58 protein-coding genes (2 of these 58 cut by a window edge) are annotated in these 55946 nt (G+C 65.6%); 32 read left to right on the forward strand and 26 right to left on the reverse strand.

Annotation, left to right across the window (positions count from 1 at the left end):
* From ABIC17_RS07865 to ABIC17_RS07885, 5 genes are all read right to left on the reverse strand, one after another.
* Window positions 1-517, reverse strand: the beginning of a protein-coding gene (locus ABIC17_RS07865; RefSeq protein ID WP_354280714.1) for an N-succinylarginine dihydrolase. The gene continues 746 nt to the left of window position 1, outside the view; 517 of the gene's 1263 nt are visible here — the first part of the coding sequence; it begins with the start codon at window positions 515-517; the stop codon falls past the left edge of the window.
* A complete protein-coding gene (locus ABIC17_RS07870) occupies window positions 517-1533 on the reverse strand; it encodes an arginine N-succinyltransferase (RefSeq protein ID WP_354280716.1) in 1017 nt (338 codons plus the stop codon). Before ABIC17_RS07870 ends, ABIC17_RS07865 begins: the two co-directional genes overlap by 1 nt.
* Window positions 1530-2738: a hydrolase gene (locus tag ABIC17_RS07875; protein ID WP_354280718.1), complete on the reverse strand. Its 1209-nt coding sequence runs from the start codon at window positions 2736-2738 to the stop codon at window positions 1530-1532. The genes ABIC17_RS07870 and ABIC17_RS07875 overlap by 4 nt, the downstream gene beginning before the upstream one ends.
* 153 nt (window positions 2739-2891) lie before the next feature.
* Window positions 2892-3371 carry an RNA pyrophosphohydrolase gene (locus ABIC17_RS07880; RefSeq protein ID WP_354280720.1) on the reverse strand — a complete coding sequence of 160 codons (480 nt, stop codon included), beginning with the start codon at window positions 3369-3371 and terminating at the stop codon, window positions 2892-2894.
* Window positions 3368-4366, reverse strand: a complete 999-nt coding sequence (locus tag ABIC17_RS07885) for an alpha/beta hydrolase (protein ID WP_354280722.1) — start codon at window positions 4364-4366, stop codon at window positions 3368-3370. The genes ABIC17_RS07880 and ABIC17_RS07885 overlap by 4 nt, the downstream gene beginning before the upstream one ends.
* Before the next feature lie 48 nt (window positions 4367-4414).
* Between ABIC17_RS07885 and ABIC17_RS07890 the strand changes: the two genes are divergently transcribed.
* The 6 genes from ABIC17_RS07890 (at window position 4415) to ABIC17_RS07915 (ending at window position 11584) form a co-directional block, all read left to right on the forward strand.
* Window positions 4415-5317 carry a histone deacetylase family protein gene (locus ABIC17_RS07890; RefSeq protein ID WP_354280724.1) on the forward strand — a complete coding sequence of 301 codons (903 nt, stop codon included), beginning with the start codon at window positions 4415-4417 and terminating at the stop codon, window positions 5315-5317.
* Window positions 5318-5419: 102 nt separating this feature from the next.
* Window positions 5420-7432, forward strand: coding sequence for a 2-oxoacid:acceptor oxidoreductase subunit alpha (locus tag ABIC17_RS07895; RefSeq protein WP_354280726.1), 2013 nt, complete (start codon window positions 5420-5422; stop codon window positions 7430-7432).
* Window positions 7429-8463, forward strand: a complete 1035-nt coding sequence (locus tag ABIC17_RS07900; RefSeq protein ID WP_354280728.1) for a 2-oxoacid:ferredoxin oxidoreductase subunit beta — start codon at window positions 7429-7431, stop codon at window positions 8461-8463. The genes ABIC17_RS07895 and ABIC17_RS07900 overlap by 4 nt, the downstream gene beginning before the upstream one ends.
* 44 nt (window positions 8464-8507) lie before the next feature.
* A complete protein-coding gene (locus ABIC17_RS07905; RefSeq protein WP_354280730.1) occupies window positions 8508-8906 on the forward strand; it encodes a GxxExxY protein in 399 nt (132 codons plus the stop codon).
* A gap of 61 nt (window positions 8907-8967) precedes the next feature.
* Window positions 8968-10344, forward strand: coding sequence for a cryptochrome/photolyase family protein (locus ABIC17_RS07910; protein ID WP_354280731.1), 1377 nt, complete (start codon window positions 8968-8970; stop codon window positions 10342-10344).
* Between the two features lie 40 nt (window positions 10345-10384).
* Window positions 10385-11584, forward strand: coding sequence for a class I SAM-dependent methyltransferase (locus tag ABIC17_RS07915; protein ID WP_354280733.1), 1200 nt, complete (start codon window positions 10385-10387; stop codon window positions 11582-11584).
* A gap of 250 nt (window positions 11585-11834) precedes the next feature.
* Here ABIC17_RS07915 and ABIC17_RS07920 read toward each other — a convergent pair whose 3' ends face one another.
* Together ABIC17_RS07920 and purF are read right to left on the reverse strand one after the other, a co-directional pair.
* On the reverse strand, window positions 11835-12572 hold the full coding sequence (locus ABIC17_RS07920; protein ID WP_354280735.1) for an SDR family NAD(P)-dependent oxidoreductase: 738 nt from the start codon (window positions 12570-12572) through the stop codon (window positions 11835-11837).
* Between the two features lie 11 nt (window positions 12573-12583).
* Window positions 12584-14068, reverse strand: a complete 1485-nt coding sequence (gene purF / locus ABIC17_RS07925; protein ID WP_354280737.1) for an amidophosphoribosyltransferase — start codon at window positions 14066-14068, stop codon at window positions 12584-12586.
* 155 nt (window positions 14069-14223) lie between these two features.
* On the opposite strand from purF, the gene ABIC17_RS07930 reads away from it, so the two are divergent.
* The 5 genes from ABIC17_RS07930 (at window position 14224) to ABIC17_RS07950 (ending at window position 17670) form a co-directional block, all read left to right on the forward strand.
* On the forward strand, window positions 14224-14475 hold the full coding sequence (locus ABIC17_RS07930) for a Rho termination factor N-terminal domain-containing protein (RefSeq protein ID WP_354280739.1): 252 nt from the start codon (window positions 14224-14226) through the stop codon (window positions 14473-14475).
* A gap of 31 nt (window positions 14476-14506) precedes the next feature.
* Window positions 14507-14869 (forward strand): phosphoribosyl-AMP cyclohydrolase, encoded by a 363-nt coding sequence (gene hisI / locus ABIC17_RS07935; RefSeq protein ID WP_354280741.1) that lies wholly within the window; start codon window positions 14507-14509, stop codon window positions 14867-14869.
* Complete coding sequence (locus ABIC17_RS07940; RefSeq protein ID WP_354280742.1) at window positions 14866-15372, forward strand: hypothetical protein; 507 nt, start codon at window positions 14866-14868, stop codon at window positions 15370-15372. Before hisI ends, ABIC17_RS07940 begins: the two co-directional genes overlap by 4 nt.
* Window positions 15373-15434: 62 nt before the next feature.
* Entirely contained in the window at window positions 15435-15863 is a 429-nt protein-coding gene (locus ABIC17_RS07945; protein WP_354280744.1) for a MerR family transcriptional regulator, read from the forward strand.
* 4 nt (window positions 15864-15867) lie between these two features.
* The gene (locus ABIC17_RS07950) at window positions 15868-17670 is read left to right on the forward strand and encodes an acyl-CoA dehydrogenase C-terminal domain-containing protein (RefSeq protein WP_354280746.1); all 1803 of its coding nucleotides are present in this window, start codon (window positions 15868-15870) and stop codon (window positions 17668-17670) included.
* A gap of 48 nt (window positions 17671-17718) precedes the next feature.
* On the opposite strand, the gene ABIC17_RS07955 is transcribed toward ABIC17_RS07950, so the two are convergent.
* Window positions 17719-18279, reverse strand: coding sequence for a hypothetical protein (locus ABIC17_RS07955; protein ID WP_354280748.1), 561 nt, complete (start codon window positions 18277-18279; stop codon window positions 17719-17721).
* 77 nt (window positions 18280-18356) lie between these two features.
* Window positions 18357-18494 carry a hypothetical protein gene (locus ABIC17_RS07960; RefSeq protein WP_354280750.1) on the reverse strand — a complete coding sequence of 46 codons (138 nt, stop codon included), beginning with the start codon at window positions 18492-18494 and terminating at the stop codon, window positions 18357-18359.
* Between the two features lie 119 nt (window positions 18495-18613).
* Here ABIC17_RS07960 and ABIC17_RS07965 point away from each other — a divergent pair, with 119 nt between their 5' ends.
* Both ABIC17_RS07965 and ABIC17_RS07970 read left to right on the forward strand, forming a co-directional pair.
* Complete coding sequence (locus ABIC17_RS07965) at window positions 18614-18964, forward strand: arsenate reductase (RefSeq protein ID WP_354280752.1); 351 nt, start codon at window positions 18614-18616, stop codon at window positions 18962-18964.
* A gap of 17 nt (window positions 18965-18981) precedes the next feature.
* A complete protein-coding gene (locus ABIC17_RS07970; RefSeq protein ID WP_354280753.1) occupies window positions 18982-19263 on the forward strand; it encodes a DUF427 domain-containing protein in 282 nt (93 codons plus the stop codon).
* Here ABIC17_RS07970 and ABIC17_RS07975 read toward each other — a convergent pair.
* Together ABIC17_RS07975 and ABIC17_RS07980 are read right to left on the reverse strand one after the other, a co-directional pair.
* Window positions 19250-19480, reverse strand: coding sequence for a helix-turn-helix transcriptional regulator (locus tag ABIC17_RS07975; RefSeq protein WP_354280755.1), 231 nt, complete (start codon window positions 19478-19480; stop codon window positions 19250-19252). The genes ABIC17_RS07970 and ABIC17_RS07975 overlap by 14 nt on opposite strands.
* Window positions 19481-19482: 2 nt before the next feature.
* On the reverse strand, window positions 19483-19905 hold the full coding sequence (locus ABIC17_RS07980) for a hypothetical protein (protein WP_354280756.1): 423 nt from the start codon (window positions 19903-19905) through the stop codon (window positions 19483-19485).
* Between the two features lie 122 nt (window positions 19906-20027).
* Here ABIC17_RS07980 and panB point away from each other — a divergent pair, with 122 nt between their 5' ends.
* The 4 genes from panB (at window position 20028) to der (ending at window position 24502) form a co-directional block, all read left to right on the forward strand.
* A complete protein-coding gene (panB, locus tag ABIC17_RS07985; RefSeq protein WP_354280757.1) occupies window positions 20028-20894 on the forward strand; it encodes a 3-methyl-2-oxobutanoate hydroxymethyltransferase in 867 nt (288 codons plus the stop codon).
* Between the two features lie 112 nt (window positions 20895-21006).
* Entirely contained in the window at window positions 21007-21705 is a 699-nt protein-coding gene (locus ABIC17_RS07990; RefSeq protein WP_354280759.1) for a tetratricopeptide repeat protein, read from the forward strand.
* Window positions 21702-23054, forward strand: a complete 1353-nt coding sequence (locus ABIC17_RS07995) for a PQQ-binding-like beta-propeller repeat protein (protein WP_354280761.1) — start codon at window positions 21702-21704, stop codon at window positions 23052-23054. The genes ABIC17_RS07990 and ABIC17_RS07995 overlap by 4 nt, the downstream gene beginning before the upstream one ends.
* Window positions 23055-23104: 50 nt before the next feature.
* Entirely contained in the window at window positions 23105-24502 is a 1398-nt protein-coding gene (gene der / locus ABIC17_RS08000; protein ID WP_242186904.1) for a ribosome biogenesis GTPase Der, read from the forward strand.
* Window positions 24503-24764: 262 nt separating this feature from the next.
* On the opposite strand, the gene ABIC17_RS08005 is transcribed toward der, so the two are convergent.
* The 7 genes from ABIC17_RS08005 to ABIC17_RS08035 are packed head-to-tail and all read right to left on the reverse strand — an operon-like array spanning window position 24765 to window position 29915.
* Window positions 24765-25568: a TrmH family RNA methyltransferase gene (locus ABIC17_RS08005; protein ID WP_354280763.1), complete on the reverse strand. Its 804-nt coding sequence runs from the start codon at window positions 25566-25568 to the stop codon at window positions 24765-24767.
* 8 nt (window positions 25569-25576) lie between these two features.
* The gene (locus tag ABIC17_RS08010; RefSeq protein ID WP_354280765.1) at window positions 25577-25849 is read right to left on the reverse strand and encodes an HPr family phosphocarrier protein; all 273 of its coding nucleotides are present in this window, start codon (window positions 25847-25849) and stop codon (window positions 25577-25579) included.
* Window positions 25849-26256: a PTS sugar transporter subunit IIA gene (locus tag ABIC17_RS08015; protein ID WP_354280767.1), complete on the reverse strand. Its 408-nt coding sequence runs from the start codon at window positions 26254-26256 to the stop codon at window positions 25849-25851. Before ABIC17_RS08015 ends, ABIC17_RS08010 begins: the two co-directional genes overlap by 1 nt.
* Before the next feature lie 30 nt (window positions 26257-26286).
* Window positions 26287-27228, reverse strand: a complete 942-nt coding sequence (rapZ, locus tag ABIC17_RS08020; protein ID WP_354280769.1) for an RNase adapter RapZ — start codon at window positions 27226-27228, stop codon at window positions 26287-26289.
* Window positions 27225-27647 carry an HPr kinase/phosphorylase gene (locus tag ABIC17_RS08025; RefSeq protein WP_354280770.1) on the reverse strand — a complete coding sequence of 141 codons (423 nt, stop codon included), beginning with the start codon at window positions 27645-27647 and terminating at the stop codon, window positions 27225-27227. The genes rapZ and ABIC17_RS08025 overlap by 4 nt, the downstream gene beginning before the upstream one ends.
* Window positions 27644-29239 (reverse strand): sensor histidine kinase, encoded by a 1596-nt coding sequence (locus ABIC17_RS08030; protein ID WP_354280772.1) that lies wholly within the window; start codon window positions 29237-29239, stop codon window positions 27644-27646. Before ABIC17_RS08030 ends, ABIC17_RS08025 begins: the two co-directional genes overlap by 4 nt.
* Entirely contained in the window at window positions 29208-29915 is a 708-nt protein-coding gene (locus ABIC17_RS08035; protein ID WP_354280774.1) for a response regulator, read from the reverse strand. The genes ABIC17_RS08030 and ABIC17_RS08035 overlap by 32 nt, the downstream gene beginning before the upstream one ends.
* 167 nt (window positions 29916-30082) lie before the next feature.
* On the opposite strand from ABIC17_RS08035, the gene ABIC17_RS08040 reads away from it, so the two are divergent.
* From ABIC17_RS08040 to ABIC17_RS08080, 9 genes are all read left to right on the forward strand, one after another.
* The gene (locus tag ABIC17_RS08040) at window positions 30083-31717 is read left to right on the forward strand and encodes a phosphoenolpyruvate carboxykinase (RefSeq protein WP_502958438.1); all 1635 of its coding nucleotides are present in this window, start codon (window positions 30083-30085) and stop codon (window positions 31715-31717) included.
* 41 nt (window positions 31718-31758) lie between these two features.
* Window positions 31759-32217: a hypothetical protein gene (locus ABIC17_RS08045; RefSeq protein ID WP_354280778.1), complete on the forward strand. Its 459-nt coding sequence runs from the start codon at window positions 31759-31761 to the stop codon at window positions 32215-32217.
* Window positions 32218-32258: 41 nt separating this feature from the next.
* Window positions 32259-32573 carry a hypothetical protein gene (locus ABIC17_RS08050; protein ID WP_354280780.1) on the forward strand — a complete coding sequence of 105 codons (315 nt, stop codon included), beginning with the start codon at window positions 32259-32261 and terminating at the stop codon, window positions 32571-32573.
* Window positions 32574-32667: 94 nt separating this feature from the next.
* Window positions 32668-34125 (forward strand): IMP dehydrogenase, encoded by a 1458-nt coding sequence (gene guaB, locus ABIC17_RS08055; RefSeq protein ID WP_354280782.1) that lies wholly within the window; start codon window positions 32668-32670, stop codon window positions 34123-34125.
* 84 nt (window positions 34126-34209) lie between these two features.
* On the forward strand, window positions 34210-34899 hold the full coding sequence (locus ABIC17_RS08060; RefSeq protein ID WP_354280784.1) for a helix-turn-helix transcriptional regulator: 690 nt from the start codon (window positions 34210-34212) through the stop codon (window positions 34897-34899).
* A gap of 84 nt (window positions 34900-34983) precedes the next feature.
* Window positions 34984-35355, forward strand: coding sequence for a VOC family protein (locus ABIC17_RS08065; RefSeq protein WP_354280786.1), 372 nt, complete (start codon window positions 34984-34986; stop codon window positions 35353-35355).
* A 137-nt stretch (window positions 35356-35492) separates the two neighbouring features.
* The gene (locus tag ABIC17_RS08070; protein WP_354280788.1) at window positions 35493-36665 is read left to right on the forward strand and encodes an RsmB/NOP family class I SAM-dependent RNA methyltransferase; all 1173 of its coding nucleotides are present in this window, start codon (window positions 35493-35495) and stop codon (window positions 36663-36665) included.
* Between the two features lie 34 nt (window positions 36666-36699).
* Complete coding sequence (locus tag ABIC17_RS08075; RefSeq protein ID WP_502958439.1) at window positions 36700-37221, forward strand: tetratricopeptide repeat protein; 522 nt, start codon at window positions 36700-36702, stop codon at window positions 37219-37221.
* A gap of 71 nt (window positions 37222-37292) precedes the next feature.
* Window positions 37293-37625, forward strand: coding sequence for a hypothetical protein (locus ABIC17_RS08080; protein WP_354280792.1), 333 nt, complete (start codon window positions 37293-37295; stop codon window positions 37623-37625).
* A 6-nt stretch (window positions 37626-37631) separates the two neighbouring features.
* On the opposite strand, the gene rsmA is transcribed toward ABIC17_RS08080, so the two are convergent.
* The 4 genes from rsmA to ABIC17_RS08100 form a co-directional block, all read right to left on the reverse strand.
* Window positions 37632-38474: a 16S rRNA (adenine(1518)-N(6)/adenine(1519)-N(6))-dimethyltransferase RsmA gene (rsmA, locus tag ABIC17_RS08085; protein WP_354280794.1), complete on the reverse strand. Its 843-nt coding sequence runs from the start codon at window positions 38472-38474 to the stop codon at window positions 37632-37634.
* Window positions 38471-39556, reverse strand: coding sequence for a 4-hydroxythreonine-4-phosphate dehydrogenase PdxA (pdxA, locus tag ABIC17_RS08090; protein ID WP_502958428.1), 1086 nt, complete (start codon window positions 39554-39556; stop codon window positions 38471-38473). Before pdxA ends, rsmA begins: the two co-directional genes overlap by 4 nt.
* On the reverse strand, window positions 39483-40904 hold the full coding sequence (locus ABIC17_RS08095) for a peptidylprolyl isomerase (protein ID WP_354280796.1): 1422 nt from the start codon (window positions 40902-40904) through the stop codon (window positions 39483-39485). The genes pdxA and ABIC17_RS08095 overlap by 74 nt, the downstream gene beginning before the upstream one ends.
* Window positions 40905-41004: 100 nt before the next feature.
* On the reverse strand, window positions 41005-43248 hold the full coding sequence (locus ABIC17_RS08100; RefSeq protein WP_354280798.1) for an LPS-assembly protein LptD: 2244 nt from the start codon (window positions 43246-43248) through the stop codon (window positions 41005-41007).
* Window positions 43249-43415: 167 nt separating this feature from the next.
* On the opposite strand from ABIC17_RS08100, the gene ABIC17_RS08105 reads away from it, so the two are divergent.
* The 4 genes from ABIC17_RS08105 to ABIC17_RS08120 all read left to right on the forward strand — a co-directional run bounded on the left by ABIC17_RS08105 (window position 43416) and on the right by ABIC17_RS08120 (window position 46482).
* A complete protein-coding gene (locus ABIC17_RS08105) occupies window positions 43416-44888 on the forward strand; it encodes a leucyl aminopeptidase (protein ID WP_354280800.1) in 1473 nt (490 codons plus the stop codon).
* Between the two features lie 118 nt (window positions 44889-45006).
* Complete coding sequence (locus tag ABIC17_RS08110; protein WP_354280802.1) at window positions 45007-45450, forward strand: DNA polymerase III subunit chi; 444 nt, start codon at window positions 45007-45009, stop codon at window positions 45448-45450.
* A gap of 86 nt (window positions 45451-45536) precedes the next feature.
* Window positions 45537-45959: a nucleoside-diphosphate kinase gene (gene ndk / locus ABIC17_RS08115; RefSeq protein ID WP_031393391.1), complete on the forward strand. Its 423-nt coding sequence runs from the start codon at window positions 45537-45539 to the stop codon at window positions 45957-45959.
* Window positions 45952-46482: a GNAT family N-acetyltransferase gene (locus ABIC17_RS08120; RefSeq protein ID WP_354280805.1), complete on the forward strand. Its 531-nt coding sequence runs from the start codon at window positions 45952-45954 to the stop codon at window positions 46480-46482. The genes ndk and ABIC17_RS08120 overlap by 8 nt, the downstream gene beginning before the upstream one ends.
* Window positions 46483-46487: 5 nt before the next feature.
* Here the strand turns inward: ABIC17_RS08120 and ABIC17_RS08125 are convergent, their stop codons facing one another.
* Together ABIC17_RS08125 and moaA are read right to left on the reverse strand one after the other, a co-directional pair.
* The gene (locus ABIC17_RS08125; protein WP_354280807.1) at window positions 46488-47267 is read right to left on the reverse strand and encodes an NAD kinase; all 780 of its coding nucleotides are present in this window, start codon (window positions 47265-47267) and stop codon (window positions 46488-46490) included.
* A complete protein-coding gene (gene moaA, locus ABIC17_RS08130; protein ID WP_354280809.1) occupies window positions 47264-48274 on the reverse strand; it encodes a GTP 3',8-cyclase MoaA in 1011 nt (336 codons plus the stop codon). The genes ABIC17_RS08125 and moaA overlap by 4 nt, the downstream gene beginning before the upstream one ends.
* Before the next feature lie 147 nt (window positions 48275-48421).
* Between moaA and ABIC17_RS08135 the strand changes: the two genes are divergently transcribed.
* Window positions 48422-50377 (forward strand): putative bifunctional diguanylate cyclase/phosphodiesterase, encoded by a 1956-nt coding sequence (locus ABIC17_RS08135; protein WP_354280811.1) that lies wholly within the window; start codon window positions 48422-48424, stop codon window positions 50375-50377.
* Between the two features lie 18 nt (window positions 50378-50395).
* On the opposite strand, the gene mfd is transcribed toward ABIC17_RS08135, so the two are convergent.
* Window positions 50396-53848, reverse strand: a complete 3453-nt coding sequence (gene mfd / locus ABIC17_RS08140) for a transcription-repair coupling factor (RefSeq protein ID WP_354280812.1) — start codon at window positions 53846-53848, stop codon at window positions 50396-50398.
* A 122-nt stretch (window positions 53849-53970) separates the two neighbouring features.
* A complete protein-coding gene (locus tag ABIC17_RS08145; RefSeq protein WP_354280814.1) occupies window positions 53971-54237 on the reverse strand; it encodes an FAD assembly factor SdhE in 267 nt (88 codons plus the stop codon).
* 85 nt (window positions 54238-54322) lie between these two features.
* Here ABIC17_RS08145 and recG point away from each other — a divergent pair, with 85 nt between their 5' ends.
* On the forward strand, window positions 54323-55946 hold the 5' portion of the coding sequence (recG, locus tag ABIC17_RS08150) for an ATP-dependent DNA helicase RecG (RefSeq protein WP_354280816.1). It continues 434 nt past the right edge of the window; only the first 1624 of its 2058 coding nucleotides appear in the window; the start codon lies at window positions 54323-54325; the stop codon falls past the right edge of the window.

Raw genomic sequence — 55946 nt, forward strand, 5'->3', positions numbered from 1 at the left:
CAGGCGCCAGACGCATATGGTTCGCAGCACCCTCATCGCCGAACGGCGCAGGGATCGGCGCATGATGTACGAAGCACGCAGGGTCCGCAAACGCGAGCGCGAGCTGGCGCGCGGTCTGCGCGGCTTCGTGGCTGCGATGCGGCATGGTGACGAGATTGGCGGGGGTAAAGTGGCACCGCCCGTCCGCGCTATCCGCGGCGGGGGAGACCGTTGCGGCATTGGCCGCCCACATCGCCGACGCGGACATCGCCTGAGCGCGCAGGATCGGCGGTGCATCGGCATAGGTCGTGGCCAAAGACGCGAGCCAGCGATCGTCGGGGCGGTCGTGCGGCAACAGGATTCCCTGCACCAGACCGAGCGACAAAGCAGTGCGCATCTTGTCGATCCCCTCCAGCGCGGCGCGGCGCGGAAAGGAGGGCGTGCCCGCATTCTGGGTCGCCGCGAGATTGCCGTGGCTCAGCCCCGCATAGTTGTGGCTCGGGCCGATGATCCCGTCGAAGTTGATTTCGGTCGTCATCACACTCTCGCGACATGGCAGACAGTGGTATCCTCGGCGATCTCGAGCGCGCGCGCGGATTTGGGGGATATCACCACGCCACCGGTACACGGCCGGACATCTCCATAGACGCACCGAAACTCCGACAGCCGACCGCTGGCGATCAGCGACGGATCGCCGCCATCGAAATCCAGCGCGACGACGTTGGCGGACCGGACGTCGCGGATCGTGCGGACCGAATCCGTCCGCGCAACCATGGTCGGGCCGCCATCGAAGATGTCGACGTAATTCTCATACGCAAACCCTTCGTTTTCCAGCATTCTCATCGCCGCGCGGCCGGAGGGATGCGGCAATCCGATAACCGCGCGCGCGGTCTCGGGCAGCATCGCGGTGTAGATCGGATGCTTGGGAAACAGGTCCGCGATGAACTGATGCCCCTGGACCGCATTGAACTGGTCGGCATCCTGGAAGTTCATCCCGAAGAAGCGTCCGGCAAGCCCGTCCCAGAACGGCGATCCGCCTGCCTCGTCGATAATCCCGCGGAGTTCGGCGAGCACCCGGTCGGCAAATCGCTGGCGGTGCTTGGCGATGAACAGATAGCGGCTCCGCGCGAGCAGCAGCCCAAGGCCTCCCGCACGTTCGCCTGGGTGAAGGAACAACCCGCCGACTTCGCTGCAGCCCTCAAGGTCGGTGGTCAGCCCAAGCATATCCGCCCGGAAGGTGCGGTTGAGTTCCTTGGAATGCTGGGTCAGCGTGCCCAGCCGGTAGCTGTAGAAGGGGTAGCTTTGCCCAACATGCGTGAAGATCTGGCAGGTGCCCCGCACCTCGCCGGTCTCGGTATTCTCCAGCACCAGCACAAAGAGGTCGTCTGCCTTGGCATTGTCATCCCGTGCGAACGCCGCAGCGCTCCGCTCGAGCTTGGTGGCAAGCGCGGTGCGATCCGGCGGAAGGTTGGTGAAACCGCCGCCTGTGAGCTTTGCCATTTCGTACAGGGGCTTGAGGTCGGCGTCGCGCGCGGCGCGGATACGGTAGGTCACAACTGGCCCTTTTCGGCGATACGCAAGATGGTGAGCGCGGACAGCGCCGCACGTTCGGGAAGGGAGTCGACGATCAGATACTCGTCGGGCGAATGGATCGCGCCGCCGCGCGCACCCATCGTGTCCACGACGGGAATGCCGCACGCCGCGATCGTGTTGCCGTCGCACACGCCCCCGGTGGCGCGCCAGCCGATGTTGAGGCCGAGGTCGGCGCCGCAGGCCTTGACCAGATCGAACAGCTTTGCGGCACCTTCGTCGATCGGTTTTGGCGGGCGGTTGAAGCTGCCGTGGAGCCCGATCGTGACGTCGTGATGCGCCGCGACCGCGGCGATCGTGGTGTCGAGCAACGCTTGCGCGCGCGCGATCGCGGCGTGATCGGCGGGGCGGAAGTTGAGCCGCAGCACGGCGTGGTCGGGAATGACGTTGTTCGGGCCACCGCCTTCGATCCGCGCCGGGTTGACCGCGAGGCCAGCACCCCGCGCCGCATGGAGCCGCACAGCAAGGTCCGCCGCCGCGACGATCGCATTTCGGCCCTCCTCGGGATTCCGGCCCGCATGTGCGCTACGCCCGGTGACGACGATCGAGAAATTGCCCGTCCCCCCGCGCGCGCCAGCCAGCGTGCCGTCGGGAAGCGCGGGTTCATACGTGAGCGCGGCGATCTTCCCCTGCGCGCAGTGCCGGATCAGTGCGGAGGACGAGAAGGAGCCGGTCTCCTCATCGGAATTGATGACGACGTCATAGCCGATCCGTGCCGCAAGCGGGCTGCTTTCGACCGCGATCAGCGCTGCGAGCATCACCGCGAGCCCGCCCTTCATGTCCGCGACGCCTGGCCCGTTGAGGCTCCCGTCGTCCCGCATCGTCAGCGACTGGAACGCGTGATCGACCGGATAGACCGTGTCCATATGCCCCGTCAGCAACAGCTGGACGGGCGCGTCAGGCCGGACACGAAGATGCAGGTGCCGGCCATGATCAAGCACCGCGACACTTCCATCCGAGCCTACGCTCTCGGCAGTATCTCCCTCAACGAGCGTGACTTTTCCGGGAAGCTCACCGAATGCCGCAAGGAGCATTTCCGCAACCTGGGCCAGCCCGCCAAGGTTGCGCGTACCCGAATTGACCGCCGACCATTGCTCGACCTGCTGCAGCATCGGCTGCGCGCGCGCGACCGCGATCGCCGCGATTTCGTGTTCGTTTAATCCCCTCATCCGAGCAGCCTAGCGTTTCATCTCGCTCGGCTCCAGCCCGTTGCAAACGAAACGATCTGCGGCCCCGGCAAGAAGGTGGTCGTGGTCGAGCTTCCGCAACGCATCACCCCAGGGTCATCCCGAAGTGATGCATCCTTGCGCGGAAGATTGCTTTCAACCGAGATGGTCGGCAAACGCCTCAAGGACTTGCCGATACAGCGGTGCCTTGAATGCGACGATGATCTCGGGAAGCGTCGCCGGGTCCACCCACATCCATTCCTTGAATTCCTCATGCTCGGTCGCGATGTCGATGTCGCTATCTAAGCCATTGAAGCGATACAGAAACCACGTCTGTCGCTGGCCGCGCCACTTGCCTTTCCACACGCGCCCGACGAGCTCGTCCGGCAGGTCGTAGAACAGCTCTTCGGGCGACACCGCGATCAGGTCGACCTTGTCCGCGGTGATCCCGGTCTCCTCGCGCAACTCGCGCAGGGCTGCCGTTTCCGGATCCTCGCCGTCGTCGATCCCACCCTGCGGCATCTGCCACGCCTCGACCTCGGTATCGATCCGCTGGCCGACGAACACCTTGCCCTCCGCATTGAGGATCATCAGCCCGGCACACGGGCGATAGGGAAGTGTCCTTGGGTCGGTCATGCGGCTTGCTCCATCACGCGCTGGGCTTCGGCCTCGGCGATGATCGCCTTTGCGGCGGTCAACGCGCCTGCGACGTCACCGACCGACGACGGGATCGCCTTTCGCAGCGTGATGAAGCCGTGGATGTTCCCGACGGCCTCGCGGAACACCACCGCAACCCCGGCCTCCGCCAGAGCCGCGGCATAGGCGCGACCCTGGTCGCGGATCGGATCGAGGCTGGCGGTGACGATGACGGCGGGGGGCATGCCGCGCAGATCGCCTTTGAGCGGGGAGGTGCGGACATGCTCGGCCTCGGCCTGATAGGCGGCGTTGAACCAGTCCATGCTCGCCCGCGTCAGCAGATATCCCTCGGCAAAGGCCGAATAAGACGGATATTCCTGCGTCGTGTCGGTTGCGGGGTAAAAGGGCAGGTGCGCGATCACCGGCACGGCGGCAGGCGCGTCGCGCAGGGCGGCGGTCACGACGATCGCCAGGTTACCGCCCGCGCTGTCGCCGCACGGGATCAGCGCGGTCACGCTCCGTCCGAGCTCTGCGGGCGATCCCGCCGCCCAGCGGGCTGCGGCTTCGCAATCGTCCGGCGCGGCGGGCCACGGTGCCTCGGGCGCCAGCCGATAATCGACCGCGAGCACGGGCAGATCGAGCGTACGCGACACCTCGGCGCAGAAGCTGGCGTGGGTGTCGAGATCGCCAATCACGAACCCGCCGCCGTGGTAGAACATCACCAGCGGGCCGGGCAGGCGGCTTTCCTGCACGTCGAACAACCGCGCCGGGATCGCCCCGGCGGGACCGGGAATCGCGATATCCCGCATCGTCCCCAGTTCGCCGACCGGCGGGTCCGCGACGTCCTTCATCGCCTTGTAGGTCGCACGTGCCGCTGGCGGCTCCATCTCGTGCGTGCGGGGGCCGGGGAGGTTGTTGAGGAACGCCAGGAAGCCCGCGACATCGGGGCGAACATAAGGGGAAGGGGTTTGGGGCGGGGTGCTGCTATCGTTCATGCGGCGCTCTCCATTGGTCTCTGCCAGTCTCATGCCTACCTAGGCAGGATGATCCCGGTCGTCCATCACCCCGCCTATGTCGCTACCGGACTGGCAAACAATCCCAGCCAGCTCAGCAAGAACGCGGCGATCCGCAACCGCCTCGAGGCGGAAGGCGCGGGGGTCGCGTGGTATGTGCCCGACGCGATGCCGCTATACTGGCTCGAGGCGGTGCATGATGCCGACTATGTCGCAGAGGTGCTCGGTGCCCGCGTGCCCCGCGAGAAGGAGCGAAGGATCGGCTTCGCAGTGACCGAGTCGGTTGCCGCGCGCGCGGCGGTGGTGCCCGGCGGCACGTGGCTTGCCGGAAAGATTGCGCTGGAACGCGGGTTCGCCGCCAATACCGCGGGCGGCAGCCATCATGCGCTCGCGGCAACGGGGGCCGGCTATTGCGTCTTCAACGATCTCGCGATCGCGGCGGTGCGGTTCGCGGAAGAAGACGGCCTGCGTGTGCTGGTGGTTGATTGCGACGTCCATCAGGGCGACGGTACCGCTGCACTCACCGCCGGCTATCCCCAGATCGCGACCTACTCGATTCACGCCGAGAAGAACTTCCCGGTCCGTAAGGCGCGCTCGACGCTTGATGTCGGGCTGCCCGATGCGACCGGCGACGCGGCCTATCTCGCGACGCTCGAGTCGACGCTGGTGCCGATGCTCGACGAGCTTCGACCGCAGATCATTCTCTACCAAGCCGGGATCGATCCGCTCGCGAACGACCGGCTGGGGCGGCTCGCGCTGACCGATGAGGGGCTGGTCGCGCGCGAGAAACTTGTCGCGCGGCTTGCGATCGATCGGGGCATTCCACTGGCGAGTACGGTTGGTGGCGGCTATGGCGCGGACACGGTCGCGCTTGCCGAACGGCATGTGCGGGCGATCCTGACGCTCGGCACGGCCTTCGCCGCGGCCGGGTGACCGGAAAGCAGCGGTTGCACCGCCCTTTACTGAAACTACCTTGGCCCTGCGCCGTTCGAGGCATAAGGGCATGACAACGATTACCCGTAGGACAAGACGCTGATGGCGACCGCCGCGCACGAAGTTACCCCCCAAGAAGCCTCCGCCCACCCCACCGCAGAGTCCGTCGTCGTCCGGTTCGCCGGCGACTCGGGTGACGGTATGCAGTTGACCGGGGGGCAGTTCACGCTGTCGACCGCGCTGTCGGGCAATGATCTGGCGACCTTCCCGGATTTCCCCGCCGAAATCCGCGCGCCGCAAGGCACGCTGTTCGGTGTGTCCGCGTTCCAGATCAACTTCGGCTCGACCGCGATCGAGACTGCGGGCGACGCGCCCGACGTGCTGATCGCGATGAACCCGGCGGCTTTGAAGGTGAACGCGCCTGCGCTGAAGGCCGGTGGCCTGATCATCGCGGACGAAGGCGAGTTCGGCGAGCGCAACCTCGCCAAGGCGAAATACGCCGCCAACCCGCTGACCGACGGCAGCCTCGTCAAGTGGCAGCTGCTGAGCTTCAACATCTCGCAGCTGACGCTCGATGCGGTGAAGCCATTCGGCCTCGGCAACAAGGAGGCGCTTCGCTGCAAGAACATGTGGACGCTGGGGCTCGCGCTCTGGATGTTCGATCGCGATCGCGCGCCGATCGTCGACTGGCTCAAGACCAAGTTCGCCAAGGCCCCAGTGCTGGCGGAAGCCAACATCGCCGCCTTGAACGCTGGCCATGCTTACGGCGAGACCGCCGAACTGGCGGGCCCGATGAAGCAGCATCACATCGGTGTCGCACCGACTGCACCCGGTCTGTACCGCACCGTCACCGGTGCCGAGTCGATCTCGCTCGGGCTGGTCGCGGGCGTCCAGCTTGCCGATGTTCCGATGTTCTTCGGCGGCTATCCGATCACGCCCGCGTCGGCGATCCTCCACTTCCTGTCGCGCCTCAAGGAATATGGCGTAACCACCTTCCAGGCGGAGGATGAGATCGCCGCGATCGCCTCGGCGATCGGCGCCTCTTATGCGGGGCAGCTTGGCGTCACCTCCTCGTCGGGCCCGGGCATTGCGCTCAAGGGCGAGGCGATGGGGCTTGCGATCATGACCGAGCTGCCGCTCGTCATCGTCAATTCGCAGCGTGGCGGCCCTTCGACCGGCCTGCCGACCAAGACCGAGCAGTCGGATCTGTATCAGGCGGTCTATGGCCGTAACGGCGATGCGCCCATGCCGGTCCTCGCCGCACGCTCGCCGTCGGATTGCTTCGACGTCGCGATCGAGGCGGTGCGGATCGCGGTCCAGTACATGACCCCGGTAATGCTGCTGACCGACGGTTACATCGCCAATGCCGCCGAGCCGTGGCTCGTCCCCGACATGTCGACCTATGCGCCGTTCCCGGTCGAGTATCTTGAAGAAGTGCCCGAGGGTGGCTTCCTGCCCTATGCGCGCGACGAGAACCTCAAGCGCCCGTGGGTCAAGCCCGGCACGCCCGGCCTTCTCCACCGCATCGGCGGGATCGAGAAGGCAATTGGTACTGGCAACATCGATTATGGTGCCGAAAACCACCAGAAGATGACCGAGATCCGCCGCGACAAGGTCGCGAACATCGCGGTGCCCGACCAGACCGTCGAGCTCGGCGAGACCTCGGGCAAGCTGGCGATCGTCGGCTGGGGCTCGACCTTCGGGCCGATCCACCAGGCGGTCCGCCGTGCGCGCGCCAAGGGCCGCGACGTGGCACACATCCACATCCGTCACATCTGGCCGATGCCCGCAAATCTCGGTGACTTGCTAAAGGGTTACGACACGATCGTCGTTCCGGAAATGAACACCGGGCAGCTCAAGACGGTGCTCCGCGACCAGTTCCTGGTCGATGCCAAGCCGCTCAACAAGGTGTCGGGCCAACCGTTCCTCATCTCCGAGATCGAGGACGCGATCGACGGGCATCTGCCCCCCGAGGGCGAACTGCTGCCCGCCGACAACCAGCAACTGACCACCGACGAATCCGGCCACGACGACGGGACGCTGCACGGCCATGCCGACGCGCCGCCGTCGCTCGATCCGGTTGACGCCCTGTCCGACAAGGGACCTTTCGCATGAACGACATGACCCCCATCGCCAAGACCACGCCGAAGGACTGGGAAACCGATCAGGAAGTCCGCTGGTGCCCGGGCTGCGGCGACTATGCCGTCCTCAAGGCGGTCCAGCGCACGATGCCCGAAATCGGCGCGCGTCCGGAAAACACCGTGTTCGTCAGCGGCATCGGCTGCTCGTCGCGCTTCCCATATTACATGGAGACCTACGGCTTCCACACGATCCACGGTCGTGCACCAGCGGTGGCGACGGGCGTCAAGCTCGCCAACCCCGATCTCGACGTGTGGATCATCACCGGTGATGGCGACGCGCTGTCGATCGGCGGCAACCACACGATGCACCTGATCCGCCGCAATCTCGATTGCCAGGTGCTGCTGTTCAACAACGAGATCTACGGCCTGACCAAGGGACAATACTCCCCGACGTCGCGCGTCGGCACGCGCACCCCGTCGACTCCGTTCGGCTCGGTCGACACCCCCGCCAACCCGTGCGCCTTCGCGCTCGGCGCAGGCGGCCGCTTCATCGCGCGCGCGATCGACATCCACAAGAACCTCGTCGGCGTCCTGAAGGCCGCGCATGCGCACAAGGGCACCGGGTTCGTCGAGATCTTCCAGAACTGCATCGTCTATAACGACGACGTCTTCGCGCCCTTCACCGAGAAGAAGAACGCGGGCGCGAACCAGCTCTGGGTCGAGCATGGCAAGCCGTTGCTGTTCGAGGCCGGCACCAAGGGGCTGGCAATGGACATGGAGCGGCTGGTGCTCAAGGTCGTCGACGTGGTCGACGGTGACTGGGCGGCGGCTGGCGTGATCGTGCACGACCAGACCAACCGTGGGTTGGCGCACATGCTGGTCGAGATGCCCTTCGGGATGTTCCCGATGGCGCTCGGCGTGTTGTTCGACGATCCGCGTCCGACCTTCGAAAGTGCTGTCGTGACGCAGAATGCGGAAGCGGCGAAGGGCAAGACGCCCGACCTGCAGAAGCTGCTCTCGCAGGGGCAGACGTGGCAGGTGGAGAAAGAACCGCGTGTCGAGTAAGAGGATCTCGCACGAAGCCACAAAGGCACGAAGAAGGGTAATGGATGCGCGGCGCGCTGGAAGACATTGCCCGGATCTCGGTCGATTGTGGCTTCAAGCTGCATCAAGCGCTCGGTCCCGGACTTCTTGAGTCCGTTTATGAAGTCTGCCTGGCATCGAGCTTGGCAGATCGAGGGTTGTCGGTGGAACGGCAGCGGCCAATTCCCATCCGGTTCAATGGGTTGCAATTCGAAGAGGGGTTCCGGGCAGACATTCTCGTCGAGGGAATGTTGCTGATCGAACTGAAATCGACGGAACGATATGCCGCCGTCCACGCTAAGCAGGTTCTAACCTACCTCAGGTTGATGAACCTGCCACTGGGCCTGCTGATGAATTTCGGAGCACCGACATTCAAGGATGGCGTGAGGCGGCTCATCAACGATTATGTAAGTCCGTATCCATGATCCTTAGCTTCGTGCCTTTGTGGCTTTGTGCGAGTTACCCTTCTTCTCAAGGCGCCCCAAAGTGAGCGACACCGTTTCGCTCCTCTGGCTCCGCCGAGACCTTCGCCTTGCCGATCAACCCGCCCTCCTCGCCGCGATCAACGAAGGCGCGGTGATCCCCGTCTACATCCTCGACGACGACACCCCCGACAAATACCATATGGGCGGTGCCTCGCGCTGGTGGCTGCACCATAGCCTCGAGAGCCTCGATGCCGACCTGCGCGAGAAGGGATCGCGGCTGATCCTGCGGCGCGGGAAATGCGTCGAGGTGCTGGCGCAGCTCGCCGAGGAAACCGGTGCGGCGCAGGTCCATTGCATTCGCCATTTCGAACCGTGGTGGCGCAAGGCCGAGGAAGCGATCGCCGAGACGCTCGACCTAGTTTGCCACGACGGCAATTACCTCGCGCCGCCGGGATCGATCACGACCGGCAGCGGCGGGCAGTACAAGATCTACACCCCGTTCTGGCGCGCGCTCAAGCAGCACATGCCGCCGCCTGCGCCGATCCACAAACCCGGCAAGATCCCGTCGCCGTCCAAATGGCCCAAGTGCGACAAACTCGCCGACTGGACGCTGCTGCCGACCAAGCCCGACTGGTCGACCGGCTTCTCGGACGACTGGACGCCCGGCGAGGACGCCGCGCACGATCGCCTGAACGCCTTCAAGAAGCAGGCGGATGACTATGACGACACGCGCAACTTCCCCTCGCAGGAGGGCAGCTCGCGCCTGTCGCCGCATCTCCACTTCGGGGAGCTGTCGGCGGCGCAGGTGTGGCACGCGGTTGCCGATGTCGGGGGATCGGTCGATGTCTTCCTGAGCGAGATCGGCTGGCGCGACTATGCGCAGACCGTCATCCTGCAATATCCGGAATACGGCTCGAAGAACGCCCGCGAGAAGTATGACGCGATGCCGTGGCGCAGCGGTGCGGACGCTGACGCCGACCTCAGGGCATGGCAGCAGGGCCGCACCGGCTATCCGATCGTCGACGCTGGGATGCGCCAGCTTTGGAAGACCGGCTGGATGCACAACCGCGTCCGCATGATCACCGCGAGCTTCCTGATCAAGCATCTCCTGATCGACTGGCGCGAGGGCGAGCGGTGGTTCTGGGATTGCCTGGTCGATGGCGACTATGGGTCCAACTCGGTCAACTGGCAGTGGACCGCGGGCACGGGGATCGATTCGAACATGTTCGTCCGGATCATGGCGCCGCTTACGCAGTCGCCGAAATTCGACGCGGCAGACTATATCCGCCAGTGGGTGCCCGAACTTGCCGACGTGGAGGGCGACGCGATCCACGACCCTGAGGAAGCCGGGTGCCTCCCGAAAGATTATCCCGCCAAGATCATCGGCCACCGCGAGGCGCGCGAGCGCGCATTGCAGGCGGTAAAACAGGTGCGCTGAGCGGCTTGGCAACCACGCCCCGGAATGCGAGGGGAGCGCGATGTTTGGGGTATTTGCAAAACCGTTCAACGCCGTGCTCGACCGGATCGATTCCGGACTGGTCGAGGGGTCGCTCGCGGCGACATTGCCGGGGGGACGCAAGCGGTTGCTCGGTGGACGTGCGCCCGGGCCGGCGGCGGTGGTCGACCTGATCAGCTGGCGCGCGCTGTTGCGGCTGGTGACGGGGGGCTCGGCGGGCTGGTATGTCGGCTGGGCCAAGGGCGAATGGACCAGTCCAGATCCGACCGTGCTGTTCGAGCTGTTCATGCGCAACCGCGTCAGTCTGGGCGGGACGGCGCGGTCCGGCGGGATGATCCGGATGCTGCGCGGATGGCGCAACGGCCTGCGCCGAAATTCTCGCGCCGGGTCGCGGCGCAACATCCATTTCCATTACGATCTGGGCAACGATTTTTACAGCCTGTGGCTCGATCCGAGCATGATGTATTCGGCCGCTTTGTTCGACGAAGCGGCGATGACGACCGAGAATCTGACTGCGGCACAGGGGCGCAAGAACGCGGCCATCCTCGACCGGCTGGAGCTGTCACCCGGGCAGACCGTGCTCGAGATCGGCTGCGGCTGGGGTGGCTTTGCCGAGGCGGCGGCGCGGCGCGGGTTGCGCGTCGATGCGATCACGCTGTCGAGCGAACAGGAACGCGCGGTCAATGACCGGATCGCGGATGCCGGCCTGTCGGGCGTCACCGTCGCGCGGACCGATTACCGCGATGTTACCGGCCAGTATGACGGCATCGCGAGCATCGAGATGGTCGAGGCGGTCGGGCAGGATTATTGGGGCACGTATCTCGCGGCGGTGGCCCGCGCGCTCAAGCCCGGCGGGCGGGCGGCGATCCAGTATATCACGATCGATGACGCGATCTTCGAGGCCTATGCCGCGAACGTCGACTTCATCCAGCGGTTCGTCTTTCCGGGCGGGATGCTGCTGTCGGAAAGCCGCTTCCGCGCGCTGGCGGCAGCGAACGGCTTGGAGTGGCGCGACAATCACAGCTTCGGATTGCATTATGCCGAGACGCTGCGGCGCTGGCGTGTTGCGTTCGACGCGGCGGTTTCGGCGGGTCGGTTGCCTACGAAGTTCGACCGCAAGTTCATCGACTTGTGGCGCTATTATCTGATGTACTGCGAAGGCGGATTTCGCGGGCAGGGGATCGATGTGGCGCAGGTGACGCTGGTGAAGGCGGGGAACTAACCAAGAAAGGTCTGAACGAAGAGGTCCCGGCTCGCACCACTATCCTCCGTCATCCTGAACTTGTTTCAGGATCCAGCCCTCCACGAGTCCGGACTATGCCTGTTGCACGGTGGATGCTGAAACGAGTTCAGCATGACGGCAGCTTTCGAGCACGGACGACGAGCGAACGTCCGACTGCCTTTAGAAAAAGATCTAGCCTTCGCGTCAATTAGGCGGTTGGGCCACGGAGTTGCTCAACGACCAACCGACCTCAAGCGACCCGTTCGAAATGCCCTGTCGCGAAATCCTCGGTCAGCAGCGCGACGATCCGGTCCGCGACGACGCGCGGTTCCTTGACCGACTTGGGGTCTTCCCCAGGATAGGCGCGACGGCGCATGTCGGTCCGCGTCGCCCCGGGGTCAAGGATCGCGGTGCGGATCTGGCTGATATGCTCCATCTCGTCGCCATACGCCGAGACGATCGTCTCGAACGCTGCCTTCGAGGCTCCGTACAGCCCCCAATACGCCCGCGGCTTGCGCCCCACGCTCGAGGTCATGCCTATGACGCGGGCACGCTTCGACTTGCGCAGCATCGGGTCGAACGCCGCGATCAGCGCGGCTTGCGCGCTGATGTTGAGCGTCAGCACCGCCGCCATTTCCTTGGGGTCGATCGCCGGTACCGGGGCAAGCGTCCCCAGCATCGCCGCGTTGAGCACCAGGATATCGAGCGCCGGCCAGCGTTCACCGATCGCCGTGCCGAGCCGTGCGATGGCGTCGGCCTGGGTCAGGTCGAGCGGCGCAATCGTCGCCGAGCCGCCCGCGTCGAAGATCGCATTCTCGACCGCTTCGAGCGATGCCGCGGTACGCGCGGTCAGTACGACATGCGCACCCGCGGCCGCCAGCGCGATTGCGGTAGCGGCGCCGATCCCCTTGCTAGCACCGGTGACGAGCGCGACCTGGCCAGCCAGCGGACGGTCGACCGCAGCAGCGGCAGCATTGATATCAGTCATCGCAGGAGTCCTCAGCTGACGCGTTCGGCCAATAGCGCGAACTGGTCGACCGACGAGACATCGTCCTGATCGGTCAGCGTCGTCGGATAATCCCCGGTGAAGCAGGCATCGCAGTGGCTCGGCCGGATCGCGTTGCGCTGTGGCTCGCCGAGCGCCTTGTACAGGCCGTCGATCGAGACGAACGCGAGGCTGTCCGCCTTAATATATTCGGCCATTTGCTCAAGGTTCTTGGTCGCGGCGAGCAGCTTTGCACGCTCCGGTGTATCTACGCCGTAGAAGCACGAATGCCGCGTCGGCGGACTCGCGATCCGCATATGGACCTCTGCCGCGCCCGCTTCGCGCATCATCTCGACGATCTTGAGGCTGGTCGTCCCGCGCACGATCGAATCGTCGATCAGCACGATCTTCTTGCCCGCGATCAGCGCGCGATTGGCGTTGTGCTTCAACTTCACACCAAGGTGACGAACCTTGTCGCCCGGCTGGATGAAGGTGCGCCCGACATAATGCGAACGGATGATCCCAAGTTCGAACGGAATGCCCGACTCTTGCGCATAACCCAGCGCCGCCGGGGTGCCCGAATCGGGAACAGGAATGACGAGGTCGGCATCGACCGGACTTTCGATCGCGAGCTGCGCGCCGATCGCCTTGCGCACGGTATAGACGCTGCGGTCCTCCGAGATCGAATCGGGGCGCGAGAAATAGACGAATTCGAAGATGCACGGACGCGCCGACACGGGCGCGAACGGGCGATGCGAGGTGATCTCGCTGCCCTTGACCATGACGAGCTCGCCCGGGTCGATCGAGCGGACGAAGGTCGCACCGACGACGTCGAGCGCGACCGTCTCGGACGCAAATATCACCGCCTGGCTGCCGTCCGACTGTTCGATCCGGCCCATCACGAGCGGACGAATGCCGAGCGGATCGCGGCAGGCGATCATGCCCTCGGGCGTCATCACGATCAGCGAATACGCGCCTTCGACGCGCTTCAACGCATCGATGAACTTGTCGACGACGGTCCGGTAGTTGGAGGTCGCGACGAGATGGATGATCGTCTCGGTATCGCTGGTCGACTGGAAGATCGAGCCGCGCCGAACGAGATCGCGGCGCAGCCGCATCGCGTTGGAAATATTGCCGTTATGCGCAATCGCGAACCCGCCCGAGGCGAGGTCCGCATAGAGCGGCTGGACGTTGCGCAGCGCGGTCTCGCCCGTGGTGGAATAGCGCACATGGCCGCAGGCGACCGTACCGCGCAGCGGGACCATGATCTCCTCGCGGTCGAAATTGCCCGCGACGTGACCCATCGCGCGGTGGGTGTGGAATTCGGCTCCGTCGAAGCTGGTGATACCAGCCGCTTCCTGGCCGCGATGCTGGAGCGCGTGGAGCCCCAGCGCGACCAGCCGGGCAGCGTCGGCCGCGCCGGAGATACCAAAGACACCGCATTCTTCATGCAGTTTGTCCCCGTTTTCGGGGGCTTCGAACGGATTGGTTGTGAGCATTGGCGCCCTTCGGGGGAGGGTAGAGCTTCGAGGCGGCATATAGGGGCGGACTTCGCGTTTGTCGCGCTTTTGTCACATCGTCAGGAGCGATTGGTCGCATTGGTCGTTTCCCGGGCTGCACAGGACGCAATATTGCTCGCTAGGGGAGAAGGAGCATGGCGAAGGATCACGGCCCGAGCATCAAGGACGACAAACTCTACGAGGAATTGCGTGACGACGGCGCATCGCCCGAGAAAGCCGCGCGAATCGCCAACGCCAAAGCTGCCGGGACAATCGATCATCGCGGCGGGGGCAATTTGGAGGATCGCACCAAGGACGATCTGCTCGAGGAAGCGCGCAAGATCGGGATCGAGGGCCGCTCGACGATGACCAAGGACGAACTGGTCGAGGCGATCCGCAAGGGGTGACGGACGGGAGCGACCACTGTAGGTCGTCGGCATGGCAGACCTTCGCGAAACCGGGCTTGTGCTCGACCCCAAATATGACGCCGCCGGCCTTATCACCGCGGTGGCGACCGACCGCACGACCGGCGAAATGCTGATGCTCGCGCATATGAACGCCGAGGCGCTGCGGCTGACGGTGGAAACCGGCGACGCGCATTTCTGGTCGCGCAGCCGCGGCAAGCTGTGGCGCAAGGGTGAGAGCTCGGGCCATGTGTTGCGCGTCCACGACATCCGGATCGACTGCGATCAGGACGCGATATGGCTGATCGTCGATCCCGCCGGCCCCGCGTGCCACACCGGCGAACGCAGTTGCTTCTATCGCCGGATCGAGGGCGATCAGCTCGTGCGGGTCGTTTGAAACCCGCGCTGTTCGCGGCGCTGGCAGCGCTTGCGGGGTGTCAGGGATCCCAAGCGCCGCAGCAGAAGGCGACGCCGACCGGGCTCGAGGCCGCGGCGATCCAGGCGGGGATCATTCCCGATCCCGCCAGCACCGACATCACGGGGCTTTATGCCCGTGAGGCCGACCGGGTCTGCATCGTGCCCAGCGCGACCGCCTACCGCATCGGCGTCACGATCGATTACGACGACAGCGAGCGGTGCAGCGGCAGCGGAGTCGTCACGCGCGACGGCGAGACGCTCCATGTCAGCTTCGATGCGCCACGATCGTCCAACGGGTGCCGTTTCGATGCACGCTTCGAGGGCGACCGGATCGTCTTCCCCGGACGCTTGCCGAGCGGATGTCAGGCCTTGTGCCAGGATCGCGCCTCGATTGCAGGGCTAGCGCTCGATCGACTGAGCGACTCCGTGTCCGAGGCCGCCACGCTGCGTGGCCCGCGCGGCAAGCTGCTGTGCGGACCCTGAAGGTCACCCAACACCCGCATCGTGTATTGACGTTCACGTAAAGGGCAACTACCTTACCCTGCATGAGCACCGGTGCCGCCTACGCCCTCATCGATCGCCATCCGACACGCGATCATTTCTCCATCTCCGACCTGTCGGCGGAATTCGACGTGACCGCGCGTGCGTTGCGCTTCTACGAGGATGAAGGCCTGATCGCGCCCGAGCGGCGCGGGACGACTCGCATCTATTCGCAGCGCGACCGGGCACGGCTCGCGTGGATCCTGCGCGGCAAGCGCGTTGGCTTCTCGCTCGGCGAGATCCGCGAGATGATCGACCTGTACGACATCGGCGATGGTCGAAAGATTCAGCGCCAGACGACGATCGAGCGCTGTCGCGACCGGATCGCGCTGCTGACCGCGCAGAAACGCGACATCGACGCGGCGATCCACGAACTCGACGACTTCGTCACCCTGCTCGAAACCCATGGCTCATCCGGCCAGATGAAGGACTGAACCCATGCCCCAGTATACGCCCCCCGTCCGCGACACGCGCTTCATCCTCGATCACGTGATCGGCCTGCAGAGCCACGCCAATCTCCCCGGCTTCCAGAACGCGACCCCCGATGTGGTCGACGCGGTGCTCGAAGAGGGCGGCAAGTTCGTCGCCGAAGTGCTGTTCCCACTCAACTATTCGGGCGACCAGGAAGGCTGCGTCCGGCATGACGACGGTTCGGTCACGACCCCCAAGGGCTTCAAGGAAGCCTATCAGGCGTTCGTCGAATCGGGCTGGGGCACGCTCAGCGCACCCGAGGAATTCGGCGGGCAGGGGATGCCGCACGTCGTCTCGACCGCGTTCCAGGAATATATGATCTCCGCCAACATGGCGTTCGCCATGTATCCCGGTCTGTCGCACGGCGCGATTGCAGCGCTGCTGGTCAAGGGCTCGGACGAGCAGAAGGCAAAGTACGTCCCCAAGATGGTCAGCGGCGAATGGGGCGGGACGATGAACCTGACCGAACCGCAATGCGGCACCGACCTCGGCCTGATCCGCACCCGCGCCGAGCCGCAGGCGGACGGCTCCTATGCGATCACCGGCACCAAGATCTTCATCTCGTCGGGCGAGCATGACCTGACCAGCAACATCATCCACCTCGTGCTGGCGAAGACGCCGGGCGCGCCCGAAAGTTCGAAGGGCATTTCGCTGTTCGTGGTGCCCAAGTTCATGGTCGGCGACGACGGCGCGATCGGGGAGCGCAACGCGGTCACCTGCGGCTCGATCGAGCACAAGATGGGGATCCACGCCAATTCAACCTGCGTGATGAACTATGACGGCGCGATCGGCTGGCTCGTCGGCGAGGAAATGAAGGGCCTCGCCGCTATGTTCATCATGATGAACGCCGCGCGTCTGGGCGTGGGCTTGCAGGGCCTCGGCGTCGCCGAAGTCGCCTATCAGAATGCAGTCCAATATGCGCAGGACCGCCGCCAGGGCCGTTCGCTCACCGGCGCGAAGGAGCCGGGCGAGAAGGCGGACACGCTGTTCGTCCACCCCGACGTCCGCCGGATGCTGATGGAGTCGAAGGCGCTGACCGAGGGCCTTCGCGCACTCTGCCTGTGGGGCGCGCTTCAGGCCGATCTCGAACATGCCGCGGTCAGCGACGAAGAGAAGCAGCTCGCGGGCGATCTGCTCGGGCTGCTGACGCCGGTCATCAAGGGCTATGGCACCGACAAGGGCTATGACATCGCGACCAACGCGCAGCAGGTGTACGGCGGCCACGGCTACATCGCCGAATGGGGCATGGAGCAGTACGTCCGCGATGCGCGGATCGCGATGATCTACGAAGGCACCAACGGCGTGCAGGCGATGGATCTGGTCGGCCGCAAGCTCGCGCAGAACGGCGGACGCGCGGTGCAGGCGCTGTTCAAGGTGGTGGCCGAGGAAGTCGCTGCCGGGAAGGCCGATCCCGCGACCGCCGTGTTCGCCGGCGCACTGGAGAAGGCGAATGGCGAGCTCCAGCAGGCGACCGTCTGGTTCATGCAGAACGGCATGCAGAACCCCGACAACGTCGGCGCGGGCGCGCACAGCTACATGCATCTGATGGGGATCGTCGCGGTCGGGCTGATGTGGCTGCGGATGGCAGTCGCCGCGACCAGGCTCAAGGCAGCGGGCGAGGGGGACCTGAAGTTCCTCGACGCCAAGCTGATCACCGCACGCTATTTCGCCGAGCGCGTGATGCCCGAGGCTGGCGCACTGCGCCGCAAGATCGAGGGCGGGTCCGAAGCGCTGATGGCGCTGGCACCGGAGATGTTCGAGGCGGCTTGATCGATACTCCCGGAGCGCGCCGTGTCCCTTCCTGTGATACGGCGCGTTTCAGGGTAGCTGGCGTTCCCAGTCTTCGCGCTGCTTCTCCTGCTGGGCAAGCGGTGGAACGCCGCTCGCTTCCCGCAGGGCATCACTGAGCAGGTTTCGTCGATACGGTTCCTGCGTCCATTTGCTGCCGGGCGGATGGTTGAACTGCGTCCCATAAACTTGCGGCTGGCCGATGCGCTGCAGATACCGGTCGAGCGTCGCGGCGGAAATCCACACCGCGTCCGCCTTGCCCCGCGCCACCGCGACGACCGCGAGCGTATGCGCCTTCAGGAAATCGTCGGGCGTTTCCCCGTGCTGAAAGACGTAAGCGGCGTGATAGAAGTCGTCGGCGCTGGCGAGCCTTCCCGCGTCGAGCAGCGCCTGAGTCTGTTCCCGTCGCGCGCGATCCGCAGGGAGAACGATCTTCCAGTCGATTGTCCGGGGGGTATCCCGTGCGGCCTGATCGGCGTCGTAGATTGCGGTCATTGTCGGGTTGGTCGTCGGTTGGGGGCTGGCGGGCGGGGACGGAACCTGCGCCGTTGCGGTTCCTGCGGTCAGAACCAAAGTCGCTAGTAAAGACATGATGTTCTCCTACCGATGCGGCGGTAGCGATCGGCGCGAGGAACGTCGTCAATCGGCCTGGTGCCGGGGTGGATCGACTACCGGCCGCTATAGCCGTCGGCGACGCCGTGCACGAAATCGGGAAGGCCAGCGATGCAGCCGATCGCCAGCGCTACAATAACTGCTAGCCGCCAGTAGTTTGCCGGCGTTTCACGCTTTTCAGATTCAGGCCGCATCGTTCCTCCGCACCGTGCAAGGTTCCCGTTTCGCACCATGCCACTGGCGTGGCACAGATAAACGCGTCTACCTTCGCATCCTGCTGTCCCGCAGCCTGCAAAGCAATCAGGATTCCCCAATGCCCGCAACCCTCTACGGCATCCCAGCCTGCGACACCGTCAAGAAAGCCCGCACCTGGCTAGACACCAACGGCGTCCCCTACACCTTCCACAACTACAAGACCGCCGGCGTAGACCCCGCGCTCCTGCGCGCATGGATCGAAAAGCTCGGCTGGGAAACCGTCCTCAACCGCGCCGGCACCACCTTCCGCAAGCTCCCCGACGCCGACAAGACCGACCTCGACGCCGACAAGGCGCTCGCGCTCCTGCTCGCCAACCCCTCCGCCATCAAACGCCCGATCCTCGTCAAGGACGACGTGCTGCTGGCAGGCTTCAAGCCCGATACCTATGTTGAGGCCCTCAAGCCCTGACCTGAAGGACCAAGCACATGCCGACCGCACGCTGGAACGGAGCCGTGATCGCCCAGTCGGACGAGACGGTGATCATCGAGGGCAACCATTATTTCCCCGCCGACAGCATCGTCGCCGACCTGTTCGAACCGAGCGCGACGCATTCGCATTGCCCGTGGAAGGGCGACGCGAGCTACAAGACGCTCGTCGTCGACGGCAAGCGCAACGTCGACGCGGCATGGTATTACCCCGACCCCAAGCCCAAGGCCGCCGAGATCAAGGACCGCTTCGCCTTCTGGAAGGGCGTCACGGTCGACTGACCGCGTCCCCGTCCCACTGGAACACCGCGTCGAGCGGTTTGCCGAACACCTGCGCGATCCGGAACGCAGCCTCGAGCGTCGGGGAATATTTCCCCGCCTCGATCGCTGCGACGGTCTGGCGCGTCATCCCGATGCGCGCCCCGAGCTCGGCCTGAGTCATCTCACCCGCCATGAACCGCAGCAGGCGGATCTGGTTGGTGATGGGCATCCGCGCCATGCTCAGCCGCGCGTCCGATAGCCCACGATCTCGAAGAGGCAGCGCGTCAATTCGCCAAGCACCACCGCGGCAAGCACCGCATTGATCAGCACGGCCTGGTTCGCCCCGAAGAATAATGTCGCCAGCGCGGCAAACACCCCGGCCAGCAGCACCGGATAGGCAAAGGCGACTGCGCGCCCGGCGATCCGCACGTCGCGTTCGTCGCTCGGTGCCTGCGCGTCGCGCACGTTGGTGATCGCGACGATGATGGTCGCGACGGTCATCAGGCACGTCAACACTAGTACCGCGGTCAGGATCCCCGCAGCGTCGGCAACCCCGAGCGAGGTCGGCGTCCGTTGCAGCACCAGCACGATGAAGAAGTACGGCCCATAGGCGACCGTGATCCCGCCCAACGACACCCACGAAAGCTTTTCCCGGAACGACATAGCGACCCCCATGTTCAAAGCAGTACGCACAATGTCAACCAAACCGAACATGGAGTCAAGCCAGCTTCCCACCAAGGCGACACGCTGGCGCGCACAAAAGCAATCGGCTAGGTCTCACGCCCATGTCCACGACCTTCACGATCGACACCGCGACCAGCCGCGCCAACCCGACGCCAGCGCCGATGAAGCGCCTCACCGTCCCCGCGATCCGCGCGAGCAAGGGGAAGGGCGGCGACCCGCTGGTGATGCTCACCGCTTATACCGTCCGCACCGCGCAGCTGCTCGATCCGCATTGCGACATGCTGCTGGTCGGCGACAGTCTGGGGCAGGTGGTCTACGGCCTGCCGTCGACCATTCCCGTCACGCTCGAGATGATGGCGGCGCACGGCGCAGCAGTGGTGCGCGGCAGCTATCATGCGGTCGTCGTCATCGACATGCCGTTCGGCAGCTATGAGGCATCGCCTGAGAAAGCGTTCGAAAGCGCCGCCTATTTGCTCAAGCAGACCGGCGCGGCGGCGGTGAAGCTCGAAGGCGGCACCGCGATGGCGCCGACCGTCCGTTTCCTGAGCGAACGCGGGATCCCCGTCGTCGGGCACGTCGGGCTCACCCCGCAGGCGGTCAACGCGCTCGGCGGTTACGGCGCGCGCGGACGCAGCACGGCGGAGTCCGAGAAGATTGTCGCGGACGGCGTCGCGATCGCCGAGGCCGGTGCCTTCGCATTGGTGATCGAGGGCGTGGTCGAGCCGATCGCAATCGAACTGACCCGGAAAGTCGCCTGCCCGACGATCGGGATCGGCGCTTCCGTGCAGTGCGACGGACAGGTGCTCGTCACCGAGGACATGCTCGGCCTGTTCGAGCGCACCGCGCGCTTCGTGAAGAAATACGATGATCTCGGTGGCCGTATTTCCGCCGCAGCCGCGACCTATGCGGCAGAGGTTCGTTCGCGCGCCTTTCCGGGGGCCGAACAGATTTACGCACCGAAGGATTAAGTCCGATCCGTTTCCGCACCGTACCATAGCGTAACGTTTGCCCGCTTTTGTTTAGGCGGGCGCGCCGCTAAGGTCCGCACCTTCCCGCCCCGATCCGATGGAGTTTCCCCAAGTGGCCGTGCCACCCAACACCGATGCCGCATTCCTCCGGGAAGTCGACGAGGAACTCCGCCGCGAGCAGATGGCGACCGCCTGGCGCCGTTATGGCATCGCCGCGATCGCGATCGTCGTCCTGATCGTCCTCGGCTTTGGCGGATGGCAGATCTACCGCGCGCATCAGCAATCCGTCGCCGGCGACGAGGGCGAGGCGCTGAGCAAGGCGTATGAGGACGCCGGCGCACGCCGTCCGGCCGCCGCCACCGAACTCGGGTCGCTCGCGGGTTCGAACGTGAAGGGCTATCGCGCGCTTGCGTTGATGAGCCAGGCCGACCTGCTGCTCCAGAAGAACGACTTGCGCGGTGCCGCCGCCAAGTTCGCGGAAGTCGCCAACGACGGGTCGATCGGCCAGCCGTTCCGCGATTTGGCGCTGATCCGCCAGACCAGCGCCGAGCTCGACACGATCAAGCCCGACGTCGTGGTTTCGCGGCTTCGCGGGCTCGCGGTCAAGGGCAATCCGTGGTTCGGCAGCGCAGGCGAGATGGTCGCCGTGTCCTATCTCAAGATGGGCCGTCGCGATCTTGCAGGCACCCTCTACGGCCAGATCGCGCGCGAGCCCGATGTGGCCGAATCGGTTCGGCAACGTGCTGTTCAGATGGCGGGCGTATTGGGGGTTGATGCTGTGAATCAGCCGAAGGAACAGAAATCGCAATGAAGATGACCAATCGAGTCCTGCTGGTCGCGGTCTCCGCCATCGCGCTCAGCAGCTGCGCGACCTTCAAGGGGAAGAAGAAGACCCCGGTCCTCGGCAACCGCATCGCGATTCTCCAGGGCGAGAATAGCGTCGTCGCGGACAAGACGATCGGTGAGGTCCAGGTCGCCGTACCCCCGGCAACGACCAACGACAGCTGGGCACAGCCCGGCGGCAGTTCGTCCAAGTCGATGGGCCAGCTGACGCTCGGCACGTCGCTCAGCCGCGCCTGGAGCGTCGAGATTGACGGCGGCAGCAACCGCCAGCGGCTCGGGGCTGCGCCGGTCATCGGCGGCGGCAAGCTGTTCGCGATCGACGTCAACGCGACCGTCCACGCTTACTCGGCCAGCACCGGCGCGTCCGCCTGGGAAGCCAGCATCGCGACGACCGACAAGAAGGCGCGCAGCGCGCGCTTCGGCGGCGGCGTCAGCTTCGACGACGGCAAGGTCTTCGCGACCGACGGTCTCGGCGACGTCGTCGCGCTCGATGCGACGAGCGGCAAGGAATTGTGGCGCGCCAAGCCCGGTGCTCCTTTGCGCGGTGCACCCTCGGTCGCCAATGGTCAGGTCTATGTGCTGAGCCAGGACAACCAGCTCTACGTGCTGTCGCAGACGGATGGCACGGTCGTCTGGACCGCCTCGGGCTCGATCGAGACGCAGGGCGTCTTCGGCGTCGCAGCCCCCGCGGTCAGCCAGGGCACCGTCGTCGCGGGCTTCTCCTCGGGCGAACTCAACGCCTATCGTTACGAGAATGGCCGCACCTTGTGGCAGGATGCGCTGTCGCGCTCGTCGATCTCGACCTCGGTGTCGTCGCTTGCCGATATCGACGCGGATCCGGTGATCGATCGCGGGATCGTCTTCGCGGTCGGGCAGGGCGGTCGCATGGTCGCGCTCGAGATCGTTTCGGGCCAGCGGCTGTGGGAGCAGAATTTCGCGGGCATCTCGACCCCGTGGGTCGCGGGCGAATGGGTGTTCATCGTGACCGACGACGCGCGCCTCGTCTGCCTCGCACGCGCGACCGGCAAGGTGCGGTGGATCAGCCAGCTCCGGCACTTCGAGAGCGAGAAGATCCAGAAGGACGGCACGATCAAGGACAAGAAGAAGGCCAATGCGATCACCTGGTACGGCCCGGTGCTCGCAGGCGGTCGTCTGGTCCTGACCAACTCGCTCGGTGAGATCGTCTCCGCCTCGGTCGAGGACGGCAAGCTCGGGACGGTGATCGAATCGAAGGCCCCGTTCACGCTGCCGCCGGTCGTTGCCAATTCGACGCTCTATGTGCTCGACCAGAAGGGCCGTTTGGCCGCGTACAAGTAACCTTGTTACGGCGGGGTGACGAAGACGTGCGCTTGCCCTAAGGGGAGCCCATGTCCAGTCTCCCTGTGGTCGCTATTATCGGCCGGCCGAACGTCGGCAAGTCGACGCTCTTCAATCGTCTCGTCGGAAAGAAACTCGCGCTCGTCGACGATCGCCCCGGCGTGACCCGTGATCGGCGCGAGGGGGCGGCGACGCTTGTCGGGCTTGATTTCCGCGTCATCGACACCGCCGGATACGAGGACAAGGACGCCGCCTCCTTGCCCGGCCGGATGCGTGCGCAGACCGAGGCCGCGGTCGCGCAGGCCGACGTCGCCTTGTTCCTGTTCGATTCGCGCGCGGGCATAGTCCCGCTCGACGAGGAAATCGCGCGCTGGCTGCGCGGGTCGACCACGCCGGTCATCTTGGTCGCCAACAAGGCCGAGGGCAAGGCCGGGGCCGACGGCATCCTCGAGTCGCTCTCGCTCGGTTTCGGCGATCCGGTCGAATTGTCGGCGGAGCACGGAGAGGGCCTCGTCGAACTATTCGACGCGCTGCTCCCCTTCATCGAGCCCGAGAAGGACGCCGCGGGCGACGACATTCCCAATGCCGACGTCGATGAGGAATATGCCCCCGACGCGCCGCTCAAACTCGCGATCATCGGGCGTCCGAACGCGGGCAAATCGACGCTGATCAACCGCATCCTCGGCGAAGACCGTCTGATTACCGGCCCCGAAGCGGGCATCACGCGCGATTCGATCGCGGTCGACTGGATCTGGCACGACCCCGAGCGCGAGCCCGGCGAGGATGCGCGGAAAGTCCGGCTGATCGACACCGCAGGGATGCGCAAGCGCGCCAACGTGCAGGACAAGCTCGAGAAGCTGTCGGTCGCCGACGCGCTCCACGCGATCGATTTCGCCGAAGTCGTCGTGCTGCTGCTCGATGCTACGCGCGGGCTCGAATCGCAGGATCTCCGCATCGCCGACGCCGCGCTCCAGGAAGGCCGTGCGCTGATCGTCGCGATCAACAAATGGGACGTGGCGGAGAATGCCTCCAGCCTGTTCAACGGCATCCGCACCGCGCTCGAGGACGGCCTCAGCCAGATCAAGGGCATGCCGGTGCTGACCGTCTCGGCGGCGACCGGCAAGGGACTCGACACTTTGCTCAAGGTCGCGTTCGACACGCGCGATGCGTGGTCGCGCCGCGTCGGCACAGGCGAACTCAACCGCTGGTTCGAACGCGCGGTCGAGGCCAACCCGCCGCCCGCGCCCGGGGGCAAGCGAATCAAGCTGCGCTATCTGACGCAGGCGAAGACGCGCCCGCCGGGCTTCGTCCTGTTCGGCACGCGAGTCGACCAGTTGCCGACGAGCTATCAACGCTATCTGATCAACGGCATTCGGCGGGATCTCGGGTTCGGTGCGGTACCGGTGCGCCTCACGCTCCGCGCGCCGAAGAACCCGTTCGACCGGTAGGCGGAATTGAAGGCGGAAAACGGGTAAGGGTTTATCCTCGTCCGTTCCCCTTCAAACGAACGCATCCATCGCGACGCGGCGGACCCTGACACGGGTTTAGGGTGACACCGCGTGGGGGCACGCCGGAGTTCTCATATCAGCCGTCATGCTGAACTTGTTTCAGCATCCACCGTGCAACGTGCCCGGACCGTCTTCTTGGCGCGGTGGACCCTGAAACGAGTTCAGGGTGACGCCGGTGTGGAATCGCCGGAGCTTGTAGACGTCACCCCTCCGGCTGCGCGCCCAGCACCTGATACGCCATCACCGCAGTCGCGACCGCGGCGTTGAGGCTGTCCGCCTTGCCAAGCATCGGGATCTTGACCAGCGTATCGCATTCCGCGGCGTACGCGTCCGGCATCCCCTGTGCTTCGTTGCCGGTCAGCAGGAAGGTCGGTGTCCGATACGCCGCCGCGCGGTAATCGGTCGTTGTGTCGAGGCTCAGCCCGACCAACTGGCCAGCCCCGCCGCGCAGCCACGGCACGAACGCCTCCCATTCGCATTGCACGACCGGCACCGTGAACAGCGCCCCCATGCTCGCGCGCACCGCCTCGACCGAGAAGGGGTCAACGCATTCGCCGATCAGGATCAGCCCGCCCGCACCGACTGCGTCGCCGGTCCGCAGGATCGTCCCCAGATTGCCCGGGTCACGCATCCGCTCGGCGACGAGCCAGATCGCCGCGGAATCACGGTCGAGGCTGTCGAGCGTGCGGGAGAACTCCGCGAACACGCCGACCACCGCCTGCGAATTGTCCTTGCCCGACAGTTTGGACAGGATGTCGGGTACGGTTTCGATCGCTTCGCCCCCGGCCGCCTCGACCGCGTCGACCAGCGCCAGCACCAGCGGGTGCGCCGCGCTGTCGCGTGCGAAGAACAGGAATTCGGGAATACGCCCGGCTTCGCGCGCTTCGGTCAGGATGCGCAGGCCTTCAGCAAGGAACAGACCTTCCTCGCGGCGATGCCGCTTTTCGCGCAGCGATCGCATCCGCTTGATCAGCGGGTTGGAATAAGCGGTAATTTCACGGGGCATTGCGGCGTTCAATCCTCGCCGAACTTGGCCTCGACCAGTTCGCAAAGCGCACTGACGGCAGTTTCGGCATGCTCGCCATCGGCCGAGATGACGATCGTGTCGCCCATCGCCGCGCCCAGCATCATCAGGCCCATGATCGACGTTCCCGTCACCGATCCTGCACCGTCCTTCTCGACGTGCAACTCGCACGGCTGCGTGGCGGCGAGCGTGACGAACTTGGCACTGGCGCGTGCGTGGAGGCCACGACGGTTGGTGATGAGGACGCTGCGGGTGACCGACATCAGGCGGCTGCCTCGCCCAGAACCTCGGACGCGACCGAGATATACTTCCGTCCAGCCTCACGCGCGGCGGCGACTGCGTCGACCACCTTCATCGCCTTGCGCGCGGATTCGAGCCGGATCAGCATCGGCAGGTTGATGCCCGCGATCACTTCGATCCGCCCGCGTTCGAGCAGCGAGATCGCGAGGTTGGACGGCGTACCCCCGAACAGGTCGGTCAGCAGGATCACGCCCCGCCCGGCATCGACCGCAGCGATCGCGCTGGCGATGTCGTTGCGGCGTTCCTCCATGTCATCCTCGGGACCGATGCAGACCGTTGCGACGCGCTCCTGCTTGCCGACGACATGCTCCATCGCCGTCACGAATTCTTCGGCCAGCCGGCCATGCGTCACGAGAACCAGCCCGATCATCGTACCGCCCCAATCATGCAACCGCCCATTTCACGCTACTGCCGTTCCGTCTTGCTGGCGATCATCGGGCACCCCTTCGAGCGAGTCCTGGGGGGCGGCGGCGAGATCGCGGTGGGTAACCGTGGGCGAAAATCCGGCGTTGCGCAACCGCGCCGCGACGCGTTCGGTGACATGGACCGAGCGGTGTCTCCCCCCGGTACACCCGAAGGCGACGGTCAAATAGGACTTGCCTTCAGCACGGTACCGCGGAAGCAGCAATTCGAGCAGCTCCTCGATCCGCCCGACCGCCGCCTCATAGGCAGGGTCCTCGGCGACATAGGCCGAGACGTCGGCATCGAGCCCCGTACCGGGGCGCAGCGCGGGAACCCAGTGCGGATTGCGCAGGAAGCGCATGTCGAACACCAGATCCGCACCGCGCGGCACACCGCGCGCGAACCCGAACGACATGATCGCCAGCGTCGGCCCGTCCTGATGCTCGCGCGAGAAGGTGTCGCGGACCTGTTGCGCAAGCTGGTTGGCGGTCAGGTCGGTCGTATCGATCAACCGGTTGGCCCAGCGCCTGAGCGGCGCGAGCAAATCGCGCTCGCGCGCGATCCCGTCGGCGGCGGGGCGATCGAGCGCGAGCGGATGGCGTCGTCGCGTCTCCGAATAGCGCCGCTCGAGTTCGCCGCCCGCACAATCGAGGAACAGCGTGCCGACGTCATGGCCATAGGCTTCGCGCAAATGTTTGATGCGATCGACGATCCGGTCCGAGTCGAAATCGCGAGTCCGTGCGCCGATGCCGATCGCGAGCGGCTGGCGGGATTGCTCCGCCCCCATTGGCAACGGCGAACTGAGCAACCGGTCGAGCAGCGGCAAGGGGAGGTTGTCGACCACTTCCCAACCGAGATCCTCGAGCGTGCGAAGCACGGTCGACTTGCCCGCACCGGACAGGCCGGTGACGAGCAGGATTTCCTTGGGGTCAAGCGTCATGCCGTCTCTCTAGCGTGCCGCAGCGCCAATTCCACCTTGATCGGTGCCGAAAGCTCGAATGGGTCGATCGCGACCTCGTGGATCGCAATACCATGATAGTCGGCGCGCGTCTGTGACGGCATCCGTTCGACCGGTCGGTCGAGCCGAACCGCAAGCATTACCGGTACGTTACCCACCCGGTCGAGCGCAACGATCCCGAGCCCGCGGACCTCGATCTTGCCCGAAATCGTCGGCGGCGCATTTGCGATCAGTTGTCCGTCCAATGGCGTCAGCAGCGTATAGTCATCGCTTACCAACGTCGCCCCGCGATCGATCAGCCGCAGCGCCAGATCCGACTTGCCCGACCCGGACGGACCGAGCAGCAACACCGCCGCGCCGTCGATCGCCACCGTGGTGGCATGAATCGGCGGCGTGCTCACCGCGCTTCACCGACGGGCAGGCACACCACGAACCGTGCGCCGGTCACGCCGCCACGTCGTGCTTCGGCGGTGATCTGCCCCTGATGTGCCTCGACGATCGTCCGCGCGATCGCGAGGCCCAGCCCCGAATGCTTGCCGAACGCCTCGTCGGCGGGTCGCAGCGACTGGAAGCGCTGGAACACCTTCTCGCGTGCGTCCGCGGGAACGCCGGGGCCTTCGTCCTCCACCTCGATCACGATGGTATCGGTCTCGCGCGACATGGTGATGCCGATCGTGCCCCCTTCGGGCGAGAAGGATACGGCATTGTCGATCAGATTGTCGATCACGCGTTCGAGCCGCCCGCCTTCGCCCATCACGACGAACCCTGTGCCGCCTTCGTCGTGCAGGTCGAGCCGCAGCCGGATCGCGCGGTCGACGCCGCGTTCCTCGCGCCCGGCGATCAGCGCGGCGATCATCGTGCGCAGATTGACTGGCTCGAACTTGGCGCGGCTTAGTTGTGCGTCGAGCCGCGACGCTTCGGCAATGTCGGTGATGAGCCGGTCGAGCCGGTGGACGTCGTCGCGCACGATCGCGAGCAGGCGCTCCTGCAGTTCGGGGTCCTTGACCAGTGCGAGGCCCTCGACCGCCGAGCGGAGCGATGCGAGCGGGTTCTTCATCTCGTGCGTCACGTCCGCCGCGAACGCCTCGATCGCGTCGATCCGCGCGCGCAGGGCAAGGCTCATGTCCGACAGCGCCCGTGCAAGCATCCCGATCTCGTCGCGGCGATAGGGTAGGCGGGGCACGACCACTTCGCGCGCCCGGCCCATCCGCACCCGCACTGCGGCATAGGCCAGCCGGCGCAGCGGTCGCACGATCGTCCGCGCGAGGAACAGCGACAGCAGGACCGAGACGATCGATACGATCATCAGTACGATGCCGAGCCGGAAGCGTTCGACCCGCACGGTCTGGGTGATGTCGCGAACATTGTTGGTGGTCATCACCACCCCGCCGTGCGGCAACTGTGCCGCGGCGGTGATGACGGGCGTGCGGTCGGGCGCGCGCCACACCGTCGCGGCCCCCGTGGTGGTCGCGCGGACCGTGCGCACGTCGGGCCAGTTGAGGCCCGAGCGATGCTCTCGGTACAGAGGCGCGCGCGGCGTACCGACGACCGTGTCGATGATCGCGTCGAGGATGCGCGCGGACTCCTGGCCGCCGTCCTGCTTGTCCGGGTCCTGCAGCACGAAATTGCGCAAGCCAAGCGTGCGCGTATCGATCACGGGCAAGTCGCGATCGTCGTAGATCCGCAACCGCGCACCGGTCGCGCGCGCGAGCCGCAGCGCCAGATCGGTGCGCTGGTCATCGGGCACCGAGACCAGCGCCTCGGCGACCAGCCGGGCTTCGCGGATGGATTGCCGCACGCGGTCGTCGACGATCCGGCTCCGGTACGAATCGAGGTAGAAGAACCCGCCTGCGAGCATCGCCAGCGCGAAGACGTTGACGAACAGGATCCGCGGGGTGAGCGAGACCCGTGCAGACCAGCGGAGCGACAGCGCGCGGGCATCCTCCTCGCGCGCGGGCTCGTCATTCCTCGGAGAATCGATAGCCCGCTCCATAGAGTGTCTCGATCGCGTCAAAGCTGGCGTCAACTTGCCGGAACTTGCGCCGAACGCGCTTGATATGGCTGTCGATCGTGCGGTCATCGACGTAAATGTCGTCATGATACGCCGCATCCATCAGCTGGTTGCGGGTCTTCACGATCCCCGGGCGCTGCGCCAGCGTCTCGAGGATCAGGAATTCGGTGACGGTCAGCGTGACCGGCGCACCGTCCCAGGTCACGCGGTGACGCGCCGTATCCATCGCAAGCCGCCCGCGCGTCAGGCTGGTTTGCGCTGCCGCTTCTTCGGTCCCCGCGCCGCCTTGCGAGACTTCGGCACGGCGCAGGATTGCGCGAATCCGGGCGATCAGAAGGCGTTGCGAGAAGGGCTTGGCGATATAATCGTCCGCCCCCATCGCGAGCCCCAGCGCCTCGTCGAGTTCGTCGTCCTTCGACGTCAGGAAGATCACCGGCACCATGCTCTTCTCGCGCAGCCGGCGCAGCAGTTCGAGCCCGTCCATCCGCGGCATCTTGATGTCGAGGATCGCAATGTCGGGCGGATTGTCGATCAGTGCCTTGAGCGCGGTTTCGCCATCCGAATAGAGCCGGGTGACGAAACCCTCGGCCTGCAGCGTGATCGACACCGATGTCAGGATGTTACGGTCGTCATCGACCAGGGCAATCGTTGCCGTCATCGGCGGAGGGGCCTCGTGTCGTTGGGGATCCGGCCTAATCCATTACGCTGCCAGCCTCAATCCACGCTGAACAAAGCTGTCCCACATTGCGCGCCGTCGTCGATCGTGCCCGTTTGACCGCAGAACGGCCCGGCGATATGCGGCGAGGAACCGATGCCGCCCCCATGATGGTCGGCACAGTAGGAGAGAATGTTGTGAGTGACCGCATCCCCGTTGCGGGGCTTGACGCGCAGGGTATCGAGACCCGCGCGAGCCTGCACTGGAACCTCGTTACCGCGCGCCTGATCCAGGCCGCCATCTCGCGTGGCGAAGGAAAACTGTCCGCCGACGGTCCGCTGGTCGTCGAGACGGGCGCGCATACCGGGCGTTCGGCGCAGGACAAGTTCATCGTCCGCGATGCCGAAACCGAATCGACCGTGTGGTGGGGCAAAAGCAACAAGGCAATGTCGCCTGAGCATTTCGCCGCGCTGAAGGCGGATTTCCTCGCGGCGCTCCGCCACAAGGAAGACCTGTTTGTCCAGGATCTGTTCGGCGGGTCGCAGCCCGAGCACCGCGTGAAGGTGCGCGTCGTCAACGAACTCGCGTGGCACAACAGCTTCATCCGCACGATGCTGGTCCGCCCGGAGGAATCGGAGCTGCGCGATTTCGTGCCCGATTACACGATCATCGATCTCCCGAGTTTCCGCGCCTCGCCCGAGCGCCACGGTTGCCGCAGCGAGACCGTGATCGCGGTCAACTTCACCGAGAAGCTGATCCTCATCGGCGGGACGCGCTACGCCGGCGAAATGAAGAAGTCGGTGTTCAGTCTGCTCAATTACCTCCTCCCGCCGACCGGGGTGATGCCGATGCACTGCTCGGCCAACATGGGGCTGGATGGCGACACGGCGGTGTTTTTCGGCCTGTCGGGGACGGGCAAGACGACGCTCAGCGCCGACGCGAGCCGCACGCTGATCGGCGATGACGAGCACGGCTGGTCGGACACCGCGGTCTTCAATTTCGAGGGCGGCTGTTACGCCAAGATGATCCGCCTGTCGGCTGACGCGGAACCCGAGATTTTTGCGACGACCAAGCGGTTCGGGACGATCCTGGAGAATGTCGTGATGGACCCGGTGACGCGTCAGCTTGACCTCGACGACGCGAGCCTCGCCGAGAACAGCCGCGGGGCCTATCCGATCGACTTCATCCCCAATGCGTCCGAAAAGAACATGGGGCCGGTGCCGCGCAACATCGTGATGCTGACCGCGGACGCCTATGGGATCCTGCCGCCGGTCGCGAAGCTAACACCGGAACAGGCGATGTACCACTTCCTCTCGGGGTATACGGCACGCGTGGCTGGCACCGAAATCGGCGTGACTGAGCCGGACGCGACCTTCTCGACGTGCTTCGGCGCGCCGTTCATGGCGCGGCATCCCTCGGTTTACGGCAATCTGCTCAAGGAGCGGATCGCTAAAGGCGGGGTCGATTGCTGGCTGGTCAACACCGGCTGGACTGGCGGCAAGTACGGCGTAGGCAGTCGCATGCCCATCAAGGCGACGCGCGCGCTGCTGAATGCGGCGCTGGACGGTAGCCTCAACGATGCCGAGTTCCGGACCGACCCGAACTTCGGGTTCAAGGTGCCGGTCGCGGTGCCGGGGGTCGACAGCGCGATCCTCGACCCGCGCGCGACCTGGGCGGACAAGGAGGCGTATGACGCCACCGCGGCAAGGCTGGTCGATCTGTTCGTTGAAAACTTCGCGCAGTTCGCAGAGCATGTCGACGAAGGCGTGCGCCAATCGGCGCCAAAGGTCCACGCGCCGGCCTGATCCGCCCGGGAACCGGAACCGGCCACTTCGCGGAGGTTCCGATGCCGACTGGCGATCCAGAACCAAGACTGTTCCCCGATGACGCCGCGATCCGGCGCATCGGGAAAGGCTTGCTTGCCTGCACGCTACCCAAGGCGGACTGGACGCACGAGGCGCATATCGCCGCGACGTGCTGGCTGCTGCGCGATCGGCCGGATGTAGACGTCGATGCGGAGATCGGGGGCTTCATCCGCCGCTACAACGCAGCGGTTGGCGGCGTGAACGATGATACCAGCGGCTATCACGCGACGATCACGCGGAGCTTCGTCGCGGGTATCCAGTCTTATCTCTCACTTTCGGCTCCCGAGGCATCGCTGGCGGTGACCGTCAATACGCTGCTGCTGCGCGCGGAGGGGCAGCGCGACTGGCCGCTCCGCTTCTATTCGCGCGAACGGCTGTTTTCGGTGGCAGCACGGCGCGATTTCGTCGCACCCGATCTCGCCCCGCTGCCGGGTGCGTGATAGGCGCGCGGTCGGAGTTAAGCAGCGTAGAGGACGGATCGATGGGAATGCTCGACGGCGTGCTGGGACAGGTGCTGCAAAATGTCGACGTGGCGACGCTCGCCGCCAAGGTCGGTCTGACCCCGCAACAGGTCGAGGCCGCCTTGCAGGCGCTGGGGCAGGCGCACGCCGCGCCGGGGGATACCGTCGGCACCGCAGCCGCAAGCACCGGGCTTTCCCCCGCGACGCTGCAGCAGCTCCTTCAGATGATCGGTGGCGAGGAAACGCTCGCCAAGGTCGCGGCGATGCTCGACGCGCAGGGCGGGGTGCTCGGGCAGCTCGGCACGCTCGCTTCGGGGTTCTTCGCCAAGCGCTGACGCAAATCCCGGCGCTGCACTGGCGCTTTGCGGGGTCGGCGGTTACATGGACCGCCACGACTCGCTTTTCTCTTCCCGCGCAGGACCGGCACCCATGGACATTCGCCTCGGACTCACTTTCGACGATGTCCTCTTGGTGCCTGCTGAATCGGACATCGTCCCGAGCCAGACCAACACCGCGACCCGCGTGACGCGCGGCATCTCGCTCGACATTCCGATCCTCTCGTCCGCGATGGACACCGTGACCGAAGCCGACATGGCGATCGTCATGGCACAGCTTGGCGGCATCGGCGTGCTCCACCGCAACATGGAAGTCGACGAACAGGTCGCGGCGGTGCGTGCGGTCAAGCGGTTCGAAAGCGGCATGGTGGTCAATCCGATCACGATCGAGCCGCACGCAACGCTGGCGGACGCGCAGGCGTTGATGAAGCATCACCGGATCAGCGGCATCCCGGTCGTCCGCGCGGACGGCGTGCTCGTCGGCATCCTCACCAACCGCGACGTCCGCTTCGCCGAGAACCCGCGCCAGCCGGTTTCCGAGCTGATGACGCATGAAAATCTCGCGACGGTTTCGCCGGGCGTGACGCAGGAAGAGGCGCGTCGCCTGCTTCACCAGCGCCGGATCGAGAAGCTGCTCGTCGTCGACGAGGCGTATCGCTGCATCGGCCTCATCACCGTCAAGGACATCGAAAAGGCCGTCACTTACCCGAACGCGACCAAGGACGCCGCCGGGCGGCTCCGCGTGGCCGCCGCGACGACGGTCGGCGACAAGGGGTTCGATCGCACCGCCGCGCTGGTCGATGCCGAGCTCGATCTCGTCGTCATCGACACAGCGCACGGCCACAACCGCGACGTCGCGCGCGCGGTCGAGCGGGTCAAGAAGCTCAGCAATTCGGTCCAGGTGATCGCGGGCAACGTCGCCACCGCGGAAGCCACGCGTGCGCTGATCGATGCGGGCGCGGACGGGATCAAGGTCGGGATCGGCCCGGGCTCGATCTGCACCACGCGCGTCGTCGCGGGCGTCGGCGTGCCGCAGCTCACCGCGGTCATGGATTGCGCCGAAGTCGGCCAGAAGATGGGTGTGCCGGTCATCGCGGACGGTGGACTGCGCACCTCGGGCGATCTGGCGAAGGCACTCGCGGCGGGCGCGTCGGCGTGCATGATCGGCTCGCTGCTCGCGGGCACCGAGGAAGCACCGGGCGACACCTTCCTGTTCCAGGGCCGCGCGTACAAGTCGTATCGCGGGATGGGCTCGGTCGGCGCGATGGGCCGCGGCTCGGCGGATCGCTATTTCCAGGGCGATATCAAGGATCAGATGAAGCTCGTTCCCGAGGGGATCGAAGGCCAGGTCGCGTTCAAGGGCCCGGCGCGCGACGTGATCCACCAGCTCGTCGGCGGCATCCGCGCGGCGATGGGCTATACCGGCTCGTCGAGCATCACCGCGTTGCAGGAGCGCGCGCGCTTCGTCCAGATCACGGGTGCTGGCCTCAAGGAAAGCCATGTCCACGACGTCGACATCACGCGCGAGGCCCCCAATTACCCGACGCGGTAAGGGGAGTCCTCGAACGACCAGCGGCCTCGGCCACCCCTGACAGGCACCTGATTTGACGGTAAGCGTGGGCAAAGAGAACCGCTCATGTCTCGCGCGCACCGCCTCCTCGACCTGATCCAGGTACTTCGGCAGCATCGGCGACCGATCGCGGGTGCCGTGCTCGCCGAGGACCTTGGCGTATCCTTGCGCACCGTTTATCGCGACATCGAGAGCCTGCGGGCGCAGGGCGCGGATATCGCGGGGGAAGCGGGCCTTGGATATATGCTCAGGCCGGGGTTTCTGCTGCCGCCGCTGATGTTCTCCGAGGAGGAAATCGAGGCCCTTGTGCTTGGTTCCAGGTGGGTTTCGGAACGCGCGGACGGGATGCTCGGCGTGGCCGCCCGCAACGTGCTCGCAAAGATCGGCGCGGTCCTGCCCGACGACCTCAAGGCGAACATCGACGCATCGGGCCTGCTGATCGGTCCCGGAGAGCCGATCGCCGCGCGCGACGGCGATCTTGTGGCGATCCGCCAAGCGATCCGGTCCGAACACAAGCTTCAGATCGGCTATGCCGACGAACACGATAGGCCGACCGATCGCATGATCTGGCCGATCGCGCTCGCTTTCTATGATCGGGTGCGCGTGCTCGTCGCCTGGTGCGAGTTGCGCGGCGGCTACCGGCATTTCCGGATCGACCGCATTCGCACGATCCGATCCGACGCCGCGCGCTATCCGGATCGTCGCGCGCGGCTCCTCAAGGCGTGGCACGCGCTGCAGGGCGTTCCCGAACAGTGACTGCTGACAGAGACTGACAGCAGCGCGTCGTAGCTTCCCCGCACCGGCACCCATCCCGAGTGCCGCTACGCTGGGGGAGTTTCCATGCCCGACTTTACATTCCTGCTACTGTACGTCCGCGACCATATCGCGAGTGCCGCTTTCTATCGCGACATGCTCGGCCTGCCGATCGTCGAGCAAAAGGCGGACGTCGCGATCCTGCCATTGCGGGAAGGGGTCATGCTCGGCCTGTGGTTGCAGGAGACCGTCGAACCCGCGAGCACCGGGCAGCCCGGCGGCAGCGAGATTGCCTTCGCTGTCGCCGACGCAGCCGCGGTGGAGGCGACTCATGCCGATTGGTCCCGACGCGGCATCGCCATCCTCCAGGCCCCGACCCTCATGCGCTTCGGCATGACCTTCGTCGCGCGCGACCCTGACGGTCACCGGCTGCGCGTGTTCGCACCCCCGGCTGCCTGACGCATCGCCCGGATGGCCACCGTCTGGGCGGCCATCCGTGGCTCCCCGGGAGAGCCTTGCCCGGGGAAAGTTTCCCGAAGCCGCCAAATTGATCTACGGGCGTCTGTTCACACCGAACCACCCCGGAAAGACTGCCAATGACCCCCGCCGCAAGAACCCAGGCCGCAATCGAGCTGCTCGACGAGATCATCGTCGCCGCGCGCGATTCCGGCGCAGCGGCGGATACGCTGGTCGCGCGCTATTTCGCCAACCGCCGTTATGCCGGGAGCAAGGACCGCCGCGCGGTGCGTGAACTGGTCTATGCCGCGATCCGCACGATCGGCGAACGCCCGCGCTCGGGCCGCGCCGCGATGCTCGCGCTCGCCGCCGAGGATCCGGACCTCGCCGCGACCTTCGACGGCGTAGGCCACGGCCCGGCCAAGATCGGCGACGGCGAGAGCAAGTCGTTTCCCGGCGTCGCGCCCAACTGGCTGCTCGAACGCCTCCGGGCTTCGGGGCTCGACGATGCCGAATTCCCCGCGCTGATTGATCGCGCTCCGCTCGACGTTCGCGTCAACCGCGCCAAGGCGGGCGATCTGGTCGTCGAAGGATCGGAGCCGATCGCAGGCTTGACCGATGCGCTGCGGCTTACCGCCGGGACGGATGTCGACAAGATGGAAGGCGTGCCGGAAGGCGCGCTGGAAGTGCAGGACGCGGGGAGCCAGATGGTCACGCTCGCGGCAGAGGCAAAGACGGGCCAGCGGATCGTCGACCTGTGCGCAGGCGCGGGCGGCAAGACGCTCGCGCTGGCGGCGGCAATGGGCGGGGAGGGCGTGATCCTCGCGACCGATACCGATCGCAACCGCCTGTCACGGCTCGCGCCCCGCGCCGAGCGCGCCGACGCGGCGATCATCGAGACGCGGCTGCTCAATCCGGGACGCGAGGCCGAGATGCTGGAAGACTGGGGCGGCAGTGCGGATTGCGTGCTGATCGATGCGCCCTGTTCGGGTACCGGTACTTGGCGGCGCAATCCCGAGGCGCGCTGGAGGCTGAGCCCCGAACGGCTCGACCGGCTGGTGGCGACGCAGCAGCACGTCCTGGCGATCGGCGCGGATCTGGTCCGGCCCGGCGGCGCGCTGGTCTATATCGTCTGTTCGCTGCTCGACGAGGAGGGGGCCGGGCAGGTCGCTGCGTTCCTAGCGGATCACGCCGGCTGGCATGCCGAGCCGCTCGCGTTACCCGCCGGGCGCGCGCATGGTGCCGGGGTCCGGCTCACCCCTGCGCACGACGCGACCGACGGGTTTTTTGTCGCGCGATTAACTCGCGGGTGATACCGCTGTGCGCGTGACGAAGCTGGAGTATCTCATGCGCTACACCCCCGTTGCGATCGCCGCCGCGATGACGCTGCTGACGATCGGAACCGCCGTTCAGGGCCAGCGCGCCGAGGATGCGATCGACGCGCGCTCGCTGGCGTTGCTGACGAAGGGCCGGGCGTTGCAGGCGTCGGGTAATCTCGATGGCGCAACCGACATGCTGGAAAGCGCTGTTGCGGTCGATCCGCGCAACCGCGATGCGTTCACGGCGCTCGGGCAGGTCGCGCAATCCCGCGCGCTTCCGGGCAAGGCGATCCGGCTGTACCGTGAGGCCTTGTCGCTCGACCCCAACGATATCGCGGCCTTGCGCGGGCAGGGCGAGGCGCTAGTCGCACGCGGCGCGGTGCAGCGCGCGCGCGAGAACCTCGCCAAGATCCGCACCGTCTGTGCCAAGCGTGCTTGCCCCGAGATCGCCGCGCTGACCGCGACGATCGCCAAGGGCCCGCCGATTGTGACGGCGGCCGCCGCAACTGTCGTGCCCCCGCCCGCCGGGACGCCGACCGCGAAGGACTAGAGCAGTGGCATAGCCGCAACCGCGGCAGACAATGTACGAGTTCGCGTAAAGCGTCGATTGCACTCAACGGAGTGGTCATGCGCGCGGATACAGCAGCTCGATCCATCGTGTTCGTCTTGAAGGTCGGCCCGTTGCTGCTGATCGAAGTCATGTATCTCGCATTGATTCTGACGGTCGACCTGGTCGACGCGGAGCAATATCTGAGCGGCGCTCGCGCGGGTTTGGTCGATTGGCCGGCACTCGGCCAACCGGCAATGGTGCTGCGGGCCTGCGCGCTGATCGCATGTTCCAGCCTGTTCGCCGTGGCATTCATGCATGTCGGGGGCGACCGCCTGGCGAACGTCCGTCGGCCAGTTTTCGTGGTACCAGCAATGATCTTCTGGGTTGTCCTGTTACTCGTCTGACTCGGGCTATCCGAGCGCGCGGGCAACCGCGACGAACTCTGCGACGCTGACCGTTTCCGCACGGCGTGTCGGATCGATGCCCACCGTCTCCAGCGCGTTGAGCGCGCCGGGCACCCCTTTCAGGCTCTGCCGCAACATCTTGCGCCTCTGCCCGAACGCCGCACCGGTCAGCCGTTCCAGCGTGGCGAAGTGGACATCCTCGGGAGCCGTCTCGGGTACGATATGCACCACCGCCGACATTACTTTGGGTGGCGGCGTGAAGGCGGAGCGGTGCACCGGCATCGCCAGCGTCGCCTTGCTCCGCCACTGCGCCAGTACCGCGAGCCGCCCATACGCATCGTCATCGGTCTTCGCGACGATCCGGTCGGCGACCTCGCGCTGGAACATCAGCGTCAGGCTCTGCCACCACGGCGCCCAGTCCGCGGACAGCCAGCGCACCAGCAGCGCCGTGCCGATATTATAGGGCAGGTTGGAGGCGATGTGCGGTTTGCCCTCGAACAGCGGCACTGCGTCGATTTCAAGCGCGTCGCCTTCGATCACCCGCAACTGGCCCGGGAAGGCTTCGCTCAACTCCGCCAGCGCCGGAATACAGCGCCTGTCGCGCTCGATCGCGGTGACCCGCGCCCCTGCGGCGAGTAGCGCACGGGTCAGGCCACCCGGACCCGGTCCGATCTCCAGCACTTCCGCGTCGGTCAGGTCCCCCGGGATCCGCGCGATCCGCGCAAGCAGTTGTGCGTCGAGCAGGAAGTTCTGCCCGAGCGCCTTGCTCGCGGCGAGCCCGTGACGCGCGATGACGTCGCGCAGCGGGGGAAGGTCGGGGCGCACCGGGCGCGCGTCGCTAGTCGTCACGCGCCGATCGCGGCGCGCCGGTCGGCAGCGTCGCCCGCCAGGCGGATCGCCGCGATCATCGCGCCGGGTTCGGCGATGTTCTCGCCCGCAATGTTGAAGGCCGTTCCGTGATCGGGCGAGGTCCGCACGATCGGGAGGCCGAGCGTGATGTTGACGCCCTCGTCGAAATACAGCGTCTTGATCGGAATCAGCGCCTGATCGTGATAGCAGCACATCACCGCGTCATAGGTCAGCCGCGCGCGCGGGTGAAACAGCGTATCGGCGGCAAACGGCCCGGTCGCCGCGATCCCTTCGGCACACAGCTGGGCGACCGCAGGCGCGATGATCTCGATTTCCTCGCGCCCGATCGCGCCGCCTTCACCCGCATGCGGGTTGAGCCCCGCGAACGCGATCCGCGGTGCCGCGATCCCGAAATTGCGCGTCAGGCCACGTGCGGTCGCGCGCCCCTTGGCGACCAGCAGATCAATCGAAAGCAGCGCGCCGACATCCGCCAAGGCCACGTGCGTGGTGATCGGCACGACGCGCAGGTCTGGCCCGGCGAGCATCATCACCGCATTCTCGCCAGCAATGCCGCAGCGTTCGGCGACGAATTCGGTCTGTCCCGGATAATTGAAGCCGATGTGATAGAGTTGCGCCTTGGACACTGGTGCCGTCACCAGCGCACGCGCCGCGCCGGAGCGAACCAGGCCCGCCGCCAGTTCCAGCGCACGCAACGCGCACCGTGCCCCCGCCACGTCGGGACGCCCGGGAATGATCTCGCCGCCGTCCTCGACCGTCAGGACAGGCAGAGCATGATCGAAAACGCCGTTCGCAGCCGCCGGATGCAGGATCGTTTCGACCGGGCCGTCCCATACCGCCGCAATCGCGCGCGCGTCGCCGGTGGCGAAGAACGCCGGAAGTCTGGCGTCCTTCCGCTTCATCCACGCCTTGGCGAGGATTTCCGGACCGATTCCGGCGGGATCACCCATCGAGACGACGAGCGGTGCCGAAGGCGTCGAGGCGAGGAGATCAACGATATTCGATGATCGCGTCGCGCCGCAGATCGCGCAGCAGCTGGTTAGCGCGCAAATTGGTGCGGGCATTTTCCATCTGGCCGCGAACCTGCTCGACGCCAGGGACGGTGCTGCCCGACGCTTCGTCGCGACCGCACAGAACGAGCGAGCGGATGCCATCCTTGGCTGAGCCGAATGGCGGGGTGGACTCACCGACGCTCAGCTTCGCCATGATGTCGCGCAGCGCCGGCGGAAGATCACGAATGCGAACCGAATCGTTGTCGACCACTTCAGCACCGAGCGCCGAAGCGACCTTGGCGACTTCACCGCACCCTCGGATCGTCTTCGACAGCTTGGCGAATTCGGTCACCCGCGCATCGGCCTGCGCCTGCGAGATGCCATCGGGGAAACGGACGCTCAGCTGCTTCAACGTCAGACGCGAGTCGAGCGGATCGGCGACGCCGACCTTGCGCGTGTCGACCAGGTAGATGATCGAGAAACCGCCCGGTACCTCGATCGGTCCGGCAAGATGCTCGGGCTGCATGTTCCGGATCGCCTCGACCAGCGCGGGCGGAAGCTGCGCAAGCTGGTTCTCGTTGAGCCAGCCCAGATCGCCGCCGGTCGATCGCGTCGATGCTTCCGACATCGCGCCGGCGTAATAGCCGAAGCTGTCCTCGCCCTTTTCGCGCTTCTGGATCGACGCCATGATTTGCTGTTCCTGCGCGAACACTTCCTGTGACCGGTCACCGCCCGCCGACAAATAGATCTCGCGCACGTGATATTCGGTCGTGCCCTGCTGCTTCTTCAGCTTGTCGATGATCGCCTGGACTTCCTCGTCGCCCACACTGATATCGACCTTGCGGCGGAGATAGCGGTTCCACGAAAGTTCGGCCTCGACCTGCCGCTTGAACGAGCGTTCGGACGAGCCGACGCTCCGCAGATAGGTGCGCATGTCCGCGGTGGATTTGCCGAAATTGCTGCGGACGATCGAATCGTAGCTCTTGTTGACCTCCTCGAGCGAGATCTTGACGTCGGCCGTCTTCGCTTCCTGGATCTGAAGCGTCTCGTCGATCAACTGACGGATCACGAGCAGGCGGTATTGCGCCATTTCCTGTTCGGACAGCTTCATGTCGCGCGCGGCAAGTAGGAAGGCGAGGCGCTGGTCGACGTCGGTCCCGGTGATCACCGTTCCGTTGACGATCGCGGTCGGCTTGCGGACGTTGGGATCGACCTTGCCGAAGATCTCCGGGTTGCTCGGCAGGTTGAGATTGCCGCCCCGGTCCACCGAGGAGGGCTGCGGGCCGCTGTCCTGCGGCGCGGCGTCGGGCGCAGTCTGCGCGATCGATCCCCCCGCCATAGCGAGAGACGCCGCGAGCATCGTGCCGAACCCGAAACGACGCATCGTCCGCGCCGTCTTGCGTGTAGTCGTCGTCACCAAATCCCAATCCCATCCCGCATGACCGAACCCTGGCCATGCCCCTAGTGCAGCCTTGTGGCTGAACCGTGGCTTAGCGGCCACAGTCTTTCGCCTGTCAGCGTTAGCGCCCCAAATTCTTGAACGCCAGCGTCAACAGATAGCTGTTGCCGCTGCGCGCATCGCCGGTGTTCCGGTAATCGCGCCGCCAGGTGACCCCGAGGCGAAGGCAATCGTCCTCATATTGGACGCCCAACCGATGACGAACCGGGTCGAACCCGTCCGCCAGCGACAGCGGATCCTCGCTGCGATTGGTCAGGTCGACCACGGTCGAGCCGAACGCTGACCAGAAGCGCTTGAACTGGATTCGGCCGCCGAGACGGACTTCCTCACGGTCGCGCAGATCCTCGATCGTCGGATCAATATTCCGGTTAAGCCGCAGATAGCCGACGAGAAAATACGTGCCGCGCGAGCCGACGGTCGCGTCGAATTCGTTGCGGCGCACCGCGAACCCATCCTTGTCGAGCCGGTAGCGGTGGATCACCGAGACGAAGTCACGGAAGCGCAATTCGGTTCGTCCAACCACATCGGACAGGCGACGCGACAATCCGGTGCCGTCAGGAAACAGCGTCGGGCGACTGTTGAGACGGTAACTCTGGCCGACGTTGGTGCTGAACGAGAGGCCGGGGAGATCGACCTGCCAGTCGGCCCCATAGGTAAACCGGGTAGAATCCTCGAACCGATCGTAACCGGGGAAACGGTTGAGCGCGAAGAGGTTCGAGTCCTCGAGATCGACCGAGCGCGCGTCCTCGTTGGGAATCGCCATCGTGCCCGTCTGGGGGGACGTCACGATCTGGAAGCGCGGGATCAGGCGCTGTGTCCCGCTCAAAAAAGTGCCGATCAGCGGATATTTGATGTCGACCGCGAACGCGCCGATCAGGCGACCGTGGAAACCATCTACGCCGCGATAGCTCGCGACCGATGTCGAGAGCGCGTCGTTGGTGTTGTAGACATCGCCACGACCGAATGCGGTGAACGTGACTTCCTGACCCCACGGGGTGATCTTGCGTAGATCCCAGCGCGCGCTGGTGAAGGCGCGTTGCGTATCCTGGCCATCGGTCCGCGAAATGGCGAGGCTGTTTACCTGAAACTCGAACGTGCCGCCGAGGAAGCTGTTGGGGATGCGGCGTCGGTAATCGATCTCGGGAAGCGCAAAGGGTTGGCTGCCCTGCGGGTCCGCCGCACGCAGCGTCTGCACATACCATCCGGCAATCGAGAAATAGCTGTTCTCGTCGATCCGCTCGACATTGATCGTCGTGCGCAAGCGATCGTCGCGCGAAATGTCGTACCGACGCAGGAACGTGCGGTCGCTCGCGAGGCGGAGCGATCCGGAAACGCTCCAGTTGGGATCGAGTTGGAAACGCCCCGACCCGTCGAGATACCCGCGGAACGAGTTGGGCGTGTTGGGCGGCGTCGGCAGCAGCAAATTGTTGCTGCGCGGGCTTGCCGTGACATAGCCCGCAATCCGGTACGCGCCGAGAGTGTTGAGTGCCTGATAGTCGGCTTGCAGCATCGGCAACACGCGGCTGAACACGCGCGGCGTCAGGGTCAGGCCGCGGTTGGGCGAAAGCGCGATGTGATAGGGTTGCGCGAATTCCAGCCCGTTGACGCGGCCATAGCGGAAGTCGGGGCTAAGCAGGCCGCTGTCGTTCCCCCCGCCGATCGGGTTGGAAAACGCCGGCAGCGGGATCGACGGCAGGCCGAACAGGTCGATCCGCGCGCCCTTGTAGTAAATTCGGCCACGTTCCGGGCGATAGATCACGCGGACCGCGGTGATCTTCCACGACGGTTCCTTCGGGCAATTCTCTGACGTCGTGACGGCGCAGGGCGTATACGCCGCATCCTCCAGCGTGACGGTCTCGTTGAGCGAGCGCGTGCCCTTGCGGGCTGCCAGTCGACCACCCTTCTCGAGAACGAGCAGCATGTTGTCGACCATGCCGTCTTTCAACGCATCGGTCAGTTCGATCGAATCGCCATAAGCGGTGTCGCCGCCTGGATTGACGATCGCGATGTTCCCCGTCGCGATGACCTTGCCGGTCTGGCGGTTCCACACGACCTTGTCGGCACGCAGGCGATCACCCGCCCGGTACATGCGGACGTCACCGGTCGCGGTGACGATCTCTTCGTTGATGTCATATTGCAGCGTCGCGGCGTTGAACTGGACCTGGTCCTCATTCGCGGGGGCGGCGGCCGCTGCTGCGGGGGGCGGCGGCGGGACGGTGCGCGTCTGAAGATCCTGCGCGACCGCGGGGAGGGCGGTCAGCGCGAACGGCGCGGCACAACTGGCGAGGAAAACGGCACGCTTCACGTCGGTAGAACATCCAAATGCGATGAGGCCGGCGGCCGATGGTCAATCAAGCCCTATCGCATCGACATGCACCCGCTGCAATCGCACAAAGCGCGCTTTGCCAGCGACCGCGCACTGGCCTAGAGACTGACGACTCATTGTGATTGATCGATCGAGGCTTGTTTTCCATGCATATCGAGTTTTCCAGCGCGGCTCCGGCATCCGATGCGACGCTTGCCTTCACCGTCGAAAAGGACGGAATGGCGCGGCTTGCAAGCTCTCTGGTCGAGGCAAGCGCGCTCGATCTGCTCAAGTCCGCGGCCAAGGCAAGCCGGTTCGAAGGCGAAACCGGCGCGATCGTCGAGACGTTCGTCGATCAGGGCGGCACCGCGCGTCGATTGCTGCTGATCGGCACGGGCGCCGGCAGCGAGATGGACTATGAAAAGGCTGGCGGCGCGCTGACCGGGCGCTTGCTCTCGTCCGGCGTGACTCAAGTCAGCGTTGATTTCGACAGCGCAGGCGCATCCGCCAAAGCGGTAGCGCGGTTTGCTGGCGCGGCGGCACAGCGGAGCTGGCGGCATGACATCTATCGCACCAAGCTTCCCGAGAAATCCAAGCCGACGCTGACCAGCATCGTGCTGCACAACACCCCTGAAGGTACCGATGCGGCCTGGGCACCGCAGAAGGCGCTGACCGAAGGGCTCGAGCTGACCCGCACGCTTGTCGCCGAGCCACCAAACGTGATCTACCCGGAAAGCTTCGTCGCCAAGGTGCTGGCCGAAGTCGAGGGCCTCGGCCTCGAAGTGACTGTCCTCGGCGAAGAGGAAATGCACGCGCTTGGCATGGGCGCGTTGCTCGGTGTCAGCCAGGGTTCGGTCAAGAACGCGCAGCTGCTCGCGCTTAAGTGGAGCGGGAAGGGTGCGGGCGATCCCGATCTGGCGCTGGTCGGCAAGGGCGTGACCTTCGATACCGGGGGCATTTCGCTCAAGCCCGGTGCGGGCATGGAAGACATGAAGTGGGACATGGGCGGTGCGGGCGCGGTCGTCGGCGCGATGAAGGCGATCGCCGGGCGCAAGGCGAAGGCGAACGTCATCGGCGTGTGCGGCCTCGTCGAGAATATGCCCGACGGTAACGCGATTCGCCCGGGCGACGTGCTGACCTCGATGTCGGGGCAGACGATCGAGGTGCTCAACACGGATGCCGAAGGGCGTCTGGTGCTGTGTGACGCGCTGACCTGGGTCCAGCGGACGCATCGCCCCAAGACGATCGTCGATCTGGCGACGCTGACCGGTGCGATGATCGTCAGCCTGGGCCACGAGCATGGCGGCTGCTTCGCGAACGACGATTCGCTTGCTGACCAGTTGCTCGCTGCAGGTAAGGCGTCGGGCGACCTGTTGTGGCGCTTCCCGATGGGGGATGCGTACAACAAGCTGATCGACTCACCGATCGCCGACATGAAGAACGTCGGCCCGCGTGGTGCCGGATCGATCACCGCAGCGCAGTTCCTGCTGCGCTACATCGAGACTGGGGTGCAGTGGGCGCATCTCGACATCGCGGGGATGGTCTGGTCGGATAAGGCCGGCCCGAATTACGAGAAGGGCGCGACCGGTTATGGCGTGCGCCTGCTCGACCGGTTCGTGGCGGATAACTTCGAGGACTGATCGGCCAACCGCTTCTGTTCTCCTGCGCAAGCAGGAGTCCAGAAGTTTGGTAAGCCGCAGGCGTTATGTTGCGTGACCCTGGGTTCCTGCCTTCGCAGGAACACGGCGAAGGAAAGCAATGCAGGTCGACTTCTACCACCTGACGCTCCAACCACTCGATCGCGTGCTTCCCCGGATCGCGGAGCGCGTGGTCGGGGGGGGCGGGCGGTTACTCGTTGTTGCCGAGAGCAGCGACCAGCGCGTCGCGCTCGACCGATTGCTGTGGACCTATGCGTCGGAAAGCTTCCTCCCGCACGCACAGGTCGTGGGGGATGACAGCGATGCGCGGCAACCGATCCTGATTTCCGCGCAACCGAACCCAGCCAACGCCGCCCGCAACGTCGCGCTCGCAGATGGCGTCTGGCGCGACGACGCGCTCGGCTTCGATCGGGCGTTCCATTTCTTCGATGACGAACGCATCGTCGAGGCCCGCGCCGCGTGGCGTGCGCTGGGCGACCGGGACGGCGTCGACCGGCGCTACTGGAAGCAGAATGACGAGGGCCGCTGGGAGCAGGCTGCCTGACCTGCAGGGCGCGGCTTGCATCGCTCAAGCGCCCCGACTAGGGGTCGCGCACTTTCCACAGTTCATCATCAAGGAGCTTCACGGTCATGGCCGCGAACCGCACGTTTTCGATCATCAAGCCCGACGCAACGCGTCGCAACCTGACGGGCGCCGTCACCAAGATGCTCGAGGAAGCCGGCCTGCGCGTCGTCGCGTCCAAGCGCATCCAGATGACCCGCGAGCAGGCCGAGGGCTTCTATGCCGTTCATAAGGAACGCCCGTTCTTCGGCGAACTGGTTTCGTTCATGATCTCGGGCCCGGTCGTCGTTCAGGTTCTCGAAGGCGAGAACGCGATGCAGCGTAACCGCGACATCATGGGCGCGACCAACCCCGCCAACGCTGAGCCGGGCACGATCCGCAAGGAACTCGCCGAGTCGATCGAAGCCAATTCGGTCCATGGTTCGGACAGCGACGAGAATGCCGAGATCGAGATCGCCTATTTCTTCAAGCCCGAAGAAATCGTTGGCTGATCCCAATTGGCGCGTGCGAGCGGCGGGGCCGGCGGATGCCGACGCCCTGTCGCTTGTCGCGTCGGCGACCTTTCTCGATACCTACGCCGGGTCGCTCGACGGCAGCGACATGGTCGCACATTGCGCCGCCAACAACCGGCCGGAGAAGTTCGGCGCCTGGATCGGCGACCGGCGCGATGCGGTGACGATCGGGGAGATCCTGCCCGGCTTCGCGCCCGTTGGATATGCCGTACTGACCGGCGGGATCGACCTGCCGGTAGCGCTTGAGCTCGGCGACATCGAATTGCGACGGATCTACACGCTGTCGCGCATGCGCGGTACGGGGCTAGGTCCTGCCCTGATGCAGCAGGTAATCGAAGACGCCGCCCGTTTGTCGTGCCGCCGGATCCTGCTGGGGGTCTGGGGCGAGAATCACCGCGCCCATCGCTTCTACGAGCGGCACGGCTTCACTGTCGTGGGAACACGGCAGTTCAAGGTAGGCAACGTCGTCCACGACGACTTGGTTTACGCTCGACCCGTCTGACGCAATCAGGCGGCGAACTGCTCCATCGTGATCCGGTCGTCGAGCGCGTGCTCCGGATCGAACAGCAGCGTCAGTTCGCGCGTCCGGTCGATCACGATTTCCACCAGCGCGACATCACGGATTTCCCGCTGATCAGCGACCGCGCTTACGGGGCGCTTGCCCGGTTCCAGCACGCGCAACCGGATCCGCGCCTTGTCCGGCAGGATCGCCCCGCGCCACCGACGCGGGCGGAACGGGCTGATCGGGGTCAACGCCAGCATGTTTGACCCAAGCGGCAGGATCGGCCCCTGCGCCGACAGATTGTATGCGGTAGAACCGGCAGGGGTCGCTACGAGAATACCGTCACACGCCAGTTCGGGCAGGACGACCCGGTCGTTGACCGTCACTTCCAGCTTGGCGGTCTGGCGGGTCTCGCGCAGCAGTGAGACTTCATTGATCGCAGGCAGCGCATGGACTTCGCCGCTGATCGTTGTGGCAGTCATGGAAAGCGGTACGACCTTGAACGCCTTGGTGCGCTCCAGCCGCCCGTCCAGCCCGTGCGATCGCCATTCGTTCATGAGGAATCCGACCGTACCGAGGTTCATCCCGAACACCGGCACCACGGGTTTGCGCCGTTCGAGCATCGCGTGGAGCGTCTGCAACATGAACCCATCGCCACCTAGTGCGACGATGAGTTCCGCGTCCTCCGGGGGGACCCAGTCGTGACTTTCGGTCAGCGCCTGGAATGCGGCCTGCGCAGACGGCGTCGGCGACGCGACGAGCGCCCGTCGCTGAGGGTCGCTCATCCGCCGGTAACGCTCATGTGCCGCGCGACCGCAGGCGCGGCCGCGTCGATGTCGAAATCGTGCCGTGCCGGCTTGGTCAACATTGCGCCATCGAGTGCTGCATCCAGTCCAGCGACGCCCTGTTCCCGCAACACGGCCTTCAGGTCCACCTTATCGTCATGGCCGAGGCACGTGTACAGTACGCCCTCGGTCGTCAGGCGAACACGGTTGCACGTATCGCAGAAATTGCCGGTGAGTGGTGAGATCAGGCCGAGCTTGGTCTTTGTCCCCTCGACGCGCCAATAACGGGCGGGCCCGCCGCTGCGATGCGAATCGCGTGCCAGCGAGAATTGCGTGGAAAGCCGGTCGAGGACCGCCGTCAGTGGAACGAACCGGTCGGCGCGGTCCTCATCGATCTGGCCAAGTGGCATGGTTTCGATCAGCGTCAGATCCAGCCCCTCCGCCATGCACCACTCCAACATCGGCGCTATGTGGTCCTCGTTCAGACCCTTCAGCGCGACCATGTTGATCTTGACCGCAAGCCCTGCATCGCGCGCCGCAAGGATGCCTGCCGTCACGCGCGCAACGTCGCCGTGCCGCGTGATGTAGCGGAAGGTGTCCGCGTCCAGGCTGTCGAGGCTGACGTTGATCCGCCGCATGCCCGCAGCGACCATAGCGGCACTATGCTCGACGAGCGCATTGCCGTTGGTCGTCATCGTCAATTCGTCGAGACCATGGCCGACATGCCGACCGAGCCGCCGGACAAGCTCGCCCACGTCGCGCCGCACGAGCGGCTCGCCGCCACTGAGACGGATCTTGTTGATCCCCCGCTCGATGAAGCGCTCGGCGATGATCGCAATCTCTTCGAGGCTCAGCAGAGCACTTCGCGGCAGGAACGTCATCTTCTCGGACATGCAATAGCGGCACCGCAAGTCGCACCGGTCGGTGACGGAAATCCGCAGATAGCTTATCGTCCGTCCGTGGCTATCCTGCAGCGGACGGTTGGGGGAAGGGTAATTGATCTGCATCGTCCTTGAGCTAAGCGTTCGGGTGGCGCGGAACAAGCCTGCCACACACCCTAGGCCATCGTGTTGTTATCTTCTAAACCCCGCACGGGCACATCTGCTCCCGCCGATCGAAGAAAGACGTCTCCCATCGCTCCGTCGTCCGCCCCGTTGTTCCTGCTTTCGTTCCGTCACCGCGACGAACTCGCCTCCATTGCCGCGGGGGCAGGGTGGCAGGTCGTCGCCGCGCGCCGTGCCGGTGGCGGGGAGCGGCGCTTCCTCTCGTGTGGCGCGGCGGTCGCCGTCGTCGACGCGCGCGGGGCCACCGCCGAGGGCATTGCCGCGACCGCGGCGCTGGGCGGCGCTGTCGAGGCGAACGGCGGTGCGCTGCTGACGCTTGTCTCGCGCGGGGAAAACGCATCCATCACGGCGCTGTACGATGCAGGGGCGACCCATTTTCTGGCCAGTCCGTTCAGCGATGCGGAATTCCTGCAGGCGTTGCGATTCGCGGCACGGCATGCGGAACGCATGGCGCGCGAATGGCATACCGGCGCGGTGTTTGAACCGCTCGGCTGGCGGTACACGATCGCGGATCGCTTCCTCGCTTTGACCCCCGGACTGGCCGCCTTGCTCGCTTGTCCGGAACGGCCGACCGTCCGTGGCATCCTCCGGTTGCTGGACCGTGACGACCGGGTCGCTGCGATGGCGGCGTTCCGCCGTATGACGCAAGCGCGATCCGCGACCGCGTTCGCGCATGATTTCGATGGCGTAGGCCGGATCGTCCAGCATCTGCAGTTCGATCCTGTCGCGGGCAAGATCGATGGCGTGGTGGAACCGCTCGGCAGTACGCCCGAGCCCGCCGCCGAGGTACGGGAGGCACTGTCGGGCGCGCGTGATGCCGGCAGCGCGCGTCGCTGGATCACGCGGCATCTTGGCGAGGACGCCAGCGCGCCGCTGCACTTGTTGCTGATTGCGCTCAACCGGTTCGAGACGGTCAACACCGCTTACGGGCGCGTGGCGGGGGATGCGTTGCTGCGGTCCGCGCAGACCCGCGTCAACGATGCAGTCGTCGAGATGCTCGGGCGCGACGCGCTGGTCGCGCGGATGGGTGGTTCCACGTTCATGGTCGCAACCCAGGCTCCGCGGGTGCGGGTGGACCTCGCCGCGGAGCGAATCGCCGCCGCGCTCACCCGCCCGTTCGTCAGCGGTGATACGATTGCAGTGCTCGGCTGTCGGATCGGTCTTGCGGAAGCGGGACCGCAGGATGACGCCGCACGGCTCCTGCGCCGTGCCAGCGAAGCGCTGGCCGAAGCACGCGAATCGGACAGCGCCACGCTTCGTGTCGCCGAGGCCTATGGTGGGGGAGCTACGATCGACCGGTTGGCGGTCGAACTGCATCACGCGATCGAACGCGGCGACATCGGTATCCTGTTCCAGCCGCAAGTCGCGGTCACGACCGGACAGATCGTCGGCGTGGAGGCGCTTGCCCGATGGCAGCATGCGACGCTCGGTACGATCGGGGCGGAAATGCTGTTTGCCGCCGCGCAGCGCGCCGACCTAGAGATCGGCCTGTCGGATCATATCCAGCAACTGGCGCTTTCGCTGGCAGCGAACTGGCCCGAAACGCTCGGCGAATTGCGGCTCTCGCTCAACCTGACCGCCGCAGACATTGCCCGCCCGGGGTTCGCCGACGTCTTTCTGGACCGCGTCGATGCGAGCGGTTTCCCCCGAACCCGCCTGACCCTGGAAATCACCGAGAGCGGATTGATCGAGGACCTTGGCATCGCGGCTGCTTTGCTATCGCTGTTCCGCGGTGCCGGGTGTCGTACCGCGATCGACGATTTCGGAACGGGCTATTCGAGCCTTGCCTATCTCAAGGCGTTGCCGCTCGATTACCTGAAGATCGACAAGAAGCTAGCGCAAGACATCACCGGCTCTCCGCGCGACCGGATTGTCGTACGCGGCGTCATCGACATGGCACGGTCGCTCGGGCTGACGGTCATCGCGGAAGGGGTCGAGACCCCCGAACAGCTGGAGGGGCTGGCGAAGGAAGGGTGCCAGATCTACCAGGGCTTCCTCTGTGCCGAGCCACTGACGGAGGAAGCGCTGGTCGCCTTGCTCGCCTGATCCTAGCGGGAGCGGGGATCAGCCCGCAGCGCGCGCCAGTCCCTTCGACAATTGCAACGCCCCGTGCAGGCGGGCCTTGGGGTCGCCCCAACTGCGCGTCACGACCAGCTTCGAATCGGGACGAAGTCGCGCCACCCCGTCGAGCTTTGCAACCCACGCCAGCAGCCCCTGAATGTTCGGCGGCGAATCGTTGAAGAACGACACCAGCGCGCCCTTCGGCCCGACGTCGATCTTCGACACGCACGCCTTTTTCGCGTTGAGCTTGATCTCGATGAGGCGGACGAGGTTCTCGGTCGGCCCCGGCAGCGCGCCGAAACGATCGATCAGTTCGGCAGCGAAGCCTTCCAGCGCATTCTGGTCCTCGACATCGTTGAGGCGACGATACAGCCCCATCCGCAGGTCGAGATCCGGGACATAGGTCTCGGGGATGAGGATCGGCGCGTCGACCGTGATCTGCGGCGAGAAGTCCTTCGGGCGGAGGCGCTGGCCCCCGGCCTTGGCGTCCATGATCGCCTCTTCCAGCATCGACTGGTAGAGTTCGTAACCAACCTCCTTGATATGCCCCGATTGTTCGTCGCCGAGCAGATTGCCCGCGCCGCGCTGGTCGAGATCATGGCTGGCGAGCTGGAACCCGCCGCCGAGGCTGTCGAGGTCGGATAGGATCTTGAGCCGCTTCTCGGCGGTCTCGGTCAGGATCCGGTCGGCGGGCGTGGTGAGATAGGCATAGGCGCGCGTCTTGGCGCGGCCGACGCGACCACGAAGCTGGTACAGCTGTGCGAGCCCGAAGCGATCGGCACGGTGGATGATCATCGTGTTCGCGCTCGGGATATCGAGCCCGCTTTCGACGATCGTGGTCGAGACGAGCACCTCGAACTTCTTGTCGTAGAAGGCGGACATACGCTCCTCGACCTCGGTCGGCGACATCTGCCCGTGTGCCACGACGAAGCGCACTTCGGGTACGGATTCGCGAAGGAATTCCTCGATATCCGGAAGATCCTTGATCCGTGGGGTGACGAAGAAGCTCTGCCCGCCGCGATAATGTTCGCGGAGCAACGCCTCGCGCAGCACGATCGGGTCCCACGGCATGACGTAGGTGCGGACCGCGAGGCGATCGACCGGCGGGGTCTGGATCACCGACAGTTCGCGCAGGCCCGACATCGCCATCTGAAGCGTGCGCGGGATCGGCGTGGCGGTCAGCGTCAGGACGTGGACGTTGGCCTTGAGCGACTTGAGGCGTTCCTTGTGCGTCACCCCGAAACGCTGTTCCTCATCGACAATGACGAGGCCCAAGCGTTTGAAATCGATGCCCTTCGCCAGGATCGCGTGCGTCCCTACGACGACGTCGATCGTCCCGTCGGCAAGGCCTTCCTTGGTCGTCTTCGCTTCGCCCGCAGGCACCAGCCGCGACAGCCGCCCGACGTTGAGCGGGAAGCCTTCGAGCCGTGCCTTGAAGTTGTTGAAGTGCTGACGCGCGAGCAGTGTCGTCGGGCAGACGACCGCGACCTGCAACCCCGCCATCGCGGCGGCAAAGGCGGCACGCAGCGCGACCTCGGTCTTGCCGAAGCCGACGTCGCCGACGACGAGCCGGTCCATCGGCGTGCCCTTTTCGAGGTCGCCCATGACGTCCTCGATCGCACGATCCTGATCCTCGGTTTCCTCATAGGGGAAACGATCGACGAACGCGGCGTAGCCACTGTCGCGCTCGATCGTATCCGCCGGTCGCAGCGCGCGTTCGGCGGCGGTCGCAATGAGTTCGCCCGCGATTTCGCGGATGCGCTCCTTCATCCGGCTCTTGCGGCGCTGCCAGGCTTCGCCACCGAGCTTGTCGAGGCTCGCGCCGTCGGCGTCGGAGCCGTAGCGGGTTAGAACCTCGAGGTTCTCGACCGGCACGAACAATTTGTCGCCACCCGCGTAGGTCAAGGCGACGCAATCATGGGGCGCCTGGCCGACCGGGATCGAAGTCAGGCCTTCATAGCGGCCGATGCCGTGGTCGGCGTGGACAACCAGATCGCCCGGTGTCAGCATCGCCAGTTCGGCAAGGAACGCATCCGCCGATTTCTTACGCTTGTTCCGGCGAACGAGCCGGTCGCCGAGCATGTCCTGCTCGGTCAGCAGCGCGACTTCGGGGCCGGAGAAACCATGATCGAGCGGCAGCACCAGCAACGCGACCGACTTGACGCCGACACCGAGCGCCTGCTGCCAGCTGTCGACCTTGACCGTGTTCGTCAGTTCGTGATCGGCAAGCAGCCCGGCCAAGCGGTCGCGCGAGCCGGTCGAGTAGCTGGCGAGGATCGCTTTCTTGCCGCCTTTCCGTAGCTTGCCGAGATGCTCTACGACCGCTTCGTAGATATTGACGCCACTCGCACGCTCCGGGCCGAAGTCGCGCGGACCATCGACGCCAAAATCGAGCACGCTCGCGCTTTCGGGTTCGTGGAATGCCGTGATGCGGTGCGCCGGAGCAGCATCGAGCTGTTGCGCGAAATCCTTGGCGGTCAGGTACAAGGCGTCTGGCGGAAGTGGCCGGTAGCTGCCCGGGTCGCTCGACTGCGCCTTGACGCGGTTGCCGTGATAATCGGTGATCGCCTCGAACCGTGCCTCGGCTGCCGCGACCGCGCCCGCATCGCGGACCATGACGGCATCGTCGCCGAGATGGTCGAACAGCGTCGCCATTTTTTCCTCGAACAGCGGGAGCCAATGCTCCATCCCCGCGAGACGCCGCCCGTCGCTGATCGCCTGATACAGCGGGTCACCGGTCGCGGTCGCGCCGAACCGCTCGCGATAGCGCGCGCGGAACCGCTTGATACTGTCTTCGTCGAGCAGCGTTTCCGATGCGGGGAGCAGGACGAAGCCGTCGATGCGCCCGGTTGTGCGCTGGTCGGCGGGGTCGAAGGTACGGACGCTTTCGATCTCGTCACCGAAGAAATCGAGCCGAAGCGCCTGCGTTTCGCCCGACGGATAGAGATCGACGAGGCCACCGCGCACGGCGAATTCGCCAGCGTCGGCAACGGTTTCCACGCGGACATAGCCATTGGCTTGCAACAAGGTGGCAAGCCGATCGCGCCCGATCCGCTCCTTCGGCGCGAGCCTGGCGACGAGTTGTCGGATGCGAAACGGGGTGAGCGTGCGTTGCGCGACCGCGTTGACGGTCGTTACCAGCAACTGCGGGCCATCGGGCTTCTGCTGAAGCCGGTGGAGCGTCGCCATTCGCTCCGCCATCACGCGGAGCGTGGGGGAGGCGCGGTCGTAGGGCAGGCAGTCCCATGCAGGGAACGTCAGCACCTCGAGTTCGGGCGCGAACGTCTGTGCGGTCGAGGCGATCGCGCGCATCGCGGCCTCGTCCGGCGCGACGAACACCGCACGCGCCTTGGCCGCGCGCGACAGGTCCGCGAGCAGCCACGGCTCGAATCCGGTCGGCACGCCGGCGAGCGTCAGCGGGGTCTTGGCAGTGAGGATCGTCTGAAGGTTGGGCATTCTTTTCTTTCTCCCTCTCCCCGCTTGCGGGGAGAGGGTCGGGGAGTGGGGCAGTCACAGGCAGCAGCGCACGATACTGCCCCTCTCCCCAACCCTCTCCCCGCAAGCGGGGAGAGGGAGATTTATCTGGCGATCGGCACGTAATTGAGTTGCTTCAACGCTTCGACGATCGACCCGGCATAGCGGTCCGGCGCGGGTTCCATACCGATCGCCCAGGCCATGATGTCGACGTCCTGCTCCTCGATCAGTTCCTCGAACAGCGCGATCTCGGCATCGTCCCAGCGCGCGTGCGCGGAATCGAAGAACCCGCCGATCAGCAGGTCGGCTTCCTTGGTGCCACGATGATGGCTGCGGAAATGCAGGCGCTTCAGGCGGATATCTCGGTCCATGCGGATCCCAACGACAATTGCCCGACACCCGCGCGCAGGTGCTGGCGGCGGGGATCGGGGAGGGGTAAGAGCGCTTCAGATAGACATGCGACCCGACATCCTCAATCCATTGTTCGCCGAAGTTACGGCATTGAAGGGCATCGGCCCCGCGCTGGCGAAGCCGCTCGACCGCCTGGGCCTCGCGCGCGTGGTCGACGTGGCGTTCCACCTGCCGACCGGCTGGGTCGATCGCTTGCCACGCGACGAGCTCGACATGGCCGATTCGGGGCGGATCATCGTCATCACGCTGACCGCGGTCTCCTACCGTTCGAGCAACGGGCGCGGGCCGACGCGCGTGCAGGCGACCGACGCAAAGGGCAATCACGTCAGCCTCGTCTATTTCGGCGGGCATCCGGGCTGGGCGAAGAAGCTTGCGCCGCTGGGCGAGACGCGGCGCGTGTCTGGGCGGCTCGAGCATTACGGGCAGGACCTGCAGATGGTCCACCCCGACTATGTCCTGCCGCTCGACGAAGCTGGCGACATGGCCGAACGCGAAGCGATCTACCCGCTGTCCGAGGGGATATCCTCGCGGCGGATGAGCCAGCTTGCCGCGCAATCGGTCGAGCGCGCGCCGGATCTGGCCGAATGGATCGAGCCCGGGCTGCTCGCGAAGAACGAATGGCCCACATGGCGCGAGGCCTTGGCGCGAATCCACGCGGACCCCGCCGATGCCAAGGCGCGCGAACGGCTCGCCTATGACGAACTGTTCGCCAACCAGCTTGCGCTGATGCTCGTCCGCCAGTCGTCTCGTGCGCGCAAAGGGCGTGCTCTCGCGGGCGACGGGCGGCTGCGCAATGCGTTGAAGTTGCCCTACGAACTCACCGGCGCACAAGCGCGGACGATCCGCGAGATCGAGGGTGATCTGGCGCAGGCGCAGCCGATGTTGCGGCTGCTTCAGGGCGATGTTGGCTCGGGAAAAACGCTGGTTGCTGCTCTTGCCATGCTGGTAGCCGTCGAAGGTGGTGCGCAGGCGGCGTTGCTTGCGCCGACCGAGATCCTTGCGCGGCAACATTACGATTCGCTGCGAAGGCTGCTCGGCGGGCTGCCGATCGAGATTGCGGTGCTGACCGGGCGCGACAAGGGACGCGTGCGCGAGGGCGTGCTGATGGGGCTGGCTGCGGGGCAGATCCATATCCTGATCGGCACCCATGCGATCTTCCAGGAAACCGTCGCTTACAAGGACTTGGGTCTGGTTGTTGTCGACGAACAGCATCGCTTCGGCGTCGCGCAGCGGATGTTGCTCCAGGCGAAGGGGCGCAGCCCGCACTTACTCGCGATGACCGCAACGCCGATCCCGCGGACGCTCACTCTCGCAAATTACGGTGAGATGGACGTCAGCCAGCTCGACGAGATGCCGCCCGGGCGGCAGCCGATCGAGACCCGCGTGATGTCCGAGGATCGCCTGCCCGACATCGTCGAGGCACTCGGGCGGCATCTGGCGGATGGCGGGCAGGCCTATTGGGTGTGCCCGCTGGTCGAGGAAAGCGAGAAGAGCGACATGGCCGCTGCGGAAGCGCGTGCCGAGATGCTGCGCGGGCGCTTCGGCGATGCGGTCGGGCTCGTCCATGGGCGGATGAAGCCGGCCGACAAGGACGCCACGATGCAGGCGTTCTCCGAGGCGCGCCACGGCGTGCTGGTGGCGACCACGGTGATCGAAGTGGGGGTCGACG

Origin of the sequence: Sphingomonas sp. PvP056 (assembly GCF_040549155.1) — a bacterium.
Lineage (GTDB): Bacteria > Pseudomonadota > Alphaproteobacteria > Sphingomonadales > Sphingomonadaceae > Sphingomonas.

Coding starts and splice junctions, on each gene's coding strand:
- ABIC17_RS07955 (WP_354280748.1), bottom strand. CDS start 18,279: ATGTCTTTACTAGCGACTTTGGTTCTGACCGCAGGAACCGCAACGGCG.
- ABIC17_RS07995 (WP_354280761.1), top strand. CDS start 21,702: ATGAAGATGACCAATCGAGTCCTGCTGGTCGCGGTCTCCGCCATCGCG.
- ndk (WP_031393391.1), top strand. CDS start 45,537: ATGGCCGCGAACCGCACGTTTTCGATCATCAAGCCCGACGCAACGCGT.
- panB (WP_354280757.1), top strand. CDS start 20,028: ATGTCCACGACCTTCACGATCGACACCGCGACCAGCCGCGCCAACCCG.
- ABIC17_RS08110 (WP_354280802.1), top strand. CDS start 45,007: ATGCAGGTCGACTTCTACCACCTGACGCTCCAACCACTCGATCGCGTG.
- ABIC17_RS08010 (WP_354280765.1), bottom strand. CDS start 25,849: ATGTCGGTCACCCGCAGCGTCCTCATCACCAACCGTCGTGGCCTCCAC.
- ABIC17_RS08060 (WP_354280784.1), top strand. CDS start 34,210: ATGTCTCGCGCGCACCGCCTCCTCGACCTGATCCAGGTACTTCGGCAG.
- ABIC17_RS08065 (WP_354280786.1), top strand. CDS start 34,984: ATGCCCGACTTTACATTCCTGCTACTGTACGTCCGCGACCATATCGCG.
- ABIC17_RS07960 (WP_354280750.1), bottom strand. CDS start 18,494: ATGCGGCCTGAATCTGAAAAGCGTGAAACGCCGGCAAACTACTGGCGG.
- ABIC17_RS07915 (WP_354280733.1), top strand. CDS start 10,385: ATGTTTGGGGTATTTGCAAAACCGTTCAACGCCGTGCTCGACCGGATC.
- ABIC17_RS08015 (WP_354280767.1), bottom strand. CDS start 26,256: ATGATCGGGCTGGTTCTCGTGACGCATGGCCGGCTGGCCGAAGAATTC.
- rapZ (WP_354280769.1), bottom strand. CDS start 27,228: ATGACGCTTGACCCCAAGGAAATCCTGCTCGTCACCGGCCTGTCCGGT.
- ABIC17_RS08105 (WP_354280800.1), top strand. CDS start 43,416: ATGCATATCGAGTTTTCCAGCGCGGCTCCGGCATCCGATGCGACGCTT.
- ABIC17_RS08030 (WP_354280772.1), bottom strand. CDS start 29,239: ATGGAGCGGGCTATCGATTCTCCGAGGAATGACGAGCCCGCGCGCGAG.
- ABIC17_RS08070 (WP_354280788.1), top strand. CDS start 35,493: ATGACCCCCGCCGCAAGAACCCAGGCCGCAATCGAGCTGCTCGACGAG.
- hisI (WP_354280741.1), top strand. CDS start 14,507: ATGGCAGACCTTCGCGAAACCGGGCTTGTGCTCGACCCCAAATATGAC.
- ABIC17_RS07890 (WP_354280724.1), top strand. CDS start 4,415: ATGATCCCGGTCGTCCATCACCCCGCCTATGTCGCTACCGGACTGGCA.
- ABIC17_RS07945 (WP_354280744.1), top strand. CDS start 15,435: ATGAGCACCGGTGCCGCCTACGCCCTCATCGATCGCCATCCGACACGC.
- ABIC17_RS07920 (WP_354280735.1), bottom strand. CDS start 12,572: ATGACTGATATCAATGCTGCCGCTGCTGCGGTCGACCGTCCGCTGGCT.
- pdxA (WP_502958428.1), bottom strand. CDS start 39,556: ATGCCCGCACCAATTTGCGCGCTAACCAGCTGCTGCGCGATCTGCGGC.
- ABIC17_RS07895 (WP_354280726.1), top strand. CDS start 5,420: ATGGCGACCGCCGCGCACGAAGTTACCCCCCAAGAAGCCTCCGCCCAC.
- ABIC17_RS08125 (WP_354280807.1), bottom strand. CDS start 47,267: ATGAGCGACCCTCAGCGACGGGCGCTCGTCGCGTCGCCGACGCCGTCT.
- mfd (WP_354280812.1), bottom strand. CDS start 53,848: ATGCCCAACCTTCAGACGATCCTCACTGCCAAGACCCCGCTGACGCTC.
- guaB (WP_354280782.1), top strand. CDS start 32,668: ATGGACATTCGCCTCGGACTCACTTTCGACGATGTCCTCTTGGTGCCT.
- ABIC17_RS07930 (WP_354280739.1), top strand. CDS start 14,224: ATGGCGAAGGATCACGGCCCGAGCATCAAGGACGACAAACTCTACGAG.
- ABIC17_RS08040 (WP_502958438.1), top strand. CDS start 30,083: ATGGTCGGCACAGTAGGAGAGAATGTTGTGAGTGACCGCATCCCCGTT.
- ABIC17_RS07875 (WP_354280718.1), bottom strand. CDS start 2,738: ATGAGGGGATTAAACGAACACGAAATCGCGGCGATCGCGGTCGCGCGC.
- ABIC17_RS08005 (WP_354280763.1), bottom strand. CDS start 25,568: ATGCCCCGTGAAATTACCGCTTATTCCAACCCGCTGATCAAGCGGATG.
- ABIC17_RS07885 (WP_354280722.1), bottom strand. CDS start 4,366: ATGAACGATAGCAGCACCCCGCCCCAAACCCCTTCCCCTTATGTTCGC.
- ABIC17_RS07905 (WP_354280730.1), top strand. CDS start 8,508: ATGCGCGGCGCGCTGGAAGACATTGCCCGGATCTCGGTCGATTGTGGC.
- ABIC17_RS07970 (WP_354280753.1), top strand. CDS start 18,982: ATGCCGACCGCACGCTGGAACGGAGCCGTGATCGCCCAGTCGGACGAG.
- ABIC17_RS08145 (WP_354280814.1), bottom strand. CDS start 54,237: ATGGACCGAGATATCCGCCTGAAGCGCCTGCATTTCCGCAGCCATCAT.
- ABIC17_RS08075 (WP_502958439.1), top strand. CDS start 36,700: ATGCGCTACACCCCCGTTGCGATCGCCGCCGCGATGACGCTGCTGACG.
- ABIC17_RS07950 (WP_354280746.1), top strand. CDS start 15,868: ATGCCCCAGTATACGCCCCCCGTCCGCGACACGCGCTTCATCCTCGAT.
- ABIC17_RS08050 (WP_354280780.1), top strand. CDS start 32,259: ATGGGAATGCTCGACGGCGTGCTGGGACAGGTGCTGCAAAATGTCGAC.
- ABIC17_RS07975 (WP_354280755.1), bottom strand. CDS start 19,480: ATGGCGCGGATGCCCATCACCAACCAGATCCGCCTGCTGCGGTTCATG.
- ABIC17_RS08035 (WP_354280774.1), bottom strand. CDS start 29,915: ATGACGGCAACGATTGCCCTGGTCGATGACGACCGTAACATCCTGACA.
- ABIC17_RS07880 (WP_354280720.1), bottom strand. CDS start 3,371: ATGACCGACCCAAGGACACTTCCCTATCGCCCGTGTGCCGGGCTGATG.
- moaA (WP_354280809.1), bottom strand. CDS start 48,274: ATGCAGATCAATTACCCTTCCCCCAACCGTCCGCTGCAGGATAGCCAC.
- ABIC17_RS07980 (WP_354280756.1), bottom strand. CDS start 19,905: ATGTCGTTCCGGGAAAAGCTTTCGTGGGTGTCGTTGGGCGGGATCACG.
- ABIC17_RS07900 (WP_354280728.1), top strand. CDS start 7,429: ATGAACGACATGACCCCCATCGCCAAGACCACGCCGAAGGACTGGGAA.
- der (WP_242186904.1), top strand. CDS start 23,105: ATGTCCAGTCTCCCTGTGGTCGCTATTATCGGCCGGCCGAACGTCGGC.
- purF (WP_354280737.1), bottom strand. CDS start 14,068: ATGCTCACAACCAATCCGTTCGAAGCCCCCGAAAACGGGGACAAACTG.
- ABIC17_RS08045 (WP_354280778.1), top strand. CDS start 31,759: ATGCCGACTGGCGATCCAGAACCAAGACTGTTCCCCGATGACGCCGCG.
- ABIC17_RS07965 (WP_354280752.1), top strand. CDS start 18,614: ATGCCCGCAACCCTCTACGGCATCCCAGCCTGCGACACCGTCAAGAAA.